This is a genomic window from Streptomyces sp. NPDC093064, assembly GCF_044754605.1.
Classification (GTDB): domain Bacteria; phylum Actinomycetota; class Actinomycetes; order Streptomycetales; family Streptomycetaceae; genus Streptomyces.
In genome coordinates this window covers 1-56,161 of sequence record NZ_JBIVPK010000048.1, presented here as the reverse complement: position 1 = coordinate 56,161, position 56,161 = coordinate 1, and the positions used below count along the sequence as shown (strand labels likewise).

The 56,161-nt window shown below is 69.3% G+C and carries 49 protein-coding genes and 5 pseudogenes (1 of these 54 cut by a window edge); 33 read left to right on the top strand and 21 right to left on the bottom strand.

The genetic code is table 11. The features are described 5' to 3' along the window. From ACIQFZ_RS35370 to ACIQFZ_RS35340, 7 genes are all read right to left on the bottom strand, one after another. On the bottom strand, window positions 1-159 hold the beginning of the coding sequence (locus tag ACIQFZ_RS35370) for a DUF3592 domain-containing protein (protein ID WP_402693155.1). It extends 237 nt beyond the left edge of the window; 159 of the gene's 396 nt are visible here — the first part of the coding sequence; the start codon lies at window positions 157-159; its stop codon lies off the left edge, out of view. 20 nt (window positions 160-179) lie between these two features. Further along, on the bottom strand, window positions 180-881 hold the full coding sequence (locus tag ACIQFZ_RS35365; RefSeq protein WP_402693159.1) for a response regulator: 702 nt from the start codon (window positions 879-881) through the stop codon (window positions 180-182). A 124-nt stretch (window positions 882-1,005) separates the two neighbouring features. Further along, window positions 1,006-1,635 carry a potassium-transporting ATPase subunit KdpC gene (kdpC, locus tag ACIQFZ_RS35360; RefSeq protein ID WP_365433766.1) on the bottom strand — a complete coding sequence of 210 codons (630 nt, stop codon included), beginning with the start codon at window positions 1,633-1,635 and terminating at the stop codon, window positions 1,006-1,008. 19 nt (window positions 1,636-1,654) lie between these two features. After that, a complete protein-coding gene (gene kdpB / locus ACIQFZ_RS35355) occupies window positions 1,655-3,784 on the bottom strand; it encodes a potassium-transporting ATPase subunit KdpB (RefSeq protein ID WP_365774882.1) in 2,130 nt (709 codons plus the stop codon). After that, complete coding sequence (gene kdpA / locus ACIQFZ_RS35350; protein WP_402693154.1) at window positions 3,784-5,448, bottom strand: potassium-transporting ATPase subunit KdpA; 1,665 nt, start codon at window positions 5,446-5,448, stop codon at window positions 3,784-3,786. Before kdpA ends, kdpB begins: the two co-directional genes overlap by 1 nt. 37 nt (window positions 5,449-5,485) lie before the next feature. Beyond that, window positions 5,486-5,575, bottom strand: a complete 90-nt coding sequence (kdpF, locus tag ACIQFZ_RS35345) for a K(+)-transporting ATPase subunit F (RefSeq protein WP_365428009.1) — start codon at window positions 5,573-5,575, stop codon at window positions 5,486-5,488. Between the two features lie 493 nt (window positions 5,576-6,068). Further along, window positions 6,069-6,800: an NAD(P)H-binding protein gene (locus ACIQFZ_RS35340; RefSeq protein WP_365428006.1), complete on the bottom strand. Its 732-nt coding sequence runs from the start codon at window positions 6,798-6,800 to the stop codon at window positions 6,069-6,071. Window positions 6,801-6,993: 193 nt separating this feature from the next. Between ACIQFZ_RS35340 and ACIQFZ_RS35335 the strand changes: the two are divergent. From ACIQFZ_RS35335 to ACIQFZ_RS35320, 4 genes and pseudogenes are all read left to right on the top strand, one after another. Further along, a pseudogene (locus tag ACIQFZ_RS35335) lies at window positions 6,994-7,647 on the top strand (transposase); the annotation flags it as partial. A 79-nt stretch (window positions 7,648-7,726) separates the two neighbouring features. Continuing rightward, window positions 7,727-8,383: pseudogene (locus tag ACIQFZ_RS35330) on the top strand (hypothetical protein). 222 nt (window positions 8,384-8,605) lie between these two features. Further along, the gene (locus tag ACIQFZ_RS35325) at window positions 8,606-9,022 is read left to right on the top strand and encodes an ester cyclase (protein WP_402693153.1); all 417 of its coding nucleotides are present in this window, start codon (window positions 8,606-8,608) and stop codon (window positions 9,020-9,022) included. Window positions 9,023-9,180: 158 nt separating this feature from the next. After that, the gene (locus tag ACIQFZ_RS35320; RefSeq protein ID WP_365774873.1) at window positions 9,181-9,600 is read left to right on the top strand and encodes a DUF302 domain-containing protein; all 420 of its coding nucleotides are present in this window, start codon (window positions 9,181-9,183) and stop codon (window positions 9,598-9,600) included. 44 nt (window positions 9,601-9,644) lie between these two features. Here ACIQFZ_RS35320 and ACIQFZ_RS35315 read toward each other — a convergent pair whose 3' ends face one another. Continuing rightward, window positions 9,645-10,358 (bottom strand): SDR family NAD(P)-dependent oxidoreductase, encoded by a 714-nt coding sequence (locus ACIQFZ_RS35315; protein WP_402693152.1) that lies wholly within the window; start codon window positions 10,356-10,358, stop codon window positions 9,645-9,647. Between the two features lie 304 nt (window positions 10,359-10,662). On the opposite strand from ACIQFZ_RS35315, the gene ACIQFZ_RS35310 reads away from it, so the two are divergent. From ACIQFZ_RS35310 to ACIQFZ_RS35300, 3 genes are all read left to right on the top strand, one after another. After that, on the top strand, window positions 10,663-11,451 hold the full coding sequence (locus ACIQFZ_RS35310; protein WP_402693151.1) for an alpha/beta fold hydrolase: 789 nt from the start codon (window positions 10,663-10,665) through the stop codon (window positions 11,449-11,451). A gap of 102 nt (window positions 11,452-11,553) precedes the next feature. Next, window positions 11,554-12,453, top strand: coding sequence for an MBL fold metallo-hydrolase (locus ACIQFZ_RS35305; protein WP_402693150.1), 900 nt, complete (start codon window positions 11,554-11,556; stop codon window positions 12,451-12,453). Between the two features lie 266 nt (window positions 12,454-12,719). After that, window positions 12,720-13,187, top strand: coding sequence for a nuclear transport factor 2 family protein (locus tag ACIQFZ_RS35300; protein WP_365427986.1), 468 nt, complete (start codon window positions 12,720-12,722; stop codon window positions 13,185-13,187). On the opposite strand, the gene ACIQFZ_RS35295 is transcribed toward ACIQFZ_RS35300, so the two are convergent. Then, window positions 13,184-14,503: an MFS transporter gene (locus ACIQFZ_RS35295; protein WP_365774866.1), complete on the bottom strand. Its 1,320-nt coding sequence runs from the start codon at window positions 14,501-14,503 to the stop codon at window positions 13,184-13,186. The genes ACIQFZ_RS35300 and ACIQFZ_RS35295 overlap by 4 nt on opposite strands. 171 nt (window positions 14,504-14,674) lie before the next feature. Beyond that, the gene (locus tag ACIQFZ_RS35290; protein ID WP_383059552.1) at window positions 14,675-16,180 is read right to left on the bottom strand and encodes a PucR family transcriptional regulator; all 1,506 of its coding nucleotides are present in this window, start codon (window positions 16,178-16,180) and stop codon (window positions 14,675-14,677) included. A 181-nt stretch (window positions 16,181-16,361) separates the two neighbouring features. Here ACIQFZ_RS35290 and ACIQFZ_RS35285 point away from each other — a divergent pair, with 181 nt between their 5' ends. After that, window positions 16,362-16,643 (top strand): pyrimidine/purine nucleoside phosphorylase, encoded by a 282-nt coding sequence (locus tag ACIQFZ_RS35285; protein ID WP_361412911.1) that lies wholly within the window; start codon window positions 16,362-16,364, stop codon window positions 16,641-16,643. Between the two features lie 303 nt (window positions 16,644-16,946). Here the strand turns inward: ACIQFZ_RS35285 and ACIQFZ_RS35280 are convergent, their stop codons facing one another. Then, entirely contained in the window at window positions 16,947-17,498 is a 552-nt protein-coding gene (locus ACIQFZ_RS35280; protein ID WP_383059590.1) for a GNAT family N-acetyltransferase, read from the bottom strand. A 48-nt stretch (window positions 17,499-17,546) separates the two neighbouring features. Between ACIQFZ_RS35280 and ACIQFZ_RS35275 the strand changes: the two genes are divergently transcribed. After that, on the top strand, window positions 17,547-18,167 hold the full coding sequence (locus ACIQFZ_RS35275; protein ID WP_383059549.1) for a TetR/AcrR family transcriptional regulator: 621 nt from the start codon (window positions 17,547-17,549) through the stop codon (window positions 18,165-18,167). Between the two features lie 40 nt (window positions 18,168-18,207). Here the strand turns inward: ACIQFZ_RS35275 and ACIQFZ_RS35270 are convergent, their stop codons facing one another. The 4 genes from ACIQFZ_RS35270 to ACIQFZ_RS35255 all read right to left on the bottom strand — a co-directional run bounded on the left by ACIQFZ_RS35270 (window position 18,208) and on the right by ACIQFZ_RS35255 (window position 22,876). Then, a complete protein-coding gene (locus ACIQFZ_RS35270) occupies window positions 18,208-18,753 on the bottom strand; it encodes an AAA family ATPase (RefSeq protein WP_376653722.1) in 546 nt (181 codons plus the stop codon). 134 nt (window positions 18,754-18,887) lie between these two features. Further along, on the bottom strand, window positions 18,888-20,030 hold the full coding sequence (locus ACIQFZ_RS35265; protein WP_383059547.1) for an FAD-dependent oxidoreductase: 1,143 nt from the start codon (window positions 20,028-20,030) through the stop codon (window positions 18,888-18,890). Between the two features lie 203 nt (window positions 20,031-20,233). Then, window positions 20,234-20,941: a TetR/AcrR family transcriptional regulator gene (locus ACIQFZ_RS35260; RefSeq protein ID WP_402693149.1), complete on the bottom strand. Its 708-nt coding sequence runs from the start codon at window positions 20,939-20,941 to the stop codon at window positions 20,234-20,236. A 402-nt stretch (window positions 20,942-21,343) separates the two neighbouring features. Next, complete coding sequence (locus ACIQFZ_RS35255; protein WP_402693148.1) at window positions 21,344-22,876, bottom strand: hypothetical protein; 1,533 nt, start codon at window positions 22,874-22,876, stop codon at window positions 21,344-21,346. Between the two features lie 13 nt (window positions 22,877-22,889). Here ACIQFZ_RS35255 and ACIQFZ_RS35250 point away from each other — a divergent pair. Together ACIQFZ_RS35250 and ACIQFZ_RS35245 are read left to right on the top strand one after the other, a co-directional pair. Beyond that, window positions 22,890-23,309: pseudogene (locus ACIQFZ_RS35250) on the top strand (GNAT family N-acetyltransferase); the annotation flags it as partial. A 255-nt stretch (window positions 23,310-23,564) separates the two neighbouring features. Then, window positions 23,565-23,912, top strand: a complete 348-nt coding sequence (locus tag ACIQFZ_RS35245; RefSeq protein WP_382622702.1) for a VOC family protein — start codon at window positions 23,565-23,567, stop codon at window positions 23,910-23,912. A 35-nt stretch (window positions 23,913-23,947) separates the two neighbouring features. Here ACIQFZ_RS35245 and ACIQFZ_RS35240 read toward each other — a convergent pair whose 3' ends face one another. Next, complete coding sequence (locus tag ACIQFZ_RS35240) at window positions 23,948-24,826, bottom strand: alpha/beta fold hydrolase (RefSeq protein ID WP_402693147.1); 879 nt, start codon at window positions 24,824-24,826, stop codon at window positions 23,948-23,950. A 237-nt stretch (window positions 24,827-25,063) separates the two neighbouring features. On the opposite strand from ACIQFZ_RS35240, the gene ACIQFZ_RS35235 reads away from it, so the two are divergent. The 4 genes from ACIQFZ_RS35235 to ACIQFZ_RS35220 all read left to right on the top strand — a co-directional run bounded on the left by ACIQFZ_RS35235 (window position 25,064) and on the right by ACIQFZ_RS35220 (window position 28,753). Further along, complete coding sequence (locus tag ACIQFZ_RS35235; RefSeq protein ID WP_402693146.1) at window positions 25,064-27,058, top strand: BTAD domain-containing putative transcriptional regulator; 1,995 nt, start codon at window positions 25,064-25,066, stop codon at window positions 27,056-27,058. 166 nt (window positions 27,059-27,224) lie between these two features. Then, the gene (locus ACIQFZ_RS35230; protein ID WP_402693145.1) at window positions 27,225-27,836 is read left to right on the top strand and encodes an AAA family ATPase; all 612 of its coding nucleotides are present in this window, start codon (window positions 27,225-27,227) and stop codon (window positions 27,834-27,836) included. 168 nt (window positions 27,837-28,004) lie between these two features. Then, on the top strand, window positions 28,005-28,340 hold the full coding sequence (locus tag ACIQFZ_RS35225) for a hypothetical protein (protein ID WP_383059538.1): 336 nt from the start codon (window positions 28,005-28,007) through the stop codon (window positions 28,338-28,340). Beyond that, window positions 28,319-28,753 (top strand): VOC family protein, encoded by a 435-nt coding sequence (locus ACIQFZ_RS35220; protein WP_365434936.1) that lies wholly within the window; start codon window positions 28,319-28,321, stop codon window positions 28,751-28,753. The genes ACIQFZ_RS35225 and ACIQFZ_RS35220 overlap by 22 nt, the downstream gene beginning before the upstream one ends. Window positions 28,754-28,870: 117 nt before the next feature. Here the strand turns inward: ACIQFZ_RS35220 and ACIQFZ_RS35215 are convergent, their stop codons facing one another. Together ACIQFZ_RS35215 and ACIQFZ_RS35210 are read right to left on the bottom strand one after the other, a co-directional pair. Then, a complete protein-coding gene (locus tag ACIQFZ_RS35215) occupies window positions 28,871-31,954 on the bottom strand; it encodes an NPCBM/NEW2 domain-containing protein (RefSeq protein ID WP_402693144.1) in 3,084 nt (1,027 codons plus the stop codon). A gap of 446 nt (window positions 31,955-32,400) precedes the next feature. Then, a complete protein-coding gene (locus ACIQFZ_RS35210) occupies window positions 32,401-33,660 on the bottom strand; it encodes a cytochrome P450 (RefSeq protein WP_402693158.1) in 1,260 nt (419 codons plus the stop codon). A gap of 294 nt (window positions 33,661-33,954) precedes the next feature. Between ACIQFZ_RS35210 and ACIQFZ_RS35205 the strand changes: the two genes are divergently transcribed. After that, window positions 33,955-35,574, top strand: a complete 1,620-nt coding sequence (locus ACIQFZ_RS35205; protein WP_402693143.1) for an FAD-dependent oxidoreductase — start codon at window positions 33,955-33,957, stop codon at window positions 35,572-35,574. Window positions 35,575-35,650: 76 nt separating this feature from the next. Next, entirely contained in the window at window positions 35,651-36,691 is a 1,041-nt protein-coding gene (locus ACIQFZ_RS35200; RefSeq protein WP_383062564.1) for an amidohydrolase family protein, read from the top strand. Window positions 36,692-36,859: 168 nt separating this feature from the next. Here ACIQFZ_RS35200 and ACIQFZ_RS35195 read toward each other — a convergent pair. After that, window positions 36,860-37,002 (bottom strand): annotated as a pseudogene (locus tag ACIQFZ_RS35195) (NAD(P)-binding domain-containing protein); the annotation flags it as partial. A gap of 23 nt (window positions 37,003-37,025) precedes the next feature. Here ACIQFZ_RS35195 and ACIQFZ_RS35190 point away from each other — a divergent pair. The 5 genes from ACIQFZ_RS35190 (at window position 37,026) to ACIQFZ_RS35170 (ending at window position 41,305) form a co-directional block, all read left to right on the top strand. Beyond that, complete coding sequence (locus ACIQFZ_RS35190) at window positions 37,026-37,490, top strand: beta-eliminating lyase-related protein (RefSeq protein WP_376653724.1); 465 nt, start codon at window positions 37,026-37,028, stop codon at window positions 37,488-37,490. 600 nt (window positions 37,491-38,090) lie between these two features. Further along, a complete protein-coding gene (locus ACIQFZ_RS35185) occupies window positions 38,091-38,387 on the top strand; it encodes a hypothetical protein (RefSeq protein WP_365435509.1) in 297 nt (98 codons plus the stop codon). Then, complete coding sequence (locus ACIQFZ_RS35180; RefSeq protein WP_402693142.1) at window positions 38,384-38,773, top strand: ATP-binding protein; 390 nt, start codon at window positions 38,384-38,386, stop codon at window positions 38,771-38,773. Before ACIQFZ_RS35185 ends, ACIQFZ_RS35180 begins: the two co-directional genes overlap by 4 nt. Then, window positions 38,773-40,104 carry a GAF domain-containing SpoIIE family protein phosphatase gene (locus ACIQFZ_RS35175; RefSeq protein WP_365778173.1) on the top strand — a complete coding sequence of 444 codons (1,332 nt, stop codon included), beginning with the start codon at window positions 38,773-38,775 and terminating at the stop codon, window positions 40,102-40,104. The genes ACIQFZ_RS35180 and ACIQFZ_RS35175 overlap by 1 nt, the downstream gene beginning before the upstream one ends. 184 nt (window positions 40,105-40,288) lie before the next feature. After that, the gene (locus ACIQFZ_RS35170; RefSeq protein ID WP_402693141.1) at window positions 40,289-41,305 is read left to right on the top strand and encodes an MASE1 domain-containing protein; all 1,017 of its coding nucleotides are present in this window, start codon (window positions 40,289-40,291) and stop codon (window positions 41,303-41,305) included. Window positions 41,306-41,352: 47 nt separating this feature from the next. On the opposite strand, the gene ACIQFZ_RS35165 is transcribed toward ACIQFZ_RS35170, so the two are convergent. Next, complete coding sequence (locus ACIQFZ_RS35165; protein ID WP_365435151.1) at window positions 41,353-41,571, bottom strand: hypothetical protein; 219 nt, start codon at window positions 41,569-41,571, stop codon at window positions 41,353-41,355. A 236-nt stretch (window positions 41,572-41,807) separates the two neighbouring features. On the opposite strand from ACIQFZ_RS35165, the gene abc-f reads away from it, so the two are divergent. The 11 genes and pseudogenes from abc-f (at window position 41,808) to ACIQFZ_RS35110 (ending at window position 54,726) form a co-directional block, all read left to right on the top strand. Continuing rightward, window positions 41,808-43,442 carry a ribosomal protection-like ABC-F family protein gene (gene abc-f / locus ACIQFZ_RS35160; RefSeq protein ID WP_402693140.1) on the top strand — a complete coding sequence of 545 codons (1,635 nt, stop codon included), beginning with the start codon at window positions 41,808-41,810 and terminating at the stop codon, window positions 43,440-43,442. 81 nt (window positions 43,443-43,523) lie between these two features. After that, window positions 43,524-45,230 (top strand): ABC-F family ATP-binding cassette domain-containing protein, encoded by a 1,707-nt coding sequence (locus ACIQFZ_RS35155; protein WP_402693139.1) that lies wholly within the window; start codon window positions 43,524-43,526, stop codon window positions 45,228-45,230. Window positions 45,231-45,350: 120 nt separating this feature from the next. After that, window positions 45,351-45,773, top strand: coding sequence for a hypothetical protein (locus tag ACIQFZ_RS35150; RefSeq protein ID WP_402693138.1), 423 nt, complete (start codon window positions 45,351-45,353; stop codon window positions 45,771-45,773). A 41-nt stretch (window positions 45,774-45,814) separates the two neighbouring features. After that, a complete protein-coding gene (locus tag ACIQFZ_RS35145) occupies window positions 45,815-47,272 on the top strand; it encodes a DUF1116 domain-containing protein (protein WP_402693137.1) in 1,458 nt (485 codons plus the stop codon). Beyond that, window positions 47,269-48,105: a DUF2877 domain-containing protein gene (locus ACIQFZ_RS35140; RefSeq protein ID WP_383062547.1), complete on the top strand. Its 837-nt coding sequence runs from the start codon at window positions 47,269-47,271 to the stop codon at window positions 48,103-48,105. The genes ACIQFZ_RS35145 and ACIQFZ_RS35140 overlap by 4 nt, the downstream gene beginning before the upstream one ends. A gap of 556 nt (window positions 48,106-48,661) precedes the next feature. Then, the gene (gene asnB, locus ACIQFZ_RS35135; RefSeq protein ID WP_365778157.1) at window positions 48,662-50,500 is read left to right on the top strand and encodes an asparagine synthase (glutamine-hydrolyzing); all 1,839 of its coding nucleotides are present in this window, start codon (window positions 48,662-48,664) and stop codon (window positions 50,498-50,500) included. A gap of 239 nt (window positions 50,501-50,739) precedes the next feature. Continuing rightward, window positions 50,740-51,870, top strand: a pseudogene (locus ACIQFZ_RS35130) (FAD-dependent oxidoreductase); the annotation flags it as partial. Between the two features lie 7 nt (window positions 51,871-51,877). After that, complete coding sequence (locus tag ACIQFZ_RS35125; RefSeq protein WP_365779775.1) at window positions 51,878-52,156, top strand: hypothetical protein; 279 nt, start codon at window positions 51,878-51,880, stop codon at window positions 52,154-52,156. A gap of 283 nt (window positions 52,157-52,439) precedes the next feature. Beyond that, window positions 52,440-52,877 carry a hypothetical protein gene (locus ACIQFZ_RS35120; protein ID WP_402693136.1) on the top strand — a complete coding sequence of 146 codons (438 nt, stop codon included), beginning with the start codon at window positions 52,440-52,442 and terminating at the stop codon, window positions 52,875-52,877. Window positions 52,878-53,215: 338 nt separating this feature from the next. Beyond that, complete coding sequence (locus tag ACIQFZ_RS35115) at window positions 53,216-53,776, top strand: SMI1/KNR4 family protein (RefSeq protein WP_365779779.1); 561 nt, start codon at window positions 53,216-53,218, stop codon at window positions 53,774-53,776. 746 nt (window positions 53,777-54,522) lie between these two features. Continuing rightward, on the top strand, window positions 54,523-54,726 hold the full coding sequence (locus ACIQFZ_RS35110) for a hypothetical protein (protein WP_365436932.1): 204 nt from the start codon (window positions 54,523-54,525) through the stop codon (window positions 54,724-54,726). A gap of 320 nt (window positions 54,727-55,046) precedes the next feature. On the opposite strand, the gene ACIQFZ_RS35105 is transcribed toward ACIQFZ_RS35110, so the two are convergent. Beyond that, complete coding sequence (locus tag ACIQFZ_RS35105) at window positions 55,047-55,565, bottom strand: hypothetical protein (protein WP_402693135.1); 519 nt, start codon at window positions 55,563-55,565, stop codon at window positions 55,047-55,049. Window positions 55,566-56,161: the final 596 nt, after the last annotated feature.

The window sequence follows — 56,161 nt, the reverse complement described above, 5'->3', positions numbered from 1 at the left end:
CGGGCGCGCCGGCGAGGGATCGTCATCACGCCATCCCGGGCTGCGCTTCACCAGTGCCCAGGTCCGGAGGCCGGTCCGCTCGATCCTGCGGGTCTGGCGCAGGCTGGTGATTCCGGCGAGCACCATCGCGCCACCGCCGCAGGCGGCGAACAACGCCATGACGACCGTGTCTCCCACGCTCACCGCGCCTTGCCTCCGCTGGGCTCGAAGCGGTAGCCGATGCCGGGCTCGGTGATGAGGTAGCGCGGATGGGCCGGGTCGGGCTCGAGTTTGTGGCGCAGCGCCGAGATGTAGATGCGCAGGTAGTTGGAGTGCTCGTCGTGGCCCGGCCCCCAGATGTCGCGCAGCAGTTGATGGCCGGTGACCAGCCGTCCCGGATTGCGCAGCAGCGTGGCGAGCAGCCGCCATTCCGTGGGGGAGATGCGAACGGGCTTGCCCCGGCCCGAATCGCCCACCACCGTACAGGCGGTCAGGTCGATGGCGTATACGCCGACAGTGACCGTCCGAGGTCCGCCGGAGCAGGCCGAGCGACGCAGCACGGCACGCAACCGGGCCAGCAACTCCTCCATGGCGAACGGCTTGGTCACGCAGTCGTCGGCACCCGCGTCCAGCACCTGAACGACATCAGCGGGCTCGGCACGGGCCGACAGCGCGATGACCGGTACAGACGACCAGGCCCACAGCCCGGTGATGACGTCGGTGCCGGCGACGTCCGGCAGTTCGAGCTCGATGATGACCGCGTCCGGCGGCATGCGGGAGGCCAGGCTCAGGGCGCTGGTCCCGTCGGACGCGGTGGCGACAGCGTAGCTCTGCGTGGCGAGACTGACTTCCAGCGCGCGCAGCAGCTGCGGCTCGCCGTCCACGATCAGCACGCGTCGCATCATGTCCGCTCACCTCCTTGCGCTGGACGTCCCCTTTCGCCAGGCGTCACGCGGCCTGGTCGGGCGAGGGGGAGCTCGGGGGACAGGACGGCGTGACGCAGGGTGTAGCGGTGTGTGTTCATCGTTACTTCACGGCGGCCAGAGCGTGGTTGAGCTGGACGACGTTGACGCTTTCCTGGCCCAGGAAGCCCAGCGGGCGACCGCTTACGTGCCCCGCGACGAGATTGCGGACCGCGGCCCGGTCCAGCCCACGGGCTTTCGCCACCCGGTTCACCTGCTCGTAGGCGTACGCGGGCGAGATGTCCGGGTCGAGTCCGGAGCCGGAGGCGGTGACCGCGTCGGCGGGAACGCTGTTCGGTGGGACGCCGTCGAACGCGGCTACCGCGGCACGGCGTTGGGCGACGGCTTTGATCAACGTGGCGTTGTTGGGGCCGAGGTTGGAGGCACCGGAGCTGGTCGGGTCATAGCCGGCCTTTCCCGCCGCTGACGGACGGGGCTGGAACCACTTGGGGTCGGGTGCCGGCGTGGTCTGGCCTTTGCGTAGCGGGAGGTTGAAGTTCTGGCCGATGAGGGCGGAGGCGACCGGACGTCCGTTGTCCTTGATCATTGATCCGTTGGCCTGGTGCGGAAAGACGCCCTGGGCAATGCCTGTGACGACCAGCGGATACACGAAGCCCGTGATCACGGTGAACACCAGCAGCATGCGCAACGCCGCCAGGTGGTGGCGGATCACACGGGTGGCAGAGCCAGGCATGGGCCGTCCTCCTTGTCGGTCAGTGCAGTCCGGGGACGAACTGGATGATCAGGTCGATGACTTTGATGCCGAGGAACGGCAGCACCAGGCCGCCAAGGCCGTAGATCCAGATGTTGCGACTGAGTAGCGCAGCCGCTGAGGAGGGCCGGTAGCGGACGCCGCGCAGGGCCAGCGGGATCAACGCGACGATGATCAACGCGTTGAAGATGATCGCGGACGAGATCGCCGAGGTCGGGCTGTGCAGGCCCATGATGTTGAGATGGTGCAGCCCCGGGTAGACGCTGGCGAACATCGCAGGGATGATCGCGAAGTACTTGGCGATGTCGTTGGCGATGGAGAAGGTGGTCAACGCACCCCGGGTGATGAGGAGCTGCTTGCCGATCTCGACGATCTCGATGAGCTTGGTCGGGTTGGAGTCGAGGTCGACCATGTTGCCGGCCTCCTTGGCGGCCGAAGTGCCGGTGTTCATCGCCACCCCGACATCCGCCTGCGCCAGGGCCGGGGCGTCGTTGGTGCCGTCGCCGGTCATCGCGACCAACTTGCCGCCGGCCTGCTCCCGCTTGATCAGCGCCATCTTGTCCTCGGGCGTGGCCTCGGCGAGGAAGTCGTCGATGCCTGCTTCTGCTGTGATCGCGGCGGCGGTCAGCGGGTTGTCACCGGTGATCATCACGGTGCGGATGCCCATGCGGCGCAGCTCGTCGAAGCGCTCGCGCATGCCGCGCTTGACCACGTCCTTGAGGTGGATGACACCGAGAATCCGGGCGCTCTCGACACCTGCCTGCCGCACCACCTCGCCGACGACCAGCGGCGTGCCGCCGCTGGCGGAAATGCCGTCGACCAGCGGGCCGACCTCATCGGTGGGGTGGCCGCCGTGGTCGCGGACCCAGCGCATGACCGCGGTGGCCGCGCCCTTGCGCAGCGAGCGGTTGTCCAGCGCGCCGTTGAGGTCCACCCCCGACATCCGGGTCTGCGCGGTGAACGCGACGAACTCGGCGTGCTCCAGCTCACCTTCGGTCCGTGCACGCAGTGCGTGACGTTCCTTGGCGAGTACCACGATCGAGCGGCCCTCGGGTGTTTCGTCGGCGATCGAGGACAACTGGGCGGCGTCCGCGAGCGCTTCGAGGTCGACGCCGCTGACCGGCAGGAACTCGGCGGCCTGCCGGTTGCCCAAGGTGATCGTGCCGGTCTTGTCCAGCAGCAGGGTGTTGACGTCGCCCGCGGCCTCCACGGCACGTCCGGACATGGCCAGCACATTGCGCTGCACCAGCCGGTCCATGCCCGCGATGCCGATCGCGGAGAGCAGCGCGCCGATCGTGGTCGGGATCAACGCGACAACCAGCGCCACCAGGATGACGATGGACTGCTCGGCGCCGGCGAAGATGGCGAACGGCTGCAGGGTTACCACGGCAATCATGAAGATGATGGTCAGCGAGGCCAGCACGATGTTGAGCGCGATCTCGTTCGGTGTCTTCTGCCGGGCCGCGCCCTCCACCAGCGCGATCATGCGGTCGACGAAGGTCTCACCGGGTTTCGAGGTGATCCGCACCACGATCCGGTCGGACAGCACCTTCGTCCCGCCCGTCACGGCCGAGCGGTCACCACCCGATTCACGGATCACCGGAGCCGACTCACCCGTGATCGCGGACTCGTCCACGCTCGCAATGCCCTCGACCACATCGCCGTCACCGGGGATGATCTCACCGGCCTCGACCACGACCAGATCGCCGAGCCGCAGTTCGGTCCCCGGCACCCCCTCGGTGACCTCAGGTGCGCCAGGCTGCCGGGCACGGATGACACGGCGGGCGATGGTGTCCCTCTTCGCCCGGCGCAGTGTCTCCGCCTGCGCCTTGCCGCGCCCTTCCGCCACCGCCTCCGAAAGGTTGGCGAACACCACGGTCAGCCAGAGCCAAACGGTGATCACCCAGGCGAAGACGCTCGGGTTCTTGATCGCGGAAAGGGTGGTCAGCACTGCGCCGACCTCGACCACGAACATCACGGGGTTCTTGACCATCAGGCGCGGGTCGAGCTTGCGCAGCGCGTCGGGGGTGGAGACGAGGAGCAGCTTGGGGTCCAGCAATCCCGCGGAGACCCGATGCCGATCAGTCGCCGACGGGCCCGTCGGTGCCGCGGCTTCCAAGGTGGTGGGCATCAGTGCAACCCTTCCGCGAGCGGCCCCAGCGCGAGCGCGGGCAAGTAGGTGAGGCCGACGACGATGAGGATCACGGCGGACAGCAGGCCGACGAACTGCGGCCGGTGAGTCGGCAGCGTGCCCGCCGTGGTCGGCACCGGCTGCTGCTGGGCAAGCGATCCGGCCAGCGCCAACACGAACACCATCGGCAGGAAGCGGCCCAGGATCATCGCAAGCCCGAGCGCGGTGTTGTACCAGACGGTGTTGACGCTCAGCCCGGCGAATGCGGAGCCGTTGTTGTTGGCAGCCGAGGTGAAGGCATAGAGCACTTCGGAGAAGCCGTGCGGACCATGGTTGCGCATCGCCGCCCGCTCACCCGGCAGGGCCATCGCGATCCCGGTGCCGACCAGCACGATCGCCGGGGTGGTGAGGATGTACAGCGAGGCATACTTCATCTCCCGGCCGCGCAGCTTCTTGCCCAGGTACTCGGGTGTGCGGCCGACCATGAGCCCGGCGACGAAGACCGCCACGATGGCCAGGATCAAGATCCCGTACAGGCCGGATCCGGTGCCGCCGGGAGCGATCTCGCCGAGCATCATGTTGAAGATCGTCATGCCGCCACCGCCCGGCGTGTACGAGTCGTGGAAGGAGTTGACCGCACCGCAGGACGTCAGGGTGGTGGACACGGCGAACAACGCCGAAGCCCAGATCCCGAACCGCTGCTCCTTGCCCTCCATCATGCCGCCTGCCGCGTGCCCGGCCGAACTGCTGACGTTGTGCAGTTCGTTGGCGGTGACGATGGCCACCGACGCGGCCCAGATCAGCGCCATCACAGCGACGATCGCGTAGCCCTGACGGTTGTCGCCGACCATCCTCCCGAAGGTCCGCGGCAGAGCGAAGCCGATCATCAGCAGCAGGTAGATCTCCAGCCAGTTGGTGAACGGGTTGGGGTTCTCGAAGGGGTGGGCGGAGTTGGCGTTGTAGAACCCGCCGCCGTTGGTACCGAGTTCCTTGATGACCTCCTGAGAGGCGACCGGGCCGCCGGGGATGGACTGGTGCTCCCCGGCGATGGTGGTGATCGACTGGATGCCGTGGAAGTTCTCGATCGTGCCTGCGGCGACCAGCACGATCGCCATGACCAACGAGATCGGCAGCAGTACCCGCAGCACGATCCTGGTGAGCTCCTGCCAGAAGTTGCCGACCCGGTCGGTCTTCTTGCGGGTGAACCCGCGGATCAGGGCGGCGACCACGGCGATCCCTACCGCCGCCGACACGAAGTTCTGCACCGCCAGGCCCGCCATCTGCACCAGATGGCCCATGGTCGACTCGCCGGAGTAGGACTGCCAGTTGGTGTTGGTGACGAAGGAGGCGGCGGTGTTGAAGGACTGGTCGGTGCTGACCGGCTTCATGCCGAGGGAGAGCAGCAGATGGTTCTGCAGCCGCAGGAAACCGTAGAGGAACAGCACCGAGACCAAGGAGAACGCCAGCACGCTGCGCAAATAGCCAGGCCACGTCTGCTCGGCGTCCGCGTGCACGCCGCCGACCCGGTAGACCAGGCGCTCCGCCCGCCAGTGACGGGGGGAGGTCAGGACATGCGCCATGTAGTCGCCGAGCGGGCGAAAGGTCAGGGCCAGCGCACCGACCAGGGCGATGATCTGCAGCCAGCCCGCGAGCGTGGCGTTCATGGAGAACCTCTCCAGCTACCTGCCGTGTGGGACGTAGCTAGAACTTCTCGGGGAAGATCAGGCACAGGACCAGATAGATCACCAGGCAGACGGCAACGATCAAGCCGACGACGTTCTCCACGCTCACAGTCGGTTCACTCCCTTGGCGACCAGGCCAATCAGAGCGAACACGGCGATGGCGAGAACGATGAATCCAAGATCCGACATGTGCGACACCCCGTAGCGACGACGGGAAGGGACCGCTCGGCCGCGGCGTGACGATGCAGGGCGTACAGGCCATGGGCGGTGTCGGCGGAAACCGGCTCCCTCCAGAGAACCTCAGTGCTATCCCTCCGGCGAACCCCCCTTAGCAGGGTCCTGACGCCGTCAGGTATCACTTTGACGAAGTCTTGACTCGCGCCAGCAGCCGGTTCAGTGTTTTCAGCCTCAGCCTCCCTGAGGGACACCATCGGCGTATCAGGCCGGGACCCAGCGCGCATCGTGCAGCGTGCCGATGCGCGCGCTCAAGAGGAAGGTCAGGCCACGGCCCGGGACGTGAGGGGACCCGGGCGCTGCGCACGGTGGCCTTGAGCGCGGTCATCAACCTCACCAGGTCCGTCCCCCCCGCTGGCCGGGGTGGTTCAGGAGAGCCAGTCGCTGTAGTGGGTGGGGGCGATACGGGCGTCGCCCTTGGCAGTGATGACGTCACCGTGGACGGCGGCGAACATGCCCGCGGTGTCATCGGTGACGACCGTACGGCCGTCGGGGTGGGTGTTCAGAGTGATCCGGCCGAGTTCGTCGAGCGAGAAGACGTCGGGCCCGGCGATGTTGCGGGTGCTGTTCAAAGGGGAGCCGGCGGCGACCTCGGCGACGGTGTCCGAGACGTCCTGGGCGGCGATCGGCTGGATCGGGGTGCTGGGCAGGCGGACGGTGTCGCCCTCGGTGGTCGAGGACAGGACGGCGTCGATGAACTCCATGAACTGGGTGGCGCGGACGATCGAGTAGGGGATCGGCCCGGCCTTGAGGATGTTCTCCTGCAGGGTCTTGGCCCGGTAGTAAACGAGGTCGGGCACCTGGTCGGTGCCCACGATCGAGAGGATGACGACGTGCCCGACCCCGCCCTTGTGACTGGCGGCCAGGATGTTGTCCATGGAGGTCTGGAAGAACGTCAGGGCAGCCTCGTCGAAGGTCGGCGAGTTCGTCAGGTTGATGACGACGTCGGCGCCGGCCACCGCTTCCTCCAGGCCCTGGCCGGTGATCACGTCCACGCCCGTGGAGAGCGAGAGAGGCACGGCTTCATGCCCCGCCGCGTTGAGCTTCTTCACGACCTGCGACCCGATCAGGCCGGTACCGCCGATCACTGCGCACTTCATGGGTCACCTTTCGTCGCGCACCAGCGCGGGGCGTCACCCTGCACAGTGACCCGACCCACGCCGCCAACCACGGGCGCGTGATCGCGGACGGATCACGGCCATACCTCCAGGTTGCTACGGCGCCGAGCGCCGCGCATGCCGCCCGCACCATGTCGGGTGGCCGGTGGGATGGCGAGAGGCCCGGCGGTGTGGGAAGGAGTCACCCGACCCCGAGCGCGAGGCCAAGCTCGACCGTATCGAGCACGTCCTGGAGCACTTCCCGGACCGGGTCTTCGCCTTCGACGAGTTCGGGCCCCTGGGCATCAGGCCCACCGCAGGCTCCTGCTGGGCGAAGCAGGGCAAGCCCGAACGTCTGCCGGCCACCTACCGCCGCACCCACGGCGTCACCTACTTCCACGGCTGCTACTCCGTCGGCGACGACCATCTGTGGGGCGTCAACCGTTGCCGCAAAGGCACCGCAAACACCCTGGCCGCGCTGAAGTCGATCCGCGCCGCCCGGCCCGACGGCGCCCCGATCTACATCATCCTGGACAACCTCTCCGCCCACACCGGCGCTAACATCCGCCGCTGGGCGAAGAAGCACAAGGTCAAGCTGTGCTTCACCCCAACCTATGCCTGCTGGGCCAACCCGATCGAGGCCCACTTCGGCCCGCTGCGGCAGTTCACCCTGGCCAACTCCAACCATCGCAGCCACCCCGCGCAGACCTCGGCCCTCCACGCCTATCTGCGCTGGCGCAACGCCAACGCCCGCCACCCCGATGTCCTTGCCGCCCAGCGCAAGGAACGTGCCCGCATCCGCAGCGAGAAGGGCATCCGCTGGGGCCGCCCCCGCACCCAAGCAGCCTGATCACCCCAACCGGCGCACCCTCACGGACAGCGCACTGGCTGGAAGGGGTTGCCCTCTTCCCTCGCGATACGGTGCTGCCATGTCTCTGTCAGTCGAAACTGGATCAGTCTTGTCTCCCGTTACCGCGGACGACGTCGACCTTGCCGTGCGGCTCGCCGTGGGCATCCTTCGGGACGCACCCCCGGAGGGGTGGGGCGGAAAGGCCGGTTCGCTGGAGTAGGACTGCTGGGAGACCGTCGAGCACCTCGCCAACGACCTGTTCTACTACGCCGTGCAGCTGGGGCCGCAGAGCCCGCCGCAGGACACCCATGTGCCTTTCGCGTTGAGCCAGAAGAGGCCAGATGGACCCATGGTCTTCGTCTACGCGGACCGTGCTGCAGGTCCGGCCGGCCTGGTGCAAGTGCTGGAGGCGTGCGGCGCGCTGCTGGTCGCCATGGTGCGTACGACGCCGCCCCGGGTCCGCGCCCACCATGCCGCCGGGGTGTCGGACCCCGGAGGCTTCGCGGCGTTGGGGGTGCAGGAAACGCTGGTGCACATGCACGATGTGGCGGAAGGCTTCGGGCTTGCCTGGACCCCGCCCTCCGCTCTCTGCTCGCGGGTGCTCGCCCGTCTGTTTCCAGAGGCTCCGGGCGGTGCGGATCCCTGGCTCACCCTGTTGTGGGCCACCGGCCGCGCCGAACTGCCGGGGCACCCTCGTCTCACCACGTGGCGCTCGGACAGCACACCGCGGTCATAGGAGCGGATCGGCTTCAGCCGCGGCCAGGCTGATGATCGTGCCCCAATCGAGGCGAGAGCGCACCGGGCCACCCGTCCCAACCGGCAACCCGGCGAACCTATGCGGTCACGGCACTGGACATGCTGGGGGCGTATGGCTGGTGTACGGTCCCAATACCGCTTAGGTGTGTGGACTTCGCAGCCGACGGACAAGCTGGTCGCCGGCCGCGCCGGAGGAGCACGTATGTCCCAGCAGGCAAACATCGCCGCACAGACTGCCTTCGCAGAGGCTGTCATCACCGGCAACCTCGACGCCCTCGACGAGATCGTCACACCCGACTCGATCGACCATGATCCCGCGCCAGGACAGGTGCCGGGGCCCGAAGGGTACAAGGCCATGTTCGGCGAGTTGCGAGCGGCCTTTCCCGACGTGCACGTGGAAGTGGAGCATCTGGTGGCTACCGGCGATGAGTTGGCCTTCGCCTACATCATCACCGGGACGCACCTGGGACCGCTGATGGGGCAACCGGCGACCGGCAAGAAGGTGCGCTACCGAGGCATGCAGATCAGCCGCTTCAACAGCGACGGCAAGCTCGTCGAACGCTGGGGCAGCAGCGACGAACTCGGCATGCTGCGTCAACTCGGCCTCGCCGCGATGTGACCCCGCGAGCGGGCGTTCGCGACGACACCGAGAACGACCAGCCCGCGGGCTGTCGGTCCCTTTCGCACTGGGCCAGTACCGGCCGTGCCGGGGAGCTTTGCAGGTGAGGTGGCCGAGCAACGAGGTCGGCGGCAGAACCCGGCACGAGGAGGACTGCGGTGACGAAGCATGAAGCGGGCTCCTCCGGAGCCTGTGCACCGGGGCTCTTGTGCGTTGTCAGTCCTTCTTCGGTGGCCGAGACCGTAGAGCGGCTCAAGCGGGCCTTCGAGGCCGGCGGGATGACCTTGTTCTCGGTGGTGGATCACAGCGAAGGGGCCCAGAGCGTCGGGCTGACGATGAATGACACCCAAGTGCTGATCTTCGGTAATCCGAAGGGCGGGACGCCGGCGATGGTGGCACGACCGCTCCTGGCATTCGAGCTCCCACTCAAGGTCCTGGTGTGGGACGACGGCAACGGCCAGGTACGCGTCGCCTACCAGGACGCGGCCGAGCTGGGACGCCGCTACCAGGTCCCGGCGGAGCTGATGACGCCTCTGTCAGGCGTCGGCGGTTTGGTGCGGGCAACACTTGAGGGATGACAGGGTGTGCTCAACCCGTGGTCGACTGACGACAGGGCCTGGGCTCAGTGCCCAGCGCTCTGACCGCCGTCGACGTGCAGGATCTCCCCGGTGACGAACGCAGCGTTCTCGAGGTAGATGATCGCTTGGACGACATCGCCAATCTCACCCATCCGGCCAAGCGGGTGGAGCTTGGCGAGGGCCTCGTGCGTCTCGGGCGGGTGCATCGGGGTGCTGATGACGCCGAGCGCGACGGTGTTGACCCGGATGCCGCGGGCCGCGTACTCGATCGCCAGCGCCTTGGTGACCGCATTCACGCCGCCTTTGGTCAGCGACGCGAGTGCTGAGGGCGACTGCGAACTGGCGTGGTCCACCAGGCTGGTGGAGACGTTCACCACGTGCCCGCCGCCGTCCCGGGAGAGCATCGCCGCGACGGCGCTGCGGGAGACTTCGAAGAAGCCGCGCAGGTTCACGCCGGCGATGAAGTCGTAGTCCTCGTCGGTATAGTCGGTGAACGGCTTGGCGACGAAGACTCCGGCGTTGTTGACCAGGGTGTCGATTCGGCCGAACTGCGCGAGGGCCGCCTCGACGATACGGGCACCGGTGCCCGGCACGGCCAAGTCGCCCGGGACAGCCAGCACACCGGAATCGCCGGACTCACCAATGGAGCGGGACGTCGCGACGACAGCGTAGCCAAGCTCGCGATACGCCGTGACCAGCGCAGCGCCGATCCCTTGGGAGGCGCCGGTGATGATCGCGACCCTCTGCAGCGTGTTCATAACCGGATCATCGCCTGCTTTCCTCTGGTCGGCATGCGCTGGTGGACAGGCTGTCCGAGCAGGGAAGCGTCGTGGCCACGGGCCGGACCAGGCCGGATCGACCAAACCTGTACCGTGTTCTCTCACTCGGATGCTCCGCCCGTCTCACCCTGTCGGCCCCTGCCGCCGGGCCTCACGCCGCGGATGGAGCAATGCTCGGGAGGCGGGGGACCTCATGGAAAGGAAGGCCTGCATGACGGCATCTGTGGTGCTCGGCCTCATACGTCGCACAAGTCGGACACCTTTCATGGTCGCTGGGTGCGCGATGGCTCTGTGCACGTCCGCGGCGGTCCCGACGGCCGCCGCCGGCGACACGAGCGGCGGCAAACCCACCGTGGTCCTGGTGCACGGGGCGTTCGCGGACGCCTCCAGTTGGAACGGTGTCATCGCGCGACTCGAACGCCGCGGCTATATGGTCGTGGCGCCCGCCAACCCGCTGCGGAGTCTGTCCAACGACTCGACCTACATCGCCTCGGTGCTGGACAGCATCAAGGGCCCCATGGTGCTGGTGGGCCACTCGTACGGCGGCGCCGTCATCAGCTCGGCGGCAGCCGGCAACCCACGGGTCAAGTCCCTGGTGTACGTGTCAGCGCTGATGCCCGACAAGGGCGAGAGTGGCGATGCACTGTCCGCCCGATTCCCCTCTCCACTCGCCACCGCCACCAGATCGGTCCCCTACCGAGCCGGCGGCGTCAGCGGAACGGACCTGTACATCCGGCCGGACAAGCTCCACGAGGTCTTCGCCGCCGACCTGCCGCAAAGCATGACGAAGTTGATGGCAGCCACCCAACGGCCTGCCGCGGCAGCAGCGTTCTCCGAGAAGGCCAAGGCGGCAGCATGGCGGTCCATTCCGTCCTGGGCCCTCGTCGCGAAGCAGGACAAGACCATCAACCCGGATCTGGAACGCTTCGAGGCGAGGCGCGCCGGTTCTCACACGGTGGAGATCGACTCCTCCCACGTGGCCATGATCTCCCATCCCGACGCGGTCACCGACCTCGTCCTCCAAGCCGCCGCGGCCGCCGAACCCGCCCACACTTCGCGGGCGGCCTCCTAGAACACGGACACGCGTCGTGCAGCGGAGGCTGTGACCAGGGGCCTCCGGCGCGCGGTCACGTGACCGATGGCGCCCGCGCCAGGCGGCACGCAGGCTGGTGACATGGACACCATCGCGCTCGGACCCGTGGAGATCACCCGTGTGCTGGAGCTGCCCGCCAGGGGCCGCGCCCGCGACTACGTCTTCCCCGATGTGCCCGTCGAGCACTGGCAGGCGCACGAGAAGTGGCTCACCCCCACCTTCCTGGACCCGGCCGCCGACGAGGTCCACATGATGATCCAGACCTGGCTCATCCGCAGCGAGGGCCGGACGATCCTGATCGACACCGGCATCGGCAACGACCGGGAGCGCCCGGCCATGCCGTCCTTCCACCATCTGCACACCAACTACCTCGGAGAGCTGGCCGCAGCGGGCGTCCGCCCGCAGGACGTGGACACGGTGATCTGCACCCATGTCCACAGCGACCACGTCGGCTGGAACACCTGCCTGACCGACGAAGGAGAGTGGCGACCGACCTTCCCCAACGCCCAGTACGTCATCTCGCGTGCCGACTTCGACTACTGGAACCCGGCCAACGGACACCGGACCCGCTCCGGCCGCCAGATGGCCAACGTCTTCGAGGACAGCGTCGCTCCGGTGCACCAGGCGGGACAGACCGTGCTGTGGGAGGGCGACCACTACGACATCGACACCCAGCTCCGTATCGAGCCCACCCCCGGCCATACGCCCGGCTCCTCCGTCGTATGGCTGCGGTCGGGTACGGATCGAGCGGTGTTCGCCGGGGACCTGTTGCACAGCCCACTGCAGATCGCGGAGCCGGACGACTGCCCCAGCTTCGACGAGGACGAACCCCGCGCACGGATCAGCCGACGCCGGGTGCTGGGGGAGGCCGCGGACCGGGGCGCCCTGCTGTTCCCCGCGCACTTCCCCGGGCCGGGCGCAGCCGAAGTGCGACGCGTCGGCGACCGTTTCGCGGTGAAGGAGTGGGCGGCATGGCGGTGAGGGCGTTGCGCCGCAATCTCGCGGCGCTTGGCCCTCCACCCCCTGTTTCCGGGCGGGCAACTCGTCGGCTGAGAGCACAAGAACGCCCGCCGAATGACCTGAATGCGCGGCCCGGCCTCCTCAGAGCCGCTGTTGCGATCACGCGGGTGATCGGTATGGAATGAATCGCCGAACGCCTGCTTGCCTCCGACTGCTTGGCCTGCTTGCCCGGTGCACAGCCGGAGGCGGACACCGGATCCTCAAACCGTGACGCTCTGGGAGAATTCATGGCCTCGAAGCCCCCTGTTCCCCCGTTCACCCGGGAGAGTGCGATCGAGAAGGTTCGCCTCGCCGAGGACGCATGGAACACCCGGGACCCCGAGCGTGTGGCCCTCGCCTATACGGTCGACAGCCGCTGGCGCAACCGTGCCGAATTCGTCAACGGGCGCGAGGAGATCGTCGCCTTCCTCACCAGGAAGTGGACCAGGGAGCAGGAGTACCGGCTCATCAAGGAGTTGTGGGCCTTCGAGGGGAACCGCATCGCCGTACGCTTCGCCTACGAGTGCCACGACGACTCGGGCAACTGGTTCCGCTCGTACGGGAACGAGAACTGGGAATTCGACGAGCAGGGCCTGATGCGGGTCCGCCTGGCATGTATCAACGACCTCCCGATCAAGGAAGAGGAACGCACGTACCACTGGCCCCTTGGCCGTCGCCCCGACGACCACCCGGGGCTGAGCGACCTGGGTTTCTAGTTCTCGGTCTGGAGTTGGTTCTGCGCGGTGGTGGGGGAGGCGACGACGCCGGCCAGGGAGAGGACGGCGACCGCGATGAGGAAGTAGGCGGGGGAGTAGGGGCTGCCGGTCCAGGAGATCAGCCATGTCCCGGCGTAGGGTGCCACGCCGCCGAAGAGCGCGGCGCCGACGTTGAAGGGGAGGGCGAAGCCGAGGTAGCGGGAGCCGGTGGTGAAGGTCTCGGCGAAGAAGGCCGGGAAGACTGCGTCGTTGAGCGAGAAGATGGCGAGGAAGACGACGAGCACCACGGTCGAGACGGCGATTCCGCCCAGGGACATCACCATCATCAGCGGATAGCTGAGCACGGTCAGGAGGACGGATGCCGCAAGGAGCATCCTTCTGCGGCCGAACCGGTCCGACAGCGCCGCGGTGCAGGGGATGATGGCGATGTAGCAGGTGAGCGCGATGGTGACCACCAGGTTGGAGTCGGCCTCGCTCATGCCGGTCTCTTCGATGAGGTAGGTCGGAATGTAGCTGAGGAGCAGATAGTAGCCGCCGGCGTTGAGGGCCATCACCAGCAGCAGGCGCCCCATTTTGGGCAGGGAGGCCTTGAACGACCGGCTGCGTCTCGGCGCGACGGATGCGGCCTTCTCCCGATCGGCGAGCTTGCGGAACTCGGGGGTGTCCTCGAGCCGGAACCGCAGGTAGAGCCCGACGATCCCCAGCGGTCCGGCCACGAGGAACGGCAGCCGCCAGCCCCACGACTCCATGGCGGTGGTGGAGAGGTTCGCGTACATCACGGTCGCCATGACGGAGGCGATGAGAAAGCCCGCTCCGGAGCTGAGCGGCACGAAACCGGTGAGCAGTCCGCGCCTTCTGTCCGGGGCGTATTCGGCGATGAACGTTCCGGCGCCCGCGTATTCGCCGGCGGCGGAGAAGCTCTGGACGATCCGCAGCAGCAGGAGGAGCGCGGGGGCGGCGAGGCCGATGGCGGAATAGCCCGGGACCAGGCCGATCGCGAAGGTCGCCCCGGACATCAGGACGATGGTGGTCCCCAGGATGCGCTTGCGGCCGAGCCGGTCCCCGAGGGCACCCCACAGCAGCGCGCCGAAGGGCCTGACGAGGAACGCGAGCCCAAATACGGCGAACGTGCTGAGCAGGGCGACGGATCGGTCTGCGGAGGGGAAGAAGACGGCCGCGATGGTCGTGGCGAGATAGCTGTAGGAGGCGTAGTCGAAATACTCGATGAGGGTGCCAAGGCCGCTGGCGGTGATGACGCGGCGCAGGACCGCACGGTCCTGGTCCTGCGGTGCTGCGACATGGGTGGGGACGGACAACGGGGGTCTCCTTCCTCCGAATGGCCCGGCATGGCTCGGCGAGGGGGCATCCGGAAGCGGTGAGGGCTACTGGTTATGCGGTGGGGCCCTACGATTCCCAGGGACGGCGCGGTGGCCTATCGCCCTGCCGGACCGGCTCGATGACGGCGTTGTCCATGGCGTACATGGCTGTCAGTCCCTGAAGCCGCGCGCTTTGAGAGCCAGCCAGAACTCCGTCTGCGCGTCGACGTTGTCCAGGCTGCGGCCGGTGATCTGGGTGAGCCGGTGCACGCGGTTCCTGATCGTGTGCCGGTGCACGCCGAGACGGAGGGCGCACGCTTCGACCGAGCGGTTCTCGGCCAGCCAGGTGTGGAGCGTCTCGAGGAGGACGTCGCCGTTGGCAGTGGCGTCGATCGGTGCGAGGACGGCGTCGGCGAAGGCGGTGAGGTACTCGTTGTCGGCGACACGCAGGAGGAACTCGTGGGCGGCCCCGTCGACGAAGCCCACGAGGGAGCCGATGCGCTTGCTCGTCTCCAGCGCCGCCCGGGCCTGCCGCAGGGTGCGGGCGGCGCCGGCGGGGGAGACGGCGGTCCCGACGCCCACCGGTGCGTCCACCCCGTACTCCTGAAGCAGGCGTTCGGGGTCCTGGGTCGCGAGGCCTTCGACGAGTCCCTCGTGCACCCTGAGCAGGGGGGTTCCGAGAACGACTGCGAGATCGTCCAGGAGCACCTCGGCATGGGTCTGCGACGTCGCCTCGACGACCACACCCCACAGGGTGGAGGCGCTGATGCCCAGCCCCCGCAGGAAGGCGCGGGCCCGTGTGTCGTCGTCGAGGGTCAGCAGGCGCGCCAGGCGTTGGGCACGCCGGCGGCGTTCTGGTTCGTCGAGGAACCAGCGCCGCTCGAACTCCAGGGCGAGCAGGGACAGCAGGGTGGGTACGGCGAGGTCGGCCATGGACAGACCGCCGTCGCAGCGGGCGAGGTACCCGCGTACGGTCGTCTCTCCCGCGAATGGGGACACCGCCATGGTGGCGGGTGCGCCGTCGACGGCGACGCTTTCGCAGCGGCCCAGGGCGGGCGGGTTCGCCCGCACGCGCGTGGCGATCGCCTCGGCGGCCGCGGCGGGCAGTCCGGGGTTCTTGCCCAGCAACCGGCCGACACGGTCGAAGACTCCCGCGTGCTCGCCGGTCGAGCGCTGCCACTCCTGCAGCAGCGCGTCGACGGTGCCGCCGCGGGCGACGATCCGGGTCAGTCGCACCTGCAACGCGAAGGAGTCCTGAACGGTGACGCGTTCGGCTTCGACCTGGCGGGCGATGATCGATTTGGTGATGTGCGGGAAGGTCGTCGTGGCCGGCGCGGACAGCAGCGGGAGGTCGTGCTCCCGGGCCAGGTCGACCAGGAAACCCGGGACCTCGCGCAGTGGCGCGCGGGGGCCGATGCCCAGGATCAGGCCCGCCGCCCCGAGTTGGGCGAGTTCACCTATGTAGCCCGCCCACGCCTCGGGTTCCGTGCCCAGCAGGGCTCCGCTCGTCATGACGATCTCGCCTCCCTGGAGCCATGTCCCGGGGAGCGGAAGCTCGGCGGCATGGGGTGCTGCGATGACGGCGTCCATCCGGGACCCGGCGTGTTCGACCGCGAGGTGCAGACCCTCAAGGCCGGCGACAGCGGCCACAGTGAGCAGGTGGGCTGTGTGGTTCATGGCCGGATCGTACGAGGGCCCCGCATCACCCGAGGGGCCATCTCAACCGGCGGACTTGTACGCCGGGGAGATGGTTGCCGCAGCCCGGGCCGCCATAGCGTCCAGGCGTCGGAACCGGATGCGCCGCCACAGCGAACCCGCGGTGGCGGCGACAGACGCACAGCATGGGAAGGGAAGCGACTTGATCAAGCAGAACGAGTACTACGAGGGCCAGGTGCGTAGCCTCGAATTCGCCAATACCCAGGGCAAGTTCACGGTCGGCGTCATGGAGCCGGGCGAGTGGACGTTCGAGGCTCCGACCCGCGAGTGGATGATCCTCATCCGCGGCTCCTGGGACGTCAGGCTCCCCGGTTCGTCGGAGTGGAAGACCTTCGGCGAGGGCGACACCTTCCAGATCGAGGGGGATGAGTCCTTCACCGTCCGCATCTCCGACACGGTCGCCTACCTCTGCCCCTACACCTGAGTTCCCCTGCCCGGACACGCTCGGCGGTCTCCGCCATACCGACGGGATGACGAGCACCACCGCCGAAGCGGGAACCGCCCCACCCGGTCCGGAGCAAAGGCAGGAGCTGTGTGTCGGCGGACCGCTTCCGCCCGAATGCGCGGACGGAAGCGGTCGCAGACCTGTGTCGACGGCCGGCGAGACCTCCAGCAGGCGCTGATCGCCAGTTGCTCCCTGCGCTGTTCCCCAGGCTTCCACGCGTGAGTGAGCGCCCACGGCGGTGACCCGTGGCCACCGCCGATATGTGCGCGCCGGGGTTCGCGGTCACTGGCGATGGGCGCGCCATTCGGGGGCGAGGATCGCCCACATCTCCTTGTCGTGACGGGTGCCGCCGTAGGGCCAGTACTCGCGCCGCACGCCCTCGTGTGTCATGCCGAGCCGCTTGGCCACGGCGGAACTGCGCTCGTTGTCGGCTCGGCAGTGCCACTCGGCCCGATGCATCCCCCGGGAGGTGAACGCCCACTCCAGCAAGGTGCGGCACGCCTCCGTCACCAGGCCGTGGCCCTCGGCGGTCGGCTCCAGCCAGCAGCCGATCTCGCACGAACCCCAGGCGGCGTCGAAGGCCACGAACATCACGCCGCCGACCAGCACGTCGTCGAGCCAGATTCCGTAGAGGCGGGCGCCGTCCGCCGCCTGGCGTTCGGCGTACCGGCGCAACGTGGCCCGCGCGCCGTCGAGATCGTCGGTGACGAACGCCGGCCCGACCCACGGCCGGATGTGCTCGCGAGCCCGGTCCATATGGGCGGCGAACTCCTCGGCGTGCCATATCTCGAGCGGACGCAGGTGGGCGTTGTCCCGCAGCGGGAGGGAGAACATGGTGACCCCATTCACACAACAAGCGTTATGGTTATGTACGGTAGCAGCATGCCACGCACCAAGGGGGACCACGAGGCCCGCCGCCGCGACGTCTCCGAAGCGGTCTGGCGGGTGCTGGCCGCGCACGGCTTCCGCGGACTGACGATGCGCGCCGTCGCCGCCGAACTCGACGCGACCACCGGCCTGCTCACCCACTACTTCCCCACCAAGCGCGACCTGGTCGCATACGCCCTCGACCTGCTCGAAGTGCGCAGCGACTCCCGTCTTCGGCGTACCGCGGGGGAAGGGATGTCCGCCGTGAGGGCCGCTCTGCTGGACATCCTGCCGCTGACCGGCGAGGCCACTGTCGGCAACCGGATCTGGGTGTCCTCCTGGGACGCCGCGCTCGCCGACCCCGAGCTGAGCATCGACTACGCCCGCAAGTACGCGCGAAGCCGCGACAAGCTGCGCGACCTGGTCGCCGCAGCCCAACATCTGGGCGAACTGCCCACCGGAGACCCGGCCCGCATCGCGGCCGGGGCCCAGTCCTACGTGCTCGGTCTGGTGGTGCAGGCACTCTTCGACCCCGAGGCGTTCCCACCCCACCGCCAGATCGAGCTCCTCGACGACTACCTGGCGACGTTGGCCTCCCCGCCCCCGTCCGGCGACGGCGACGCGGCCTCATCCTGATGCCACGGACCGAGGCAGGCGAGCAAGTGGGCAACCGCCCCTACGAGTTCACGCTCACACCAACACGAGTCAAGACCTCGTCCGCCAGTTCCCGGCAGGGGCGCTCGCCGTCCAAGAAGACCGTGTCCGCCGGCAAGGTGTCCGCTGCGGCCACGCACTGCTCAATCTGAGCCTTGCACCACTGACGGACAGCCTCGTCACGTTCAGGATCGTGCGGGGCCACACTCCGGGCGTCGATCCGTCGCGCCAGAACTTCGGCGGGGACCTTGAGGAAGAAGTGGTGGATGGCCACCCCCGCTTCCTCCAACGCGCCGAAGATCTCGGCAACGTACTGCGGGTTGGCCAGCGTCATCGGGGCCAGGATCGGACGTTCGTACTCCTCCAGCAGCCCCACAGCCATGCTGACCACCTGCCGCCGCCACAGGCGCAAGTCCTGGAAGTTCCCGGTCGGCACGTCGACGATGCCACGCAATACGTATCCGATCTGCTCGGGGTCGTACACCAAAGCAGCAGGCCAGCGCCGGTGCAACTCGTCGACCAGAGTGGTCTTCCCGCTCCCGAAGGCACCGTTCACCCAGATGATCACGCACGTCTCCCGTCTTGGATCACCGTCAACTGGCACACACGCTATGCCGGGACGACCCACGGTCGACACCAGTGCCAGGCATCACAGGGAGTGACGACGACGGCTTCACCTCACGCGGGAATCCGGTCGAGGAGTCACTCCGCTTCCTGGTGGGAGGCGAAGAATTCCATCATTCGCTCCAGGCTCTGCTCGCCGAACATGGTCTCCAGGCTGGTGGCGGACTCGGCGGCGGATGCTTCGCTGCGCGGGAAGAGTGCTTCCTCGTACGCGGCCAGGGCCGCCTCTGTGTCGCCGGGGTGGCCGGCGATCGCCTGGCCGAGTTCTGCTCCGTCGAGCATGGCCAGGTTGGCGCCCTCCCCGGCGAAGGGCGACATCAGGTGCGCGGCATCGCCGAGCAGGGTCACGCCCGGGACGTGATCCCAGCGGTGCCCGACGGGCAGGGCGTGGATGCGGCGGGGGACGAGCGCACCGTCGGCGTTCGCGATGAAGGCGCGCAGGCCCTCGCCCCAGCCGTCGAAGTGGGACAGAACCGCGGCCCTGGCGGCGGCGCTGTTGCCGAAGTCGATCGTGTCGATCCAGTCCTCGGCAGCCCTGAGAGCGGTGTAGACGTGGAGGCTGCCGTCGCTCTCCCGGTGCGCGAGGAAGCCGCGCTGCTCACCGAGGCAGATGAAGAATCCGTCACCGAGGAGGGCGGCGCTGCCCGGGTGCCGGGAGTCGGCGTCGAGCAGATCGGTCTCGACGAAGGAAATGCCGGTATAGGCGGGCTTGGCCGGGGAGAGCAGCGGCCGGATGCGCGACCAGGCGCCGTCGGCCCCGATCAGGAGGTCGGTGGTGATCGTGGATCCGTCGGCGAACGTCACCTCGTGGCGTCCGTCGTTCAGCGGGCGGGCACCGCTCACCTTCATGCCCCAGCGGATCGTCCCGTCCGGGAGGGACCCCAGCAGCAACTCGCGCAGCTCTCCCCGGTCCACTTCGGGGCGGTCGCCGGTGCCGTCGTCCTCCATGGACAGGCGCACGGTGCCGTCAGGGCCGACCAGGCGCATGGCCTGACCACCGCAGTGGATGATCTTGCGGAAACCCTCGTGGAGATCGGCGGCGTGCAGTGCCTTCTGGCCGCTGTCCTCGTGGATGTCGAGCATGCCGCCCTGGGTGCGGGCGTTCGCCGAGGCCTCCAGTTCGAAGATGGTCGCCTTGATGCCGTTGACGTGCAGGACCCGGGCGGCGGTGAGGCCGCCGAGACCTCCGCCGATGATCGCGATGGGGTGGTGGGACGTCATCTCGTATCTCCAGACGGGCGCGGGTGTTGAACCTGTTTCGACGACCTCTACCGTAACGAACGCGTTCGTTACGAACAAGTTCGGATTGGGGTTCAGTGGTCGAAGGGCGGTGTGGATGCACGGCAACGCCTCACCTCACGGGCGCAGTGCCGCTCAAAGGCGAGTGATCAGGCTGGTGGGGCCGGAGGCAGAGGGACGGCCGTTCAGCCCGCGGTGTCAGGAAGCGGAGTGTGAATGATGCCGTTGATCAGAACGTTGAAGCCCCAGGACAGCCGATGTTCGGCCGAACCGGCGAGCAGGGCGGGCATGTGTGACTTGATCATCGGGTGGGTGGCCTCATCCACGGCGTGCGTGGCGCGGGTGAGGGCGTTCCAGTCGTCCTGGAGTCCGGGAGAGCTTTTCTGCGTCCCGTGCTCCGCGGCAGTGGCCGTGGCGTACTGCAGCAGCTTGTCGATCCCCCAGGCGACCTGCTCCTGGGGTGCGCCGCTGCGGGAGAGCAGGCTCAGCACGCGCTCGACGAGGTTCAGATAGTTCTCGCCGCTCGGGCGCGCCACCAGAGCCGAGCGGGCCAGCTGAGGGTGTTCGAACAGGACGCGGGTGTACGAGGTGAGCACCGCGATGAGCTGATCCCGCCAGTCGGCGACGGCTCCGGCTCCGGCGCCGCCGGCGGCCAGGTCGACCTCACCCAGCAGCGCGTCCAGGACGGCCGCGTGCAGTTCGGCGGTGTTGGCCACGTAGACGTACAGCGAGGACGGACCGGTGTCCAGCTCCTGCGCCAGACGGCGCATGGTCACCTTCTCCAGCCCCTCGGAGCGCATGATCCGCACGGCGGTGTCGACGATCCCCCGTCGGGTCAGGGCCGGCTTGGCGGGACGCTCGCGGCGGCTGATCGGTTCTCGCTGGGCAGTCATCCCCCGATCGTAACGAACGCGTTCGTCAAGCAGGGCCGGTCGGTCGTCGCGCAGGGCCGTGAGCCGGGCGTGACGGGGCGTATCGCTGCCCCGTTGCTGCTGGCCGGCCGCTTCGCGCGGGTGATCGCCGAGCGAGGCGGCGGGGGAGGCGACCCCCGGTGCCATGGACGTCGGCCGCGTTGTCCCGCACCGGGGGCTGCTCGCGCGCCATGGCGCCGGTGAGCGTCAACGCCGTATTCCGATGCGCCCGGCATCGGCGCGATCCTGTTCGGGTGCTCATCAGCCGACCGTTCCAACGGTGCGGCCGACGACGGTGATCAGGCTGAAGGCCCGTCAACGGACCGCCCATAGTGGGGGAGAGGCCCTCCGGCGCCGGTGCCCGGCGCCGGAGGGCCCCGGGCTTCAGGTTGTCTCGGCGGCTTTGCCGCGCTCCCGCTCCCAGGCGTCCGCGAACATCTCGTGCAGCGGTGCCGTCGGCAACACTCGCCCGAACGGCGAGTGGATCTCGTTGCGCCAGAGCGGGCGTACCGCGTGCGCGGCCAGTTTCGCGGTTTCCAGCGGCAGGTGCGGGGCCTTCAGCTCGGTCCACTCCCCGGGCAGGAACAGGGTCCGGCCTGCCCGTGCCCGCTTGGCCTCCACCACCGCGCCCGTGCCGAGCAGTTCCGCCCGGACCTCCGCGTGCCGCTTGGTCGACCAGCCGTTCCATCGCCGTATGTTCCGGTCGGTGGGTGCGGCCAGCGTCGCCAACTGGAGGTACAGCGCCGCCGCGTCGGCGCCGACGCCGAGTTCCTTCATCGCTCGCTCGACCAACTCCGGGCAGGACTGCCGCGGATCCGCCTCGTAGGCCCCGACCGGCACCGCTCCCGAGGCGGCCCGGCGCATCATCCGGTCCAGCCCGCCGCCGACCAGCAGCGGGGCCACCCGGTCCAGTTCCTCGGCCAGGTCGGTGACCTCCCGCACCCGCCGCCACACCTCCGGGTCGGCGACCGCGGTGGGGCGGAGGAAGGAGTCACCGCCGGGTGCGCACACCACCAGCGGCCCGGAGTCGTACGCGGCCACCGGAACCGGCCCCTCCTCCTTGCGCCGGTCCATCGCCACGGGTAGCCGATCGGGCCCGAACCGTTCCGCGATCCGCGCCGAGGTGTCCCTGACCCGTCCGCCGGGCAGCGCCATCAGTAGCTCCGGGCGGTCCAGTTCGGCCCGCAGCCGCTGGTAGAGGTCCATCGCGCCGGCCACCGTCGGATCACCGACGGGGCGGTCCGTCCATGCCCACACCAGAGCGCTCGCGATCTGCCGGAGGTCGAGGCCCACCGGTGTCCCGTAGGGCAGCTCAGGCTCGGCCGGTGGCACGGCCCGGACCCCCGCCCCGTTGCCGTACGGGGTCGCCGCCAGTTCCCAGCCGACCGCGTCCACGGCCGCGTCCGTCGCGGCCCCGTACCCGCCCGCGAGCCGCCGGGCCCACACTTCCGACAGCCCCAGCTCGGCCTCCAAGGCGCCGGCCGCCTCGTCGTGCACGGACGTCAGGGCACCGACGTGCTCCCGCCATACCGCGGCCATCCGCTCCACGGCCGCCTCGACGCCGCCGGGCCGCCACAGCTCGGTCGGGTCCTCGGGCAGGGCCGCCGCCAGGACGGCCCGTCGGCCCGCGCCGCCGAGCCTCGCCCGAAGCCGTTCGTAGGTCTCGGCCGTCATCGGTGTGGCTCGGTACGGGGCCTTGCGGACCAGGGCCCGGTCCTCCTGCTGCTCGGACCGGCCGACCAGACCGGCCACCACGAGCCGGGCCACGGCCCGTCGTACGCCCGTCAGTTCGGCGAAACGCGCGGCCGCCGTCTCCGGCACCGGGACCGGCCCGTGCTCCTCGATCGCCGTGATCAGGGCCCGCAGCCGGGCGGCGTCGTCCCGCCGCACCCGGACGAGCCGGGTGACAGTCGGCATCGAGCGCACGGTGATGCCGCAGGCCGCCGACGGGTTCGCCCTGAAGCGATGGGCGGAGCACGGCTACGAGACTGATCCGGCCTCGCTCGGCGACACCGGTTCATGGACCCAACTCAATGAGCGGGACCTCAACGACGTGGAACAGCCGGTGCTGCCGGACGGATTCCGGTTCCGCACCGCCGACGAGGCCGGGCCGCAGGCCGCGGTCCAGGCCCATGTGGACGCCTGGGCTCCGTCACCCTATACAGCCGAGGGCTACGAGGGCGTCCGCCGGACACCGCCGTATCGCGGCGACCTGCACGTCCTGGTGGAGGCGCCGGACGGAACAATGGCCGCATCGACGATCATGTGGCTCGACGAGGCGAACAAGACCGCCGAATTCGAGCCGGTCGGAACGCATCCGGACTACCGGCGGCTCGGGCTGGGCAGAGCGATGCTGCTGCACGGCATGCGTCTGGCACGGGAGGCCGGAGCCCATCACATGACGGTCGCTGTCTGGGGGCGCCAGGGCACTCCCAGGCGCGCGGGCTGTACTACAGCGTCGGATTCCGGGAGTTCACACGAGACGTGCCGCTCATCAAGACCGGGGGCCAGGTCGTGTCGCGGAAGTGCGTGCGGTGACGGACCGGCCGTAGTACCCCTGGACAGTCCAGGGTCCGTGTCTGTCTGTTCTCCTCGGGAGCCGTCGATGGCCGTTCGCCGTGTCATGCCCATCATCCAGTCAGAGGCTGCGGAGGAGAGCCGGGATTTCTATGGCCTGCTGGGCTTTGAGGAAGTCATGAATCTCGGCTGGATCATGACGCTTGCCTCGCCGTCCAGTCCGTCGGCCCAGGTCAGCGTGATGACCGGTGACAAGACCGCCCCGGTTACCCCCGATATGAGCGTCGAAGTCGACGACGTGGAGGCGGCTTACGCGATCATGCGGGACAGCGGCGCGGAGATCGTTCACCCCCTGCAGGACGAGGAGTGGGGCGTACGGCGGTTTTTCGTCCGCGACCCCAACGGCCGTGTGGTCAACGTCCTGAGCCACCGCTGACACTGGGCCACCGCGCTCACGGACCGGTCGAGGACTCAGCGTGCCAGCAGGTCGCGCAGCGACTTCGCGATCACGTCGGGGGCCTCTTCGGCCATGAAGTGCCCGCAGGAGACGGTCGAGTGGTCCAGGTCGGCGGCCCAGGCGCCCCACAGGGCGGCGGCCTCGTACCCGAGGGCCGCGCCCCAGTCCTGCTGGAGCACCGAGACCGGCATGGTCAGCCTGCGGCCCTCGGCGCGGTCGGCCCTGTCGTGCTCGATGTCGATGCCCGCAGAGGCCCGGTAGTCCGCGACGATGGACGGCACGGCCGCGCGGCACGCGTCGAGATACACCTGCCGGATGGCCGGCGGGATGGCTTCGGGGTCGTTCGCCCAGATGTCCAGGAAGTAGGAGAAGAACGCGTCCGCACTCGCCTCGATCATCCGCTCCGGCAGGCCGGGCGGCTGAGCCATGAGGTAGAGGTGGAAGCCCACGGCCGCCTGCACGCCGTGCAGCGCCTCCCACATGTCCAGGGTCGGCAGGACGTCCAGGCAGGCTACGTGGGTGATGGTGTCCGGGTGGTCGAGTCCGGCGCGGAAGGCCACCAGGGCGCCCCTGTCGTGCCCGGCGAGCGCAAACCGGTCGTGCCCCAGCGCTCGGGCCAGGGCGACGGTGTCGCTCGCCATCGTTCGCTTGGAGTAGACGTCCGGCCCGTCCTCGGCAGGCTTGTCGCTGTCGCCGGACCCGCGCAGGTCGGGGCAGATGACGGTGTGGTCGGCGGCCAGGTCCTCGGCGACGTGCCGCCACATCAGGTGCGTCTGCGGGAAGCCGTGCAGCAGCACGACGGGGGTTCCGGAGCCTCCGACGGCGACGTTGAGCTCCATGCCGTCCGCCACCTCCACGCGCCGGTAGTCGAATCCCGTGATGCCGAATGTCATGGTGGTCCCTTTCTTTCCCGGGCCCCGCACCTTCGGCGGGGCCCGCTTCGGTGACGCGCCAGGCCGGTCCGGGGCGGACCGGTCCCTGTCTCCGCGTGACACGTCCTGCATGCCCTCGGCCCTGGCGGCGTGCGCCCCGGCCGGTGTCACCAGCATGTGCGCCGTGGATCAGCAACGAATGAACGCTTGTAGGTTTGGCCTGGTCAGCGAGAGCGAGTGAGAGGAACGGGGCGGAAGGTGCGCGTGGAATTCGGCGTTCTGGGTGCGGTGACCGCCTGGAACGGGGCCGGGGAAGCTCTGCGCCTCAAGGGGCCGCGGCACCGCGCGGTACTGGCCCGGCTGATTGTCGCCCGACGACGTGTCGTCCCGGTCGCCGTGCTCGCGGAGGACCTGTGGGCGGAGCCGCCCGGCAACGCCGTCGGCTCGCTGCGTACCTTCGTCGGTGATCTGCGGCGCGCCCTGGAACCAGACCGGCTACCCCGCACGCCGCCGCGCCTGCTGATCACTGAGGGATCCGGCTACGTCCTGCGCGTACCGAAGGAGGACGTCGACGCGTGGCGGTTCGAGCAGGCCGTGGCGTCCCTTGCGGAAGCCGGTCCCGCCCGGGTGGCGGAAGGCCTCGGCGAGGCGCTCGGCTGGTGGCGAGGTCCCGCGTTCGCCGACTTCGCCGACTTCGGCGACGAGCGGTGGCTGCGCTCGGAGCGCTCCCGGCTGACCGAGCTGCGCCTGCAGGCCATCGAGCGCCGTGCGGACGCACGCATCGCCCTGGGTCGGGCGGCCGAGGCGGTGCCCGACCTCGACGCGCTCGTGACCGACCACCCGTGGCGCGAGGACGCCTGGCGGCTGCTGGCGCTGGCCCTGTACCGGTCGGGCCGGCAGGCCGACGCGTTGTCGGTGCTGCGCCGGGCCCGCGACATGCTCCGCGACCAGTTGGGAGTGGACCCCGGCCCACGGCTGCGACGGCTGGAGGAGGACGTACTGCGTCAGGCCGACCACCTGGACCCCGACGCCGGCGCCTCGGTGGACCGGGTGTGGGCGCAGGCGACGGCCGCGTACGAAAGCACACTGGGCTCACGGGCCCGAACCCGGTTGGAGTCCACCGTGGGTCTGATGCGGGACCTCGCGGTCACCGGAGGGGGCGGTCTGGAGGCCGCCCGCCGCCACCGGGTGGCCGCCGTCGCGGCTGCGGAGCAACTCGACGATCCGGAGCTGACGGCGCGCGTCATCGGGGTCTACGACGTCCCCGCGGTCTGGACCCGCTCCGATGATCCCGAGCAGGCCCGATGGCTGGTGGACTCCGCGGAGCGCACCCTGCGCTCGCTGACCCCGGGTAGGCACGACGCGGCGCGCAGCCGTCTGCTGGCGACCGTCGCGGTGGAGTCGCGAGGCACTCTGCCCGTCGACGAACCGGCGTCCGGGGCGCCTGCCCGCCCACTCCAGGCCGCCAGGCAGGCGGAGGAGATCGCTCGGCGCCTCGACGACGCCGCGCTGCTGGCGTTCGCCCTCAACGGGACGTTCATGCAGTCGTTTTGGCGGGCCGGGCTCGCTGCCCGTCGCGACGCGATCGGCACCGAGATCGTGGCGCTCTCCGCCCACCACGGCCTGGTGCGGTACGAAGTGCTCGGCCGTCTGATCCGGATCCAGGCGCGGTGCGCACTGGCGGACCTGGCTGCGGCCGACCGGCACGCGAGCGCGGTGGGTGTGCTGGCGGATCGGCACGAGCTGCCGCTGGCATCGGTGTTCACGACCTGGTACCGCGCGCTGCGCACTGCCACGACCGGCTCGCGCGAGGCCGCCGAGGACGCCTACGAGGAGGCCGCCGGATCGCTGCGCGGCGCGGGGATGCCCGGACTGGAACGCGGACTGCTGCCGCTGGCCCGGTTGTGCGTGCGCTTGCGGCACGAGGCACCGCCGACCGGCGTGGACGAGAACGCCGACTGGGGTCCGTACGAGCCGTGGGTCCGCCCCCTGCTGCTGGCGGAGGGCGGCCGGACGGAGGAGGCCGGTGCGGCGCTGCGCGCCATCTCGTCACCACCACGCGACCTGATGTTCGAGGCGCTCTGGTGTCTGATCGCGCGGGCGGCGGTCGCCGTGGGGGACCGGGACATGATGGCGCGGGCGCATACGCAACTGGTACCCGCGTCCACCGAGGTGGCGGGCGCCGGGAGCGGCCTGATCACCCTGGGGCCGGTGGCGGAGCAACTGGCCGCGCTGGAGAAGGCACTGCGCTGACCCCGGCAGGCAGGCACACGATGATCGCCCAGTCATGTCACCGACGCCGCCGCGCGCGGCGAGTTGGCCCGTGCGCGTTCTCGGCATGCGTTCGTCGTGAGCGGCTGTCAGCTATCCCTTGCGACAGCCGTACCCGGAAACGAGGCGGCCCGAATAGGCTCGCTCCGTGAAGGTCTTGATCACCGGAATGTCGGGCACCGGCAAGTCGACAGCACTCCATCTCCTGCGCTTGCGAGGGCACAGGGCAGTGGACACCGATACCGACACCTGGAGTCAATGGGTGACGCTACCCGACGGCTCCCCCGACTGGCTCTGGCGTGAGCAGGCCATCACAAACCTGCTCAGCAGCCATAACAAGGGCAACCTCTTCGTGGCCGGCTGCAAGACCAACCAAGGGCGGTTCTACCCCCTGTTCGACCACATCGTGCTGTTGAGCGCACCGGCCGAAACGCTGCTGGCCCGGATCGCAACCCGGACCAACAACCCGTACGGCAAGCGGCCCGAAGAACGAGACGCCGTTCTCCACCACCTGACCACCGTCGAACCGCTGCTGCGTGCTACCGCGACCGTCGAGATCGACGCCACCCCACCCATCGAAAACGTTGTTCAGCAACTGGAAGAACTCGCCGAGCCACTCCCTTGCTCAGAGGGCGATCGGCCGGTATCTGAGGGCCTCGTCAACAATCCGTTCTGCGGAGGCGTCCTGCAACTCGGCCGGGGGATGGAAAATCAGGTTGCTGACCCTGGGATGCAGCACGTTGGCCTCGAGCAGCCGTAGGTAGTAGTCGCTCTCCGAGCTGTCGGTCAGGAGCCTGCGGACGATCTCGGCGAGCTCCTCCCGGGTGATGTCAGCAACCCGGGGGCGAGCTGGCCGCGCGGCCTCCACGGCGAACTCCTCCAGGCTTCGGCCGGCGTCGTACTCCGCGAAGTCGAGGGTTACGTAGTCGTGGCCCGTCATCGCGTTGAAGGCTGTGATCGCCTCATCCGCGGCTTCGGCGCGGGTGAGGACCAGGTCAGCGATCCGCTCGATCTCACCACAGAGTTCATCCAGCCTCTGCCGGCTTACCGGCGGGGGCATCAGTTCCGGTCTCAAATCCACGGCATGAAGTATCTCGTCGGCGCCGACAGGCCGAGCCCCACCTTCCACCAAAGTCGCATCGAGCGCGATGGCCGGCGACTTACGGTGATGGGGGAGCAGGTGCGAGTCGACTCTCCTTCGGCGCAGCCGCGACTGTCAGAGGTGCGCAGTACGGTCCTGCTATGGCAGCCAGAATCGATCTGACCCTTGATTGCGCAGACGCGAAGCTTCTCGCCGAGTTTTGGAAGGCGGCCCTGGGATATGTGGACGAACCGCCGCCCGCGCCCTTCAGGACGCGCGAGGAGTGGCTCGCGCAGTTCGATCTTCCGGAGGACGATTCCGCGGACGATGGTGCGTGGCTCTGTGATCCCGATGGCGCCGGGCCCCGGCTCTGCATCCTCAAGGTACCCGAGCCGAAGACCGCGAAGAACCGACTCCATATCGACGTCCGGGTGCCGGGACACGGCAGCCTCGGCGAGCGGTGGGCGCGGATCAGAGCTGAGTCCGAGCGGTTGGTGAAGGCGGGCGGAGTCGTCCTGGAGGAGTTTGAGGGGCACCATATTGTGATGGCCGACCCGGAGGGCAATGAGTTCTGCGTTGCCGCGACCTCGGCGTGACGTCGGCCGTCAAGACCACAACTCGGTCTTGACGGCCGACGTCACGCAGGGCTCCGGACCAGCCAACAGCGTCTCAGTGGGCTGGGGTACGACTGGTCGGGTGTCGGCGCCGCGGCGTCAGGCGCAGTGGAACTTCGCGTCCGCCCAGTCGCCGTGGTCGCCGGACTTCGTGCCGTCGGTGTCGGTGATGACGAGATGGACGTGACGGCCACCGTTCAGCGCCACGTTCACCGGCACGGGGGCGGACTTGCCGCTGACGGTGGGGGAGGACCACAGCGTCTTTCCGTCGGCTACGACGGAGAAGGACACGCCGCCGTAGCCGTTGATCTCGTCGTCGATGCCGACGGTGGCGGTGAACGAGGAGCACTGGCCGCCGAGCCAGAACTCGATGTCGGAGTCGGCGTGTGCGCCGATGCCCTTGGCGTAGGTGGTGCCCCTCAGGCTGAGCGTGTGGCCGTCGCCGGCCGCCGACTCCCCGTTGCTGCGGTCGCGTTCGGGCGGTCCCCAGCCGTTGGTGGCGTTCAGCCAGGGCAGATCGCTGGCCCATGCGTCACCCTTGGGCGGGGCCGGCATGGTGCGCACCGCTGTCCGTTGCGTGGCGACCGTGTCCTCACCCGCCGCCCGGTAGCGGGCGGTGCCGGTCAGCACGGCCTCGCTCACACCGGCGTCGGCCGGCGCGGTCACGGTGAACTCCGCGCTCGCCCTTTCCCCCGGCTCCAGACGGCCGACCGTCCGTGCCGGCGAGACGGTCCAGCCGTCGGGTGCGCTCACGGACAGCTCGGTGGCCCCGGCGCCCGTGCGACCCGCGGTGAACCCGACCGTGACCTTTTCGGACACGCCGGCGCCGATCTCCTCGGGCGGCGCGACCGAGATCGTGCCCGTCGCCCCGGGGACCTTGCCACCCACCGCGCTCGCGCCGTCCACGTCGACCTGGAAGGCCCGGTCGGTGCTGATGCTGCGGGTCTTGATCTGGACGACCCCGCCCCGGTCGGAGGTGTCGTACCACCAGCCCTGGTCGGCGGCCTCGAAGGCGGCCTTGGAGGTGAATCGGGGCAGCGTACCGTCGTCCAGGCCCACGTGGTGCGGGGCGGAGCCGGTGTGCACGGTGAACCGGTACGGGCGGCTCTTCTGCTTGCCGGCGAAGTCACCGGCGTCGGCGCCGACCGCGATGCGCACCGCTCCCGCTCCGCTGTCCGGGGCGGTCACCGTCACCCGCTGCTCGGCGTATTTGCCCTGCCGGTGCTGCCGGGTGACACCGTCGTCCTCGTACAGGGTGAAGGAGGTGCGGCCCTGCGGGTAGACGTCCCAGGCGAGCGGGGAGTCCGCGGTGCGGTCCTGGTAGGAGTTGATGCCGGGCCACATCGGAATCGACGCCCCAGCCTTGACGAACAGCGGCAGCGTGTCCAGCGGAGCCTGGTAGCCGTCGACCGTGGTCGGACCGTGGTAGGTGCGCCCGGACCAGTAGTCGATCCAGTCGCCCTTGGGCAGGTAGATGCCGTCACGGACGGCGGTGTCGCGGTAGACGGGCGCCACCAGGAAGTCCTCACCGGCGAGGAACTCGTACTTGGCGGCGTCACTCGCCGCCTTCGGGTCGTCGGGGTACTCCAGCGCCAGCGGCCGTACGGCGCCGACCCCGGTGCGGTTGGCCTGCGCCGCGTAGGTGTACATGTACGGCAGCAGGGATTCCTTCAGCTTCAGGTACTTGCGGTTGATGCTGGTGTACGGCTCCCCGTACTGGTAGGGCTGCTTGTCCTTGGCGGCCCAGCCGTCCATCGTCATCACGGCCGGCAGGAACGACTTCCACTGCAGGTCGCGGGTGTAGGTCTTGGCGCTGCCGCCGAAGATGCCGTCGACGTCGCCGCTGGTGTATGCGAGACCCGACATGGTGGCGCCGGCGTACGTGGGTATCTGCCAGCGGATGTAGTCCCAGGTGCCGGACTGGTCACCGCTCCACTGCACGCCGCAGCGCTGGGCGCCGGCCCAGCTCTCCGGGGCCCAGGTGAAGCCGCGCGCGTCGCTGTTGTCCTCGATGCCGCGGTAGGCGGCCTTGCACCCGTCCAGGGCGAACTTGTAACCGGAGCCCACCCAGGCAACGTCCAGCTTGGCCACCCGCTGGCCCGCCTTGACCTGGTCGGCCAGCTTGTCCAGGCCGTCCTGGGTCCACAGGCCCATCTGCATCTTGTGGTCGTTGAGGCCCTTGGCGGTCTCGGCGAGGTTCTCGTAGCCGCAGCCGTAGCCGTCGTTGACGAGCATCCAGCCCAGCGGCATGTCGTTCTTGACGTAGGCGTCGGCGACCTTGAGGGCGTCCAGGGTGCGCCGCTCGCCGCGGTTGGCGTTGTGCAGATAGCAGTCGGAGTCGCCGACCTCCAGGCCGTAGATCGGGGGAAGCATGGGGCGCCCGGTGAGCTTGGTGTACTGGCCGATGACGTCCTTGGAGGAATCGCCCGCGAAGTAGTAGGCGTCGAAGCGGTTCTCCTGCTCGGTGGCGGTGACCGGGTCGGCGAAGGCATAGGTGCCGGGGGCGTAGGTGTTGCGGTAGACGCCGTAGCCCGCCGAGGAGAGGTAGAACGGCACCGAGTTGGGGTGCCCGCCCTCGTTCCAGTTGTAGTCCACGCCCACCTTGAGCGTCTTGCCGCGATGCGAGGTGCTGCCGCTGCCGTTCTGCTCGCCCGTGCCGTAGAACTGCTCGTCGGCGCCGCGCGTGAGCGTCTGGGTGGTGGCGGTGCCGTCCCAACTGATGCCGCGGGTCTCCTCCCACAGGCGGGTGCCGTCGGCGCGGTACAGGGCGAACCGCAGTGGCGACTTGTACACCCGCAGGGTCACCTTGTTCGTCGACAGCTCGTAGCGGTCACCGTGGTCGGTCCAGCTGGTGGTCGGCGGATCGCCCTGCGGCAGCACGATGTCGCCGCCGACGGGGTCGGTGAACGTGCCGTCGGGGGCCACCTCGATGCGGAAGGTGTCGGCCGAGACGAAACTGACCCGGGCCTTCGCCGTGCCCGCCGTGAGGGTGTAGGCGGCGCCGGACTGCGAGAACCCGGTCACCGCCCCGATGACGGTCGGGGTCCCGGCGGCGCTGGCCGCCGCCGCTCCGGCCGGCACGGCCGGTCCGACCTCGGCCGCCAGGACGGCGAACAGAGCCGTGGCGGCCAGAACCGCCCCTCTGGAACGGAAGGCCTTGCGTCTGCGGGGTGGAGCGCTCATGTCGATCCCTTCGCACACGTCGATCGGCGTGGGGCGGTTGATTGAACTTGCTTGATACGCCGCTGAATCAAGCACAACCAATCACGCGGAGAAGGTATAGCGCACAGGGAACGCCTGTGACCAGAGCGCGTACAGGGTGAGGTGAAGGTGGATGCCGGACGGCACGGCGGCATGGCGCCGGCGGCTGGATGGCACACGTGCGGCTCTGCGCCGGTCGCGGCTGCGGCAGATCGGCTCACCTCCGCCGGCGCGGAGACGTCACTCGTCGACCTGCGACCGGGCGCGCGCACCGGCCTGAACGTCGTCGGGCGGCTTTCCGTGCATGTCGAAACATGCCGAAGCGACGGGCCTTCGGCATGGTGCGCGCCGAAGGCCCGTCGCTGTGTGGTGGTACGCCCGTCCGAAGCCCGTTTACTCAGCCCGGTCGTGGAGGACCTGACGACCTGTTACGGAACCAGTGCGACAGGGAGCCTCTCAAGTCCCCGGAAGGCGGGGAACGGGACCTTGAGCCATTCGGCCTCGGACGCCGGGAAATCGAGTTCGATCTTCGGGAACCTCTGGAAGAGCGTGGTCAACGCCGTGCGCATTTCCATTCTGGCCAACGGCGCACCGAGGCAGTAGTGCGCCCCGCTGCCGAAGCCGAGGTGCGCGCTCTGCAGACCCTCCCGCTTCACATCGAAGGTGTCGGGGCAGGCGAACCTCTCCGGGTCCCGGTTCGCGGAGGCGACCGCGATCTGCACGAGGGAACCCTTGGGAATGAGCGTGCCTCTGATGTCGATGTCCTCCAGCGCATGCCGGAACGTCGCGTTCTCGACCGATCCCTCGAAGCGGATGACCTCCTCGATGGCGTTCGGAAGAAGTTCCGGATCCTCCAGGACCTCCCGTAGCTGATCGCGGTGGGTCAACAGGTTGAACACGGCGTTGCCGATGAGGTACGCGGTCGTCTTGTGGCCGGCGAAGAGCAGCACCCAAAGGGTCGACAGAAGCTCGCCGTCAGTCATGGCGCCTTGCTCGTCCTGTGTCCGGATCAGGTCGCTGAGAAGGTCGTCGGACGCGTTCTTGCGCTTCCGCAGGATGAGATCGGCGAAGTAGTCCCGCAGCGCTCCCTCGGCCTCTGCCAGTTTTTCCTTGTCCTTTTTGCTGAATCCGGTGCGCGCGACGGTGGTGCACCTTTTCTGAGCTTCCGCGCGCTCGGCCTCGGGAATTCCGATGAGCTCGCAGATCACGATGAGCGGGAGCGGGAAGGCGAAGGACGACAGCAGGTCGATGGGTCCGTCGGTGGCACAGTGGTCCAGCAGTTCGTCGGTGATCTGCTGAATACGAGGACCCAAGGACTCGATTCGACGCGGACTGAACGCACGGTTGACGATGCGCCGCAGCCGCGTGTGCTTGGGCGGGTCCGAGAAGAGCATGTTGTCGTCGAGCGCGATGGACGAGTCACCGAAAATGGTGTGGTACGCGTCCATGGCCGCGTACATGTCCTTGCTGATGCGCGGATCCGTCAGGGCGGCCTTGGCGTCGTCGTACCGGGTGATCAGATAGGTCGCCACCCCATGCGGGGGAGACAGACGGCACACCGGGGCCGACTCGCGCAGGCACGCGTACACCGGATAGGGGTTGGCGCGATACGCCGCTGAACCACGCGAGGCCGCCGCGATCGCGTCCGCTGTCGAGTCCGTCGTGTCCCGTTCGTCGAGCTGAGTCATCATCCCGGCCTTTCTCACAGCTTCCGCCCCGGCCACGGGACAGCAGATGTACGACTTACGATCCACCGGTCCCCGGAAGGATCCCCTACGTAACGCAATTCGCCCGATCGCACCTACCGGCCGCTCGCACGGTCGTTGGGGCCCGTGTCCACGGGCTGCGGCGAGGCGGATTTGCCGCTGATCGGGTGATCACTGCTTATCGGCTCGCCGCGCATGGCAAAAGAACTGAGAGCGAGTCACGGAACCCATCGGCCACCGCGCTGCGGAGATGCTGATACCAGAGGAGAAAACGCGATGAACGATCGCGGCAACGAGTATGTGCCCGTCATGGTCGTGGGGGGCTCACTCGTGGGCCTGTCCGCATCCGTGTTCCTCGGGCGCCTTGGCATCGAGCACTGTGTCGTCGAGCGCCATGCCGCCACGTCGGCGCATCCGCGCGGCCGCGGCAACAACATGCGGACGATGGAACTGTTCCGGACCGCCGGCCTCGAGCCGGACATCCGGAAAGCCGCGACCACGCTGTCGAAGAACCATGGAATCCTTCAGGTCGACACCCTGCGCGGCGAGAGCCGGCGTTGGCTCTCGGCGCGGATCACGGGCAGGCCGCCGGAGGCGGACCTGTGCTCGACGATCCGCTGCGCGTGCAGCCAGAACGATCTGGAACCGGTCCTGCTGCAAGGCGCCCGCGACCTGGGCGGGGACGTGCGCTTCGGCACGGAACTGCTGTCCTTCAGCCAGGACGACGACGGGGTGCAGGCCGTTCTGCAAACCAGGGACACCGGTGAGACGTACACGGTGAGGTCGGACTACCTGCTCGCCGCCGACGGTCCCCGCAGTCCCGTCCGCCAGCGGCTCGGGATCGAGCACTCGGGATCGGGAGATCTGTTCCACAACGTCAGCGTCACCTTCCGCAGCAAACTGCTGCGCGAGGTCGCGGGGGAGCAGAAGTTCGTCGTCTGCTACGTCACCGACCCCACCGGCGAAGGCGTGCTGCTGCCCGTGGACAACGAGGAGCAGTGGGTCTTCCATGTGCCCTGGTTCCCGGAGCGCGGGCAGACGCTGGAGCACTTCACCGACGCCCGGATCATCGAGCACATCCGGGCAGCGGCCGGAATGCGCGATCTGGACGTGGAGATCACCGGGAGAGCGCCGTGGCATGCGGCGGACCGCGTGGCGAACAGCTATCGGGACGGACGTGTGTTCCTCATCGGTGACTCCGCCCACGAGATGCCGCCGACCGGGGCGTTCGGATCCAACACCGGTATCCAGGACGCGCACAATCTCGCCTGGAAGATCGCCGCGGTCCTCCGCGGCTGGGCGGGCTCGACGCTGCTGGACAGCTATGAGGCCGAGCGTCGGCCGGTGGCTCAGACCACCAGCGCGCGAGCGACCCTTCAGGCCGCTCGTGAACAGCACCCCGGCTACTCCGCCCGGACGGCGTCGAACGACTCCGCGGACCTGATGACCGTGGCGCTGGGCTTCCGATACGCCTCGCGGGCGGTGGTCGGCGCGAACGCGGAGGACCCCGTCATCCCCGACGTCCTGTGTCTGAACGGCGAGCCCGGAAGCCGTGCACCGCATCTCTGGGTCACACGTGACGGGGTGAAGCTTTCCACCGTCGACCTGTACGAGCGCTCTTTCGTCCTGCTCTGTGGGAGCTCCGGCTGGCGCACCGCGGCCCGCACCGTGGGTGCGCGGCTCAACGTACCGCTCGACGTCTACTCCATCGGCGACGGAGCGGAGTACGACCTGAACACAGGCGGCGCTGCGGACTGGTCCTCGGTGCATGGAGTCGCACCGGAAGGCGCGGTGCTGGTACGGCCGGACGGCTTCGTGGCCTGGCGGGACGAGGCCGGGACGGCGGACATGGAAAAGGAACTGACCGGCGTTCTTCTTCAGATCCTCGGGCGCTGAACGTCACCGCGGCTCGGCACCCCGAGCCTCACAAGAGCGACTTCTCCGGCGTCACCACAGAAATGGGAGCCTGTCCATGACATCACTAGAGACGGCTGCGGGCACGGCCCCACTGGCCGGTATAGGCGACAGCGGGCCGACGGAGGCGGGGGAGGGCGACGCACGCCGGGAGCGTGTGGACGTACACCACCACTACACCGCTCCGGAATGGCTCGACTGGGCGGAGAAACAGGAGATCGTCCATCGACGGAACCTGCCGCCGTGGACCCGGTGGGACCTCGGAACAGCTCTCCGGATGATGGACGAGGCGGGCATCCGGACCAGCGTGTTCACCGTCGCGATGCTGGGCCGCCTCCAGGATCCGAAGGTGCGCAAGGAAAGCGCCCGCGTCGCCCTGGAAGCCGCCAGCGGCCTTGTCCAGAGCCATCCCGATCGCTTCGCCTTCTACACGCCGCTGTTCCTGGACAGCCCGGACCTGTCGATGTGGTCGCTCACCCATGGAATGGACGACCTCGGGGCGATCGGCGTCAGTGTGCGGACCAGCGCCAAGGGGGTCTATCTCGGCCACCCCGACCAGGACAGAATCCTGGCGGAGCTGAACGAGCGCTCAGCCGTGGTCAGTACGCACCCGATGGACGTACCCGGAGGCGGTGCGGAGCTGGAGGGCGTGCCGCCGTTCCTGTGCGACTTCCTGATGGACACGACGCGCGCGGCGATCAGTCTCATCATCAACGGGACCTTGGACCGCTACCCGAACCTCAGCTTCATCCTGCCGCACGGAGGCGGTTTCCTGCCCTACATCGCCGGCCGTGTAGAGGTGTTCAGCGACTTCCTGACACCCAAGGTGGAACGCGCCCGGGTCCGTGACTACCTGCACCGTTTCTACTACGACACGGCCGGCCCCATGTCCCCCTCGGCCACGCCGAGTCTGCTGTCCACCGTGGATCCCTCCCGGATCCTCTACGGCAGTGACTGGCCCCCCACCCCGGCTCATCTGGTCACGGGTGTCACCGCTCCCGCGCTCGACAACGACCCCGCCCTCGACGAACAACAGCGCCGCTGCATCAACCGCGACAACGCGCAGCGTCTTCTTCCGGCGCTTGCCACTCGCCGATAGCGGCTTCGAGGAGGGGCACGAGCAGTGCAGAGGGGAGGACCGGCGACTGGCCCCGGACCATGATCGGTCCGGGGCCCACGCGCCGGCGCCTCCGGCAGACTCCCGGTCGCAGGGCCCCGATGAGCTTCCAGGGGCTCAGACGTCGGTGATGCGCAGGCCGGCGTGGGCGTCGCTCTCCCGGGCCGTGGTGACGTTGCCGGCGCCGAGGATGCCAGGCCCAGCTCTACGGCGGTGGCTTCGGCGCGGTCGGCGCTGCGTGAACCGATGATCACCTGCTGCCCGGCCCTGGCCAACCGGTAGGCGAGTCCCCGGCAGCCACGCCACCTGCGGTCCGCTGATCGACCCGGACGCGTTGTCGGCCGAGCTGCGGCCCGGCGACGACCACAGCCCGCGTTCGGCAGCGGTCGTTCTGGAGATCACCCATGCGACGCTGGGCGGGCTCGTCCCCGACTTCTCGGCCGCCGCGGAGGTCTCGCACCGCGCCAGGGCCAACGGCACGGCAGTCCACATCGACGGCGCCCGGCTGTTCAACGCCCCAGGTCGCCTCCGGGATCCCGGTCGCGCGCTGGGCGGCTCTGGCCGACACCGTCACGTTCTGCTTCTCCAAGGGTCTTGGCGCCCGGCGGGCGCGGGGGAGGCGTCCGCCTTCGTGGGAAGCCTCGCCCGCAACGGAGTCCGTGCGAAGACGTACGGCGGCAGGTGGGTTCGACTCGTCACGCACAAGGACGTGAGCGACGAGGACCTTCATGCGGCCCTGGCAGCGGTCGAGCGGACCGTGCGGCACGTTCTCCGAAGCTGACCTTCGCACCGACCTCCGCCGTTCGCGAGCCGTCGTCGCCAAGCGTCGGCCGATGCCGCGTCCTACGACGTCGGCGTCGATACCGACCGCCCGCCCACGCGGTCCAGGGGAATGACCTCCTGCCTCCTTCGTCCGGGTGCGGCATGCCGCTTTTGGCGTAATGAGCTGGGCGGGCTGTTCGGCCGTGTCAGCCTGTGGTCTTGTTTGATCACGGTCGTGCCGGGAGGCCGGGGTGTACCGCTCGCGTGAGTGGCTGTACGAACGGATCCGTCGTGGCGGCCCGGCGGATCCCACGGTTTCGGCACGGGCTTGCGACCGCGGGCAGGATCTGGTGTCGGCGGTGCACCGCAATGGCCGGATCACCGTGCCGCGAGCGAACGAGGCGCTGGCCCTGGGCGGGCGGCAGCTCGTCGCCCGGCACTTCAGACTCACTCGCCGCTACGCCTGCCACGACATCCTGGAGATTCTCCTGGTCAAGCCCGGTGCATCCGCTGGGCCGCCGCTCTGGCGCAGGCCTGGGCTCAGCACGGCTTCACTGCCACTCATGAGGCGTTCCGGTCGGCAGCGAAGACCAAGGTCGGTGAACATGAGGGCACCCGGGTGCTGATCGAGGCGCTGCTGTCGCACCGGCAGTTGCCGGCCGCGGCGGTCATCGGCGGCATGCAGGCTGCTCTCGGCTTCGGCTCGGTCCGCATCGGCCTGGTGGCCATCGAGGTCCGCCAGTGCGACGCCGCCTGTGAGGAGACGGGCGGCAGTCCGGCTGAGGGGGCGAAGGCCATCTCGCGGCACGCCCTGCGGTTGCCGCCCGATCCGCGTCCACTCCCGGACATGAGCACGTACGACCGGCTGCTGAAGCCGGTCACCAGCACCACCTCGAAGAAGGACACGAGCGCATGAGCCCCGTGAGGACCGCCCCCACCGATAGGGACGCCGAGGCCGGCTTTGAACATCAGGTGCCGCCGCGGCGGACGCCGCTGCCGGAGACGGAACCGGAGGACGCGATCATGGACCTATACGTCCTCCCGAAGGTGGGCACTGCGATCGCTGAAGCAGGGGGCTCCAAGCCGCTGTTCCAGGTCTTCACCGAGCGGGAGGAGCGCAAGGCCACCGCGGTGGCTTCCCACGCCCCCCGCGGCGCGTGGGGCCAGACCTACATCGACCCTCGTCGATGCGCGGCGATCGCCGACCGGCTCAGCCGCAAGGGCACGCTGACGCAGACCGGCACTGACTCCTACCGGTTGAAGTCCAGCGAGAGCGAGCACCTGTTCAGCAGGCGATCGTGATGGTGGCGGGAAAGAAGGGGGAAGGGGCGGAGCGGCCGCCCCGCCCCGACCTGCTGGCGCGTCTGGACAGCGAGCTGGGCCGGATCGATGAGCAGCTGCGCGCTCTGGCCGGCGCCAAGCACCGGGTCCAGGGGCTGCTGGAGGCGGTGGTGGCCATCACCCGGGAGGTGGAACTGCACGCGGTACTGCACCGCATCGTGACCACCGCCATGGACCTGGTCGGCGCCCGCTACGGGGCACTGGGAGTGCTCGACGAGTCCGGCGAGTTCCTGGAGCAGTTCATCGTCGTCGGCCTGTCCGAGCAGGAACGGTCGGCCTTGGCAGAGGTGGGGTTCCCTCGCGGTCGGGGCGTGCTCGGGCACCTGATCCGCCACCCCGAACCCTTGCGGGTGGACGACATCTCCTCCCACCCGTCCTCGGTCGGGTTTCCGCCCGGCCACCCGCCCATGCGCACCCTCCTGGGCGTCGCCGTCAGCGTCCGCGGTGACATCTACGGCGACCTCTACCTCTCCGAGCGACGTGACGGACGGCCCTTCGACGTGCACGACGAGACCATCGTCGTCGCCCTTGCCCGCGCCGCCGGTATCGCGATTGACAACGTCCGGCTCTTCGAACAGGTTCGTACCGGATCCGAGCAGTTCCAGCGGCGTCTGCTGCCGGCGCTGCCCGACATGCGGCCCTTCGACGCCGCCGCCATCTACCGGCCCGCTGCCAAACCCCACCATTTGGGCGGCGACTGGTACGACGCCATCCTGCTTCCGGACGGCGCGGTGGCGGTCGTCATCGGCGACGTGGTCGGTCACGATCTGCATGCCGCCGCCGCCATGGCCTCCACCCGCAACATGATGCGCGCTCTGCTGTTCACCCTGCGGACTCCGCCCAGCGCGGTCCTCGCCCAGCTCGATCGCACCCTGGAGGCCATCACCGACAACCCCGTCACCACCACCAGCCTGGCGCGCATCGAACCCGCGGGGGCTGCCTGGAGGCTGCACTGGAGCTCTGCAGGCCACGTCCCCCCTTTGCTGATCGCCCCGGGCGGCCGGGCGGAATACCTGTTCATGGAGCCCGGACTACCACTGAACGTCGACGTCGGGCAGCCCCGCCCCGACCACACCCACCCCCTGCCCCCGGACACCACCGTGGTCTTCTTCACCGACGGCCTCATCGAGCATCCCAACCACCCCCTCGACGAGAGCCTGGACGAACTCGCCGAACTCGCCACCACACACGCGGCCCTGCCTCTGCAGGACTTCGTGCAGGCCCTGGCCGACCACCATCCCAGCGACGCGCACGACGACATGGCCATCCTCGCCTTGCGCACCCCACGCTGAAGCCGCACGGACCCACTGCGGCCAAGAGGAAGATCCCTTGGGTCACACATCCCTCCGAGTGGTCACCCAAGCAATCCCGGCAGAGCACATTGCGAAAGGTCGTACAGATGAGCGGCGGTGTCGTGGATCCGGGAGGGTCAGCCAACGGTGGACGAGGGAGCAGAGCCGAAGGGAAGACCTCCCGATGACCGTTGCGAGCCGCGACAAGCTCCGGAGCGGTGGCATGACGGCCCTGCAGATCGGCGCCGTTGCCGCGCTGTACTGCGCCTCCGGCAAGCTGGGACTCTTCCAGGAGTTCATGCGCGGCCAGGTCACGCCGCTGTGGCCTCCGACCGGCATCGCCTTGGCCGGCCTGCTCCTGATCGGCCTGCGGGTCTGGCCCGGGATCGCGCTCGGCGCCCTCCTCATCGACATCCCGCTGGGTCCGTCAACGCCCGCCGTACTCGCCATCACGACAGGCAACACACTCGCGCCCCTCTGCTCCTACGCACTCCTTCGCCGCAGCGGGTTCCGCACCCAGATGAACCGCTTCCAGGACGCGCTCGCACTGGTCTTCCTCGGCGCGCTCACCGGCACGCTCATCAGCGCGACCGTGGGCAGCAGCATCCTGAGCGTCGCTCACGCGCTGCCCGGCGACGGGTTCTGGCTCACCTGGTGGATCTGGTGGACCGGCGACGCCATGGGCGTCCTGCTGGTCGCGCCGCTGCTGCTCGTCCTCCGCTCGGCGCACTGGCCGAAGGGCACACCGCCATCCCGATGGGCGGAGGCATCGCTGCTTGTCGCGGCCACCATCGGCGTCGGGCTCCTCGAAACCTTCCCCGCACCGCTGCTCTTCCTTGGTTTCCCGCTGCTGACCTGGGCAGCCTTCCGCTTCCAGCGCGCCGGAGCCACGCCCTGCGCGCTGGCCGTATCCACCTTCGCCATCCTCGCCGTCACGCACAGGGCAGGCCCGTTCGCCAATCACACGCTGCTCACCGACATGATTTCACTGCAGGCGTTCAACGGCGCCGCCGCGCTGACCGCGCTACTGCTCGCCGCGGCCATCACTGAGCGAAACCAGACCCAGGAAAAGATCGAAGAGGCCTGCAGGCGACTCTCCGAGATGGTGGCGAGAGCCGCACCGGACACCGGCGGCCCGCTGGCGCTTCCCAACCACCAGGGCGACGAGGGAGAGACCGGCGGACAGACCCGAGCGTCGTGATCAATCAGCACTTGCGATATGGGACCGGGCCCGCCGAACCACGCCTGTCAGGGACGCAGATTGCCGATCATGGCCTCGAGTTGGTAGCGCAGGAGTTTGGTGCGGATCGCGCCCGGCATCACGGACTCGGCGGTGATCGCCTCGCCGGCCCACCGCTTGGTCGCCTCGACGGCGAAGAGCGCGTAGGCGGTCCAGCCGTACTTCTGACCGCCGCCCACCAAGCCCTGGGCGCGACGGCCGGCCGAGGTCCGGACCGGGTGATCCATCGTGTCTCTGGTCCAACGCAACCTGTTGTTACACTGGTAGAGACGTTGATCGTTTGTTGAGGAGCCGAGACATGGTGGTGGACGACGACATCTCCGGGTGATACCCGGACCCGACAGGCCACTTGGCTGGTGCGTGGAAGCGCCGCCGATGTGGCCTCGCTGTCGTCCCCTTTTTCCTCCTGTCTGCTGCTGGGGCAGAAGTGTCTTCCCTGCCCCCTCCCCACGAGGTCACCTCCATGTCCGACGCTTCCGTCGTCTGCTCGAACCTGTCCTTCACCTGGCCCGACGACTCTCTCGTCTTCCAGGACCTGTCCTTCACCGTAGGATCTGGCCGCACCGGCCTCGTCGCGCCCAACGGTGCCGGCAAGAGCACGCTGCTCAAGCTCATCGCCGGTGAACTGCGGCCCGGCACTGGGTCGGTCTCCGTCGCCGGCACCCTCGGCTACCTCCCCCAGAGCCTCCCCCTGACCGGCGACCTCACGGTCGCCGAGGTGCTGGACGTCGCCGCGATCATCCGGGCCATCGACGCCGTGGAGTCCGGGGACGTCGACGAAAAACACTTCACCACCATCGGCGACGACTGGGACATCGAGGAACGCACCCGCGCTCAACTCGACCGCCTCGGTCTGGCCGACCTCACCCTGGATCGCAGCCTGAGCACCCTCAGCGGCGGCCAGGTCATCTCTCTTGGTCTCGCTGCCCAGTTGCTGAAGCGGCCCGACGTGCTGCTGCTCGACGAGCCCACCAACAACCTCGACCTCGACGCCCGGCACAAGCTCTACGACGTGCTGGAGGACTTCAACGGCTGCCTGCTCCTGGTCAGCCACGACCGCGCCCTGCTCGACCGCATGGAACGCGTCGCCGAACTCGACCGCGGCGAACTGCGCTTCTACGGCGGCAACTTCACCGAGTACGAAGAGGCCGTGCGGGCCGAGCAGGAAGTCGCCGAGAAGAACGTCCGCAACGCCGAGCAGGAGCTGAAGCGGGAGAAGCGGGAGATGCAGCAGGCCCGCGAGCGCGCCGAACGCCGGCAGAGCAACGCCGCCCGTAACCTGAAGAGCGCCGGTCTGCCTCGTATCTTCGCCGGCAACATGAAGCGGGGCGCGCAGGAGTCCGCGGGCCGGGCGGGCCAGATGCACGCAGGCCGGGTCAGCGAGGCGAAGGCCCGGCTGGACGAGGCCGGGCGCGCGCTGCGCGAGGAGCAGCGCATCACGCTGGACCTGCCGGACACCAACGTGCCCGCCGGACGCAACCTGTTCCTCGGCGAGCAACTCCGCGTCCGGCTCGGCGACAAGGACGTGTTCGCCGGCCAGGGCGTCGACCTCACCATCCGGGGTCCGGAGCGCATCGCGCTGACCGGTCCCAACGGTGCCGGCAAGAGCACGCTGCTGCGTCTGCTCAACGGCGACCTGACACCACAGAGCGGCGAGATCAAGCGGGCCGACGGCCGTATCGCCTACCTCTCGCAGCGCCTCGACCTGCTGGATCTGGACCGTACGGTCGCCGAGAACTTCGCCGACTACGCCCCGAAGCGGCCGGAGGCCGAGCGGATGAACCTGCTCGCCCGCTTCCTCTTCCGGGGGCCTCGCGCCCATCTGCCCGTCGGGGTGCTCTCCGGAGGCGAGCGGCTGCGCGCCACCCTGGCCTGTGTGCTGTGTGCGGAGCCGGCTCCGCACCTGCTGCTTCTGGACGAGCCGACGAACAACCTCGACCTGGTCAGCGCAGGCCAGTTGGAGAGCGCCCTGAACTCCTACCAGGGGGCCTTCGTGGTGGTCAGCCACGACGAGCGGTTCCTGCGCGAGATCGGCGTGAACCGGTGGCTGCGACTGGCCGACGGCGAGCTGAAGGAGACAGGGGCCCCTGAGATGTGAGCCGCCGGCGTGTCGACCTGGCCCGCGTCCGAGGCATGCCGCCCCGCGGGCCGAGCACCGATCACGTTGGACGGACCCCAAATGCCTCAGCCCGCTCTGCTCGCCCACGACCTCGTCCACACCCTCGGCGACCGACGGCTGCTCGACGGTGTCTCCCTGACCGCCTCGCCCGGGCACCGCATCGGGCTGATCGGGGAGAACGGCGTCGGCAAGTCGACCCTGCTGCGCCTGCTGGCCGGGACGGACAAGCCCGACGCCGGCAGCATCACGCGCCCGCCCGACCTGGGCTTTCTTCAGCAAGAGATGCCCTACGACGCCGACGCGACGATCGCCGACGTACTCGACGACGCCCTGCGCGAAGCCAGGGAGGACCTCGCCGAGCTGGAACGACTCAGCGAGCAGGTCGCGCGGACCGCGCAGGATGCGCCCGAGTACGCCGGCCTGCTCGACGCGTACGGCGTCCGGCTCGAACAGGCCCAGGAACGGGAGGCCTGGGACGCCGACCGGCGCGCCGTGCTCGTGCTCGACGGCCTCGACCTCGGCGCCTTCGGACATGACCGGACGCTCGGGTCGCTGTCCGGCGGGCAGCGCGGCCGGCTCGTGCTGGCCGCGCTGCTGGTCCGGCGGCCCTCCGCGCTGCTGCTGGACGAACCGACCAACCATCTCGACGACGGTGCCGCCGCCTTCGTCGAGGACCAGGTATGCACCCTGCCGGGGGTCGTCGTGGTGGCCAGTCACGACCGGGCCTTTCTGGACGCCGTGTGCACGGACCTGATCGACCTCGACCCCGCGATGGACGGTCCGGTCCGCCACGGCGGCAACTACAGCGCCTACCTGGCCGAGAAGCGTGCCGAGCGGGACCGCTGGGAGCGACGCTGGGCCGAGGAACAGGAGGAACTGGCCGCGCTGCGGGTCTCCGCTCAGGTCACCGCGCACCGCGTCGCACCGGACCGGGGACCGCGCGACAACGAGAAGATGGGCTATGGCCACCGTGCGGGCCGGGTCCAGAGCCAGATCTCCCGGCGGGTGCGCAACGCCATCCGCCGCCTGGAGGAGCTGGAGCGCTCCCAGGTCGGTGAGCCGCCGAAGCCGCTGCGGTTCAAGAGCACGGCGCTCGCGGCACCGGGGGCGGAGGGCGACGGTCCGCTGGTGTCCCTGGACGACGTACGGGTACCTGGCCGGCTTGCACCGGTGAGTGCGCAGGTTTCGGCGACCGACCGTCTGCTGGTCACCGGTGGGAACGGGGCCGGGAAGTCGACTCTGCTGGCCGTGCTCGCCGGGCGGCTCGCGCCCGAGGGCGAGGTGCGGCGGCGGCGCGGACTGACCGTGGGCCTGCTCGCCCAGGACACCGTCTTCGACCGGCCGGGCCGGTCCGTCCGGGACACCTATGAGCTGGCGCTGGGAGCCGAGCGGGCCGAGGCAGTACCGCTGGGCTCGCTCGGTCTGATGCACGAAGCGGACCTGGACAAGCCCGTCGGCCGGCTCTCGGTCGGACAGCGCAGGCGGCTCGCGCTGGCGCTGCTGGTGGCGCGACCGCCGCAGTTGCTGCTGCTTGACGAACCCACCAACCACCTGTCGCCGCGCCTGTGCGACGAATTGGAGGCGGCGCTGGGCACCGGTCCCGGCGCGATCGTGCTGGCCAGCCACGACCGCTGGCTGCGGGAGCGCTGGCAGGGAGGGGAGATCCGGCTCGGCTCCGACCTCGAGCGCTGGGGCAGTGCGGGTCACAGGCTTCGCGCCGGTGGACACCGCCAGACCGCGCAGGGGGTCCCCGCCAGGAACTGTTAGGACTGAACTGGACAGAGGTTCCTGCCGCTTGACGTGCACCCGCCGCGAGCTCGTCGTCGGTGGAGCCTCCTGCGCGGTTGCGGCACCGAAGGGGGCGGCCGCCGGGCGGGGCAGGCAACGGTGAACGCGCCGGAGCGGCACTTGGTACTCGACCTCGGCGACGACGCCTACACCGCCAGCCGCCCGCACCCGATGATCGACCCGACGGTCCGTGCCGCCCATCTGCGCGCCGCGCTGCACGACCCGAACACCGCCGCAGTCGTCCTCGACGTGGTCCTCGGCCACGGCGCGGGCCCCGACCCGGCCGCCGCCCTCGCCGCCGAACTGGACCGGGTCCCGGCGTCCGAACGGCCCCCCGTGCTCGCGTTCGTCGTCGGCACCGAGCGCGACCCGCAGGGCACCGCAGCCCAGCGGAGCCGCCTCGCGCAGGCGGGCGCCCACCTCGCCCCGACCAGTACGGACGCGGCCGAATGGGCCGTGGCCCTGACCGGCTCGGCGGCACACGGCCCCGTAGGGACACGGAACTTGACGTCGACCGGATGACCCGCCGCCCGTATCGGCAAGACCACGTCAGGAGACCCCACGTGAACGCTCCCACCACGCCCGCCCTGCTCGGCGCGGGCGACGCCCCGGCCCGGATCGCCGCCGTCGGCGTCGCCGGCTTCGCCGACGTCCCGCGCACCGCGGGCGCCCAGGTCGACGCCCTCGAGTGGCGTCCGCCGGCCGGCGGCGACCCGGACATCGGCTGGAACCTTGCCGAGCTCACCGACCACCCGCTCGTCGAGGAGGCCAACCGCACCGCCGTGGCACGCCTGCTGGCCGCCCGGCCGCTGTGGCGCGACGTCCGCCCGGCCCGCGAGGTGCTGCCCGTCCTCGACGACCGCGCCACCGGCGAACGTGTCCTGCTGCACGCCGGACCCCCCATCGGCTGGGCCGACATGTGCGGACCGATGCGCGCCGGCGTGATCGGCGCCGCCTTACTCGAAGGCTGGGCCGACACCCCGGAGAAGGCCGAACTCCTCGCTGACTCCGGTGCGTTGCGCTTCGAGCCGTGTCACCACCACGAGGCCGTCGGGCCGATGGGCGGCATCACGTCCCCGTCCATGCCGGTGCTCGTCGTCGAGGACCCGGCCAGCGGGCGCCGTGCGTACGCCAACCTCAACGAAGGCGCCGGACGCTGTCTGCGCTACGGCGCCCTCGGCGACGTCATGGAGCGGCTGCGCTGGATGGCCGACGTACTCGCCCCCACCCTGGACACCGTCCTGGGCACCCTGCCCGAGGGGGTCGACCTGCGTGCGATCACCGCGCAGGCCCTCCAGATGGGCGACGAGTGCCACAGCCGCAACACGGCCGCGTCCGCGCTGCTCCTGCGGGAGATCGCCGCCCCGCTGGCCCGGACGGAGCACGGCCCGGACGTCCTGGAGTTCCTCGCCGCCAACCACTACTGGTTCCTGAACTTCTCCATGGCCGCCTCCAAGCTGGCCACGTCCGCCGCGCACGGCGTGCCCCACTCCACCCTCGTCACCGCGTTCGCCCGCAACGGCGTCGAGGTCGGCATCCGCGTCAGCGGCCTCGGCGACACCTGGTTCACCGCGCCCGCCGCCCGCATCGAGGGGCTCTACTTCGCCGGATACGGGCCCGAGGACGCCAACCCCGACATCGGCGACAGCGCCATCACCGAGACCAACGGCCTCGGCGGCTTCTCGCTCGCCGCCGCCCCCGCGATCACCGGGTTCGTCGGCGGCACCGTCGACCAGGCGCTGCGCACCAGCCGCGACATGGCCCGCATCACCCTCGCCCGGCACGAGGCGTACCGACTGCCCGCGCTGGGCGGCCTCGGCTCGCCCGTGGGGATCGACCTGCGTGCCGTCGTCGACACCGGCATCGAACCGGTCGTCACCACCGGCATCGCCCACCGCGAGCCGGGCATCGGGCAGATCGGCGCCGGACTCGTGCACGCCCCGATGGAGTGTTTCGTCAAGGCGCTCGCCGCCTTCCCCGTATCGCGGGACGAGGAGCCGGAGGACACCCGGACGCCATGAGCCCGACCGCCCTGCCGGGCCTGGTCAGCGCACTGGCCCGCGACGTCCTGACGGGCCCTGCCCGTCCCGCCCGCGTCATCGCCGTCGCCCGGCAGGCGCTGTATCTGCTCCCGCACGGGCAGCGGGAACCGCTCGCCCTGGTGGTGCCCGGCGCCGTGCGGGTGCCGGCCGCCGTCGTCCTGCCGCGCGCCGCGGGGGAACGGCCCTTCCACGGGCTGACCCCCGGCCGCACGGGACGCGTCGGGGCCGGCCGGATCGCGATCGGACCCCTGTGCCTGACCACGGGGGAGTTCTGGGCGCCGCCCCGCGCCCAGGACACCCCACCCGGCCCGGTCCTCGACCGGCTCGCGACGCTCCGCCCGCCCCGGCCGCTGCCGCCCGAGGTCCGCCCCGCCGCCCGTGCCCTCGTGCGCATGCTCGCGCACGGCGGCACCGTGGCCCGGCGGCGTGCGGCCCACGCCCTGCTCGGCCGCGGCCCCGGCGCGACACCCTCCGGGGATGACTTCCTGTGCGGGCTGCTGCTCGCCGCCCGGGTGCAGCCGCGCCCGCCGGACTGGCTCGCGGCACTCGCACACGTCGCGGCAGAGGCGGACGCGCTGACGCCGCCGGTCTCCTCGGCCCTTCTTCGGCATGCCGCCGAAGGCCTGTGCATCCCTCAGGTCGCGGTGCTGCTGCGGGCCGCCGCGACCGGCGGCGACCCGTCCGGCCCGGTCACCGCCCTGCTTGCCGTCGGCCACAGTTCGGGGTGCGACCTGCTGCACGGCCTGTGCGCGGGAGCGCGCCTGGCGACGCGCGCCCGCGACGGGGTCGGGCCGGGATCCACACCGCCGTGATGTTCAGGACCCCTTGATGCCGTGGTCCGACGGCTCGCGCCCGTACCGGGAGGGCGTGGCGCCGCCGATGGCCCGCGGCCGATGTCGCTCAACGCCCGCACCGAACGGTTCATGAGGCAGACGCACGGCCGCCCAGGCCTCGCCTTCCTCCGCCTTCGTATCCTCCTGCGGTGACCGCCACGCAGCGCGACCACCGACTTCGGGACAGAGCCATTCGCTGGACAGTGACTCCACCCGAAAGGAGGCGAAAGCCGCTCGGCCGGACAGGCGGCGCGCGATCTCGGGTAATCCCTTGCAGCGGGCTGAGAACCGACGGCCGCGGCCCGGAACCCGGCGGTCGCGGTCAGGGCGAGGCTCGTAGGTGTGTACACGGAAGGCAAAGGCGGCCCGTACCGACGGGGCGGGCGGCGCCGACCAGGGTGCGGACGGGCCGACCGTATTCCGCACGTGACACACGCTCGTCCCATAGCTGAATACAAACTGGTTCGCCGGGACTGGCTGCGAGAAGCCGCAGGTGAGCGGGCTCGACCCGGAGGCCGGACGCGGGAGGTAACACATGTGCGGGATCACCGGCTGGGTGTCCTTCGACCGTGATCTGCGGTCCGAGAGCGCGATCTTGGACGCGATGACCGAGACCATGTCCTGCCGGGGCCCGGACGACCGGGGCACCTGGGCCGAGGGTCCTGTGGCCCTCGGCCACCGCAGACTCGCGATCATCGACCTTCCCGGCGGGCGGCAGCCGATGAGCGTCCGGACACCTGAGGGCACCGTGGTGCTCGTCTACTCGGGGGAGACCTACAACTTCACCGAACTGCGCCGCGAGCTGACCGGTCTGGGCCACCACTTCACGACCGACTCGGACACCGAGGTGGTCCTGCACGCCTACCTCGAATGGGAGGAGGGGCTCGCCAGGCGGCTCAACGGCATGTTCGCCTTCGCGGTGTGGGACGGCCGCCACAACCGGCTCGTGATGGTCCGCGACCGTATGGGGATCAAGCCGTTCTACTACTACCCGACCTCCGACGGCGTGCTGTTCGGCTCCGAGCCCAAGGCCATCCTCGCCCATCCGCTGGCCCCCGCCCGGGTCCGCCTCGACGGACTGCGGGAAATGTTCGCGATGGTCAAGACGCCCGGACACGCCGTATGGGACGGCATGCGCGAACTGGAGCCCGGCACCGTCGTCACCGTCGACCGGCAGGGGATGCGCCGACGCGTCTACTGGCAGCTTCAGACCCGTCCGCACACCGACGACCGCGCCACCACCATCGCCACCGTACGCTCACTGCTCGACGACATCGTCCGCCGCCAGCTCGTCGCCGACGTCCCCCGCTGCATGCTGCTGTCGGGAGGCTTGGACTCCTCTGCGCTGACCGCCCTGGCCGCCCGCCAACTGGCCGAGCACGGCGAGAAGGTGCGCAGCTTCGCCGTGGACTTCGTGGGACACGCCGACGACTTCGTCGCCGACGAGCTGCGCGCCACACCCGACAGCCCGTACGTGCACGACGTCGCCCACGCCTCCGGCACCGAGCACCAGGACATCGTCCTCGACGCGCAGGCCCTCGCCGACCTCGACGTACGGGCGGAGACGATCCGGGCGCGCGACCTGCCCGTGGGTATCGGTGATTTGGACTCCTCGCTCTACCTGCTCCTCCGGGCGATCCGCGAGCACTCCACGGTCGCGCTGTCCGGCGAGTCGGCCGACGAGGTCTTCGGCGGCTACCTTCAGTTCTTCGACGAGGAGGCCCGGCGCGCCGACACCTTCCCGTGGATGGCCCAGGCCCAGCGCTTCGGCAGCGACTCCGGCGTCCTGAGCCCCGCTCTGACCAAGGCCCTGGACCTGAAGACGTACATCGCCGACAGCTACGGCACCGCCGTCTCGGACATCCGCCGCCTCGACGGGGAGAGCGACTTCGAGTACCGGATGCGGAAGATCTGCCATCTGCACCTGACCCGGTTCGTACGGGTCCTGCTGGACCGCAAGGACCGCCTGAGCATGGCGGTCGGGCTGGAGGTGCGGGTGCCGTTCTGCGACCACCGGCTCGTCGAGTACGTGTACAACGCCCCCTGGTCGCTGAAGTCGTTCGACGGGAGGGAGAAGAGCCTGCTCAGGGAGGCGACCGCCGACCTGATTCCGCGGTCCGTGTACGACAGGACCAAGAGCCCCTACCCGTCGACCCAGGACCCGAAGTACGCCGTCGCCATCCAGGAACACGTCAGGGACATCCTCGCCCGCCCGTCCCACCCGGTCTTCGACCTGCTCGACCGGGACCGGGTGCACCAAGCAGCCCACCGGGACGCCCCGCAGGTGACGCTGGCGTCGCGGCGCGGTCTCGAACGCACCGTGAACCTGGCACTGTGGCTGGACCTGTACAAGCCGGAACTGACACTCACCTGACGACGGGCACACCGCGGGCCGGTCCCGTCGGCGCCCGCCGGCGGGACCGGCCCGCGGTGTGCCATCGGGCGCCGGTTCGGCCTGGGCTCACCACGGACTCAGGTCTTGCCGGCGGACATCCGCGGGTCTCACGCCCACCGCCGTGCCCCGCCCCCGCACCGTGACGGACGACGCCGGTTCCGGACTGGAGAGCGCCAACCGGTACGCTCATTCCGCAACACGACGCGAAGGGGAGTTCATTGGCGCGGGTTGCGGTGATCGGCGGGGGTATCAGCGGTCTGGGGACGGCGCTCATGCTTGGCCGACGGGGCCACACGGTCACGTTGTTCGAGCAGGACGTGCGGCAGGCCGAAGAGGACCTGGACCGGGACTTCTTCCACTGGGACAGGCCCCGGGTCCCGCAGGCCGTCCAGCCCCACTCGCTGCTCGCGCCCGTACGTACCGTGTTGCGCGGCGAGACCCCTGATGTCTACACCGACCTGCTGGCACGGGGAGCCCGGGAGTACCACGAGTTCGACCGGTTCGGTGAGCATCCGCCGCGTCGGGCCGGCGATGACGACTTGGTGACGCTGCGCACCCGCCGCATTGTGCTGGAGGCCGCCCTGACCGCGGCCGTGCGGCGCGAACCCGCCGTTGAGATACGGCGAGGCTTCCGGGTGCGCGCCCTCACTCTCCAGGAGGGCCGCCCCGCCCGGGTCACCGGCGTGCAGGTGGGCGCGGAAAGGTACCAGGCGGACCTCGTCGTCGACGCGTCCGGTCGTCGCTCGCCGGTGCCTGCCTGGCTGATCGCGGCCGGCTGCCGCCCGCCCGTGGTCGACAGCCACCGCACCGGGATCGCTTATCTGTGCCGCTGGTACCGCCTGCGCGCCGACGGCCCGCGTGACCCTGGACGGGTGAAGACCGGCTCGGCCGCACCGTTCGCGCTCGCCGGCGTCTTCCCTTCCGACAACGACACCTTCGCGGTGAGCCTGGTGCTCTCCACGGGTGATCCGACCCGCGGCGCGCTCACCGACCCTGCCGTGTTCGAGGCCGTCGCTCGCCGCTTCCCTGCGACCGCCGCCTGGCTCGACCTGGCCCCCGAACCGCGCTCCGCCGTCCTGGCGATGGCCGGCCTGGACAACCGCTGGACCGCCCTCGCCGACGAAGACGGACCCATCGTCACCGGCCTGGTCAACGCCGGGGACAGCCTCATCCACACCAATCCCACCTTCGGTCATGGCGCCGCCCTCGGCCTGCGTGCCGCCCAGCACCTCGCCACCCACGTCGACCGGATCGCCGAGGACCCCACGGGCTACCACACGTGGACGGCGAAGGCCCTCCGACCGTGGTTCGACGCGCAGGTGACCGCCGACCGCGCCGACGAGCAACGCCCTTCACATGACTGACAGGGATCCGCTTGTGCCGGCACTCACCGGCCTCCTCGTCGACCTCGTGTGGTGGCTGGAGAGCTGCGAGGACGAGGAAGTGGATCCCGACTCCGCGGTGAAGATGATGGAGAGCGTGGGCTGGGTGCTCCTGCAACTGCCCTCAGATCAACGCCAACGGCTCTTGCAGGTGCTCGCGGACCTGGCCGAAGCGGAGCAAGACCCTGCACGGCACGAGTTCCTGGAGTCGTTCCCCTTCGCAATCGGCCTGGTCGAAGACCAAAAGAGCTGAGGCGAGGCCGGTTGGTAGGCGCCAGGTCAGCCACAACTGATCACCGGCGGCCGTGACCTGCGGCCGCCTTGTCGATCAACATCCTGACCTGCTGCTGAGCTGTCGGCAGTTGTCGACGTTGCTCACCGTTGAGCGCCCTTCCACGGCCCGAGGACGGCCCGGGAGGCGCTCATGCGTGAGCACCGCATTAGGAGCGAGGTTGGTGATCACTCGTGTCTCAGCTGTGCAGTCGGATTCCCGCCTGTAGCCCCAGCACGGTGTCTCCTGAGGCATCCTGTCCGCCATGACATCGATCCGCGCGGTGGCGATCGGCCTTCTTGCAGGGGGCGCCGGAGCCCTGATCTTCGATCCCAGGGGTGAAGGACTTGACCACGTGCGTCTCGCCATGCTGATGGGATTGCTGGCAGGCCAGCTCCTCACGATCCCGGTCTCACTAATCGGTGGAGTCGTTTGGGCGCTCGCACGGAAGGGCAGGCCTGTTCGTCTTTACGATCTTTCCATGGGTCCCCTGCTCGTGGCCTTGGGCGCTCTGGTTGTGACCCAGGCGTGGGCAGTGGTGAATTGGCTCAGCACCGAGCCGACCCCCGGCGGCGTTGGCGATCCGGACGGCGAGACATCTATAGAGCTGATTGCGGGCCTTTCCGGGTGTCTGATGGTCCTCGTTGGCTTGGCGTTGCTGGCGAATGGCGTCCGGTCGAGTCGGCGGCTGGCACGAGCGTGAGGGACAGACCACCCTGACCCACCACTCACCCCGGCTCCCATCCCGTCCGCCGTCGACGCTGAGGGGTCTCAGGTCTCCGGACAGGAGTCTGTAAATCTGCCGGCTCAGCCTTCCCAGGTTCGAGTCCTGGCGCCGCCACGCTAGTGGGAATCGGCCCCTGACCAGCAAGTTTGGTCGGGGGTCGCTCTCTTTTCCACCCAACCCCTGTGCCCGTCGTTCCCCGCGGTTCCCCCGTTGTTCTGGCACGCTCGTGGCACGATGTGGTGATCTTGACCACGTGGTCGGCAAACTCTGACCCGGTCGTGCGCTGTCACCGCTGACTGGTATCTATGGGCCGCATGAATCTTGAGCAGGCAGATCCTAAGGACCTCGCGGTGCTCCGTGCGGCCTTCGCTGTCGACGACGGCGGTCAGTCCGCGCTGGGTTGGGACGCGGTGCGAGCCTTTGAAGCGGAGCACGGCATAGTTCTGCCGGAGCCATATCGGACCTTCGTTGCGGAGATCACCGACGGCTCGTACTCCGGTCCGCCGGACTACGGGTTGGTTGGCCTGGCAGAGCTGCCCGATGACTGGGGGGACGACTCGGAACGTGACCTGAGCCAGCCCTTCCCCCTCACCTCGCAGTGGCTGTGGGAAGAGGACGACTCAGAGCCGTTGGAGGAAACGGACTTGATCAGGGGTCGAGTCTTCGATCACGGGTCAATCGTCCTCGGAACGGACGGATGCGGCATGTACTGGCACCTCATCGTCACCGGCCTGCATCGTGGACACGTCTGGGTGATCACCGGAGAAGGTGCCACTCCGTTCGGAGCCGAGTTCGGGTACACCACGGCTGAGCCGGGATTCGCTGGGTGGGTTAAGCACTGGGCTGCCAACAAGCCCTGGTTTGACGCTGCGTGACGAGGTAGAACAACGGGGCGTGCGGTCCAGCAGGCGTACGAGCGGTCGGCGGAACGACTTTGGCCGGGAGTTTCAATGACCCAGTCAAGCGCCACCGCGCTCGGGTCCTGGAGCGCCAGTTTGGAAGATCGCGTACGCGGGTGGGCGCTGACGTGGCGAGACGGTGACCTGCGCGTTCCTGGGACGCTTACCGCCGTTCCCTGCTGGTCGCTGCTCGGTCGGGCATGCAAGGGGCACGCTGCCCACCCTCGCGGAGCCGACCGCCCCAGCCCCGACGTGTTCTGACCTCCAGCCCCGTGTGCCTGCCTCTTGGGCGGGAGCGGACGGCTGGCGGTGCCGAGCGGGGCGGAGACATGAGCGCTGGCGCCGCCGACCGCCCGCGCCCGCCCGGAGGAGCGAAGCGACGACGGGTGCTTGATGAAGTAGAGAAACTCTTACCGCGCTTACCGCGTGCCCTGCTTCTCTGCACTTCACCGGTTCTGGTGATCCTCCGGTTGGCGGCTGCTCCTCCGCCTAGGGTGTCGATCACGTTCAAGTCAGGGGTGGGGTGAAGCACCGCGCCACCGCCGCACTTGTCGCCGTCGCCGCCCTCGCAGCGCTCGACTTTTCTGGAGGTCGCCGGGGCGGCCAGCCGCCCCCGGACCATATTTTTGAGAGGAATTGCCGTGAATCTGGCAAATGAGGCGACGGACCCTGGGCCGATCCCCTTCTGCATGGCAGCCGCCGGTGGCGCATACTTTCTGGGGATGGCTTATCTGCTGTGGTTCAACCTCCGCGGATACGGCGCGCGCCTGGTGCGCCTGTGGTATTCCGCCTCCCCTTACCGGGTCCCCGACGGGTACGGCTTGATATGGCGAGCCCGCCTGTTCGCCGTGGTGTGCTTCGTGGGTGGCGTGGCAGCGGCGACAATTTCCGTCCTGGGATTCCTCGGCAAATTCCCGCCGAGCTGACCGGCGGTCAGTTCGGCTTCGAGGAGACCGGGCCGCGGCCCGTCAGTTCGCCGGCTTGTCGTGGCTGCGCCCGGTGGCTGCCAGCGCTCGCCCGCCTGATCGGCGGGCGTCGCCGGCTCGGGCGGAAACCCGTTAGGAGTTCTTAGACACTCACCCGCGGGCCGCGGTACGCGGCTCGGTCGGTGCTGGGGATGGGGTCGCGGGTCAGTGTCACAACCACCGGCCCCTGACACCGCCCTTGGTCTCCCTGGCTCGGACACGGAGGCAGCAGTCCGCGCCGCCCTCGTGTCACGAGCCGCCAGGGATCGAATGCGGACCGGTCAGGCGCAGCGACCGTCGGCCTGCTTGCGGAACTCCGCCAGGGTCATGGGCTTGAGGTCGGTCCAGACTTCGCCGTTCTTCAGGCGGGCGAGATCGGCGGCGGAGAAGGCCACCACGCCGCGGTATTTCGCGGTTCCATCTGCCCTGCCCACCACGAACTTCATGTAATAGTCCCGCCCCTTGCTGAGCTCGGTGGCAGGAGTCATGGAGCCGGTCCAGCCCTCGGGGCGGCGGAGAATGCTGATGTCGAGTTCGCCTTTCGCCGATTCCGGCGGTTTCAGCGACCAGTTCTGCAGACCGGGGCCGCCGTCCGGCCCGTCGCCGAGCCGCCGCACCTCCACTCTGCCTATGCGATGGTCTCCGCACGGATGGAGCACCGCCGAGATCCCTCCACCGGAGGTGGGATATACCGCGATTGCCGGATATTGCGGCGGACTGCATCCGGCCAGTGAAAGTGTCATGCCGATGGCCATCAAAGCCATAGCTGCCAGGTGTCTTCGCCCGATGGCCCTGCTCATGATCCCTCCCCTTGTTCGCACGGTGACGAGGAACGATACGACAGGTCATCAGGTGTGTTCTCCCTCAACTCTGCTTCACTGATGAGTACCTGGGCCGGTAACCCGAAGCACCGTCTCTCGCAGGGGAAGAGCCGTCGTCGCCTGACGTCATCTGTCATCGCTGAGCACCCCTGCACGGCCCAGAGACGGCCCGGCCGATGGGGCCGTGCGTTTACCCAAATGATCGGCGGAGTTCCAATAGCTCAGTTGCTATATCCTTCTGACGTGGCGAACTGGCGGCGGTCTCTGGTTGATGCGTTCTGGGCTTGGGATCGGGCCTTGGGTGGCCAGCGGCGTCCGACCCGGATCCAGAAATGGGTGGCCCGACACCCGATCGGCACTGGTCTCTGTGTGGCTGTGCCCTTCACGCTCTTCTGCTTGATGCTGTCGCGTGAGGACGAACCCGACGATCCCTTGTTTGCTGTGTTGTTCGGGCTCCTTATGGGACTTGTCTTCGGTCTCACGGCAGGGCTTGGTCAAGTTCCGGAGTCGTGCGGCTGGGTCGGGCCGTGACCGGTTGGGGTGCATAGCAGAGCAGGCACGGGCTTCGTGATCAT

Bases quoted from the DNA above. Each gene is read 5' to 3' on its own strand.
- ACIQFZ_RS35365 (WP_402693159.1), bottom strand. From the start codon at position 881: ATGCGACGCGTGCTGATCGTGGACGGCGAGCCGCAGCTGCTGCGCGCG.
- kdpC (WP_365433766.1), bottom strand. From the start codon at position 1,635: ATGCCTGGCTCTGCCACCCGTGTGATCCGCCACCACCTGGCGGCGTTG.
- kdpB (WP_365774882.1), bottom strand. From the start codon at position 3,784: ATGCCCACCACCTTGGAAGCCGCGGCACCGACGGGCCCGTCGGCGACT.
- kdpA (WP_402693154.1), bottom strand. From the start codon at position 5,448: ATGAACGCCACGCTCGCGGGCTGGCTGCAGATCATCGCCCTGGTCGGT.
- ACIQFZ_RS35340 (WP_365428006.1), bottom strand. From the start codon at position 6,800: ATGAAGTGCGCAGTGATCGGCGGTACCGGCCTGATCGGGTCGCAGGTC.
- ACIQFZ_RS35325 (WP_402693153.1), top strand. From the start codon at position 8,606: ATGTCCCAGCAGGCAAACATCGCCGCACAGACTGCCTTCGCAGAGGCT.
- ACIQFZ_RS35315 (WP_402693152.1), bottom strand. From the start codon at position 10,358: ATGAACACGCTGCAGAGGGTCGCGATCATCACCGGCGCCTCCCAAGGG.
- ACIQFZ_RS35310 (WP_402693151.1), top strand. From the start codon at position 10,663: ATGGCTCTGTGCACGTCCGCGGCGGTCCCGACGGCCGCCGCCGGCGAC.
- ACIQFZ_RS35305 (WP_402693150.1), top strand. From the start codon at position 11,554: ATGGACACCATCGCGCTCGGACCCGTGGAGATCACCCGTGTGCTGGAG.
- ACIQFZ_RS35300 (WP_365427986.1), top strand. From the start codon at position 12,720: ATGGCCTCGAAGCCCCCTGTTCCCCCGTTCACCCGGGAGAGTGCGATC.
- ACIQFZ_RS35290 (WP_383059552.1), bottom strand. From the start codon at position 16,180: ATGAACCACACAGCCCACCTGCTCACTGTGGCCGCTGTCGCCGGCCTT.
- ACIQFZ_RS35280 (WP_383059590.1), bottom strand. From the start codon at position 17,498: ATGTTCTCCCTCCCGCTGCGGGACAACGCCCACCTGCGTCCGCTCGAG.
- ACIQFZ_RS35275 (WP_383059549.1), top strand. From the start codon at position 17,547: ATGCCACGCACCAAGGGGGACCACGAGGCCCGCCGCCGCGACGTCTCC.
- ACIQFZ_RS35265 (WP_383059547.1), bottom strand. From the start codon at position 20,030: ATGACGTCCCACCACCCCATCGCGATCATCGGCGGAGGTCTCGGCGGC.
- ACIQFZ_RS35260 (WP_402693149.1), bottom strand. From the start codon at position 20,941: ATGACTGCCCAGCGAGAACCGATCAGCCGCCGCGAGCGTCCCGCCAAG.
- ACIQFZ_RS35255 (WP_402693148.1), bottom strand. From the start codon at position 22,876: ATGCCGACTGTCACCCGGCTCGTCCGGGTGCGGCGGGACGACGCCGCC.
- ACIQFZ_RS35245 (WP_382622702.1), top strand. From the start codon at position 23,565: ATGGCCGTTCGCCGTGTCATGCCCATCATCCAGTCAGAGGCTGCGGAG.
- ACIQFZ_RS35240 (WP_402693147.1), bottom strand. From the start codon at position 24,826: ATGACATTCGGCATCACGGGATTCGACTACCGGCGCGTGGAGGTGGCG.
- ACIQFZ_RS35220 (WP_365434936.1), top strand. From the start codon at position 28,319: ATGGCAGCCAGAATCGATCTGACCCTTGATTGCGCAGACGCGAAGCTT.
- ACIQFZ_RS35215 (WP_402693144.1), bottom strand. From the start codon at position 31,954: ATGAGCGCTCCACCCCGCAGACGCAAGGCCTTCCGTTCCAGAGGGGCG.
- ACIQFZ_RS35210 (WP_402693158.1), bottom strand. From the start codon at position 33,660: ATGACTCAGCTCGACGAACGGGACACGACGGACTCGACAGCGGACGCG.
- ACIQFZ_RS35205 (WP_402693143.1), top strand. From the start codon at position 33,955: ATGAACGATCGCGGCAACGAGTATGTGCCCGTCATGGTCGTGGGGGGC.
- ACIQFZ_RS35200 (WP_383062564.1), top strand. From the start codon at position 35,651: ATGACATCACTAGAGACGGCTGCGGGCACGGCCCCACTGGCCGGTATA.
- ACIQFZ_RS35180 (WP_402693142.1), top strand. From the start codon at position 38,384: ATGAGCCCCGTGAGGACCGCCCCCACCGATAGGGACGCCGAGGCCGGC.
- ACIQFZ_RS35175 (WP_365778173.1), top strand. From the start codon at position 38,773: ATGGTGGCGGGAAAGAAGGGGGAAGGGGCGGAGCGGCCGCCCCGCCCC.
- ACIQFZ_RS35170 (WP_402693141.1), top strand. From the start codon at position 40,289: ATGACCGTTGCGAGCCGCGACAAGCTCCGGAGCGGTGGCATGACGGCC.
- ACIQFZ_RS35165 (WP_365435151.1), bottom strand. From the start codon at position 41,571: ATGGATCACCCGGTCCGGACCTCGGCCGGCCGTCGCGCCCAGGGCTTG.
- abc-f (WP_402693140.1), top strand. From the start codon at position 41,808: ATGTCCGACGCTTCCGTCGTCTGCTCGAACCTGTCCTTCACCTGGCCC.
- ACIQFZ_RS35155 (WP_402693139.1), top strand. From the start codon at position 43,524: ATGCCTCAGCCCGCTCTGCTCGCCCACGACCTCGTCCACACCCTCGGC.
- ACIQFZ_RS35140 (WP_383062547.1), top strand. From the start codon at position 47,269: ATGAGCCCGACCGCCCTGCCGGGCCTGGTCAGCGCACTGGCCCGCGAC.
- asnB (WP_365778157.1), top strand. From the start codon at position 48,662: ATGTGCGGGATCACCGGCTGGGTGTCCTTCGACCGTGATCTGCGGTCC.
- ACIQFZ_RS35125 (WP_365779775.1), top strand. From the start codon at position 51,878: ATGACTGACAGGGATCCGCTTGTGCCGGCACTCACCGGCCTCCTCGTC.
- ACIQFZ_RS35120 (WP_402693136.1), top strand. From the start codon at position 52,440: ATGACATCGATCCGCGCGGTGGCGATCGGCCTTCTTGCAGGGGGCGCC.
- ACIQFZ_RS35115 (WP_365779779.1), top strand. From the start codon at position 53,216: ATGAATCTTGAGCAGGCAGATCCTAAGGACCTCGCGGTGCTCCGTGCG.
- ACIQFZ_RS35110 (WP_365436932.1), top strand. From the start codon at position 54,523: ATGGCTTATCTGCTGTGGTTCAACCTCCGCGGATACGGCGCGCGCCTG.
- ACIQFZ_RS35105 (WP_402693135.1), bottom strand. From the start codon at position 55,565: ATGAGCAGGGCCATCGGGCGAAGACACCTGGCAGCTATGGCTTTGATG.